General features: G+C 56.8%; 45 protein-coding genes, 5 tRNA genes and 1 other annotated feature. Of the genes, 23 read left to right on the top strand and 27 right to left on the bottom strand.

Annotated features, from left to right (window positions below):
* Both OCV64_RS16200 and spoVAD read right to left on the bottom strand, forming a co-directional pair.
* A partial coding sequence (locus OCV64_RS16200) for a SpoVA/SpoVAEb family sporulation membrane protein (RefSeq protein ID WP_394803829.1) occupies nt 1-170 on the bottom strand: 170 nt, incomplete at its 3' end.
* Between the two features lie 67 nt (nt 171-237).
* Entirely contained in the window at nt 238-1,263 is a 1,026-nt protein-coding gene (spoVAD, locus tag OCV64_RS09155) for a stage V sporulation protein AD (protein ID WP_147572123.1), read from the bottom strand.
* A gap of 174 nt (nt 1,264-1,437) precedes the next feature.
* Between spoVAD and OCV64_RS09150 the strand changes: the two genes are divergently transcribed.
* The gene (locus OCV64_RS09150; protein ID WP_262669850.1) at nt 1,438-3,066 is read left to right on the top strand and encodes a gamma-glutamyltransferase family protein; all 1,629 of its coding nucleotides are present in this window, start codon (nt 1,438-1,440) and stop codon (nt 3,064-3,066) included.
* A gap of 17 nt (nt 3,067-3,083) precedes the next feature.
* The gene (ybeY, locus tag OCV64_RS09145) at nt 3,084-3,590 is read left to right on the top strand and encodes an rRNA maturation RNase YbeY (RefSeq protein ID WP_186852075.1); all 507 of its coding nucleotides are present in this window, start codon (nt 3,084-3,086) and stop codon (nt 3,588-3,590) included.
* A 39-nt stretch (nt 3,591-3,629) separates the two neighbouring features.
* Here the strand turns inward: ybeY and OCV64_RS09140 are convergent, their stop codons facing one another.
* Nucleotides 3,630-4,502, bottom strand: coding sequence for a LysR family transcriptional regulator (locus tag OCV64_RS09140; RefSeq protein WP_240287331.1), 873 nt, complete (start codon nt 4,500-4,502; stop codon nt 3,630-3,632).
* A 117-nt stretch (nt 4,503-4,619) separates the two neighbouring features.
* Between OCV64_RS09140 and OCV64_RS09135 the strand changes: the two genes are divergently transcribed.
* From OCV64_RS09135 to recO, 4 genes are all read left to right on the top strand, one after another.
* Nucleotides 4,620-5,642, top strand: coding sequence for a YeiH family protein (locus OCV64_RS09135; RefSeq protein ID WP_186852077.1), 1,023 nt, complete (start codon nt 4,620-4,622; stop codon nt 5,640-5,642).
* A gap of 172 nt (nt 5,643-5,814) precedes the next feature.
* Entirely contained in the window at nt 5,815-6,714 is a 900-nt protein-coding gene (gene era, locus OCV64_RS09130) for a GTPase Era (protein ID WP_262669849.1), read from the top strand.
* Between the two features lie 97 nt (nt 6,715-6,811).
* Entirely contained in the window at nt 6,812-6,958 is a 147-nt protein-coding gene (locus OCV64_RS09125; RefSeq protein ID WP_262669847.1) for a hypothetical protein, read from the top strand.
* A gap of 36 nt (nt 6,959-6,994) precedes the next feature.
* Nucleotides 6,995-7,756 (top strand): DNA repair protein RecO, encoded by a 762-nt coding sequence (recO, locus tag OCV64_RS09120; protein WP_186852080.1) that lies wholly within the window; start codon nt 6,995-6,997, stop codon nt 7,754-7,756.
* 53 nt (nt 7,757-7,809) lie between these two features.
* Here the strand turns inward: recO and rpmF are convergent, their stop codons facing one another.
* Both rpmF and OCV64_RS09110 read right to left on the bottom strand, forming a co-directional pair.
* On the bottom strand, nt 7,810-7,998 hold the full coding sequence (gene rpmF, locus OCV64_RS09115) for a 50S ribosomal protein L32 (protein ID WP_147572136.1): 189 nt from the start codon (nt 7,996-7,998) through the stop codon (nt 7,810-7,812).
* A gap of 46 nt (nt 7,999-8,044) precedes the next feature.
* On the bottom strand, nt 8,045-8,548 hold the full coding sequence (locus tag OCV64_RS09110; RefSeq protein WP_147572137.1) for a YceD family protein: 504 nt from the start codon (nt 8,546-8,548) through the stop codon (nt 8,045-8,047).
* 168 nt (nt 8,549-8,716) lie between these two features.
* On the opposite strand from OCV64_RS09110, the gene OCV64_RS09105 reads away from it, so the two are divergent.
* The 9 genes from OCV64_RS09105 (at nt 8,717) to OCV64_RS09065 (ending at nt 17,250) form a co-directional block, all read left to right on the top strand.
* A complete protein-coding gene (locus OCV64_RS09105; RefSeq protein WP_262669846.1) occupies nt 8,717-9,709 on the top strand; it encodes an RluA family pseudouridine synthase in 993 nt (330 codons plus the stop codon).
* A 126-nt stretch (nt 9,710-9,835) separates the two neighbouring features.
* Nucleotides 9,836-10,774 carry a hypothetical protein gene (locus tag OCV64_RS09100; protein WP_262669845.1) on the top strand — a complete coding sequence of 313 codons (939 nt, stop codon included), beginning with the start codon at nt 9,836-9,838 and terminating at the stop codon, nt 10,772-10,774.
* 9 nt (nt 10,775-10,783) lie between these two features.
* A complete protein-coding gene (locus OCV64_RS09095; protein WP_186852082.1) occupies nt 10,784-11,020 on the top strand; it encodes a helix-turn-helix domain-containing protein in 237 nt (78 codons plus the stop codon).
* A complete protein-coding gene (locus OCV64_RS09090; RefSeq protein WP_240287339.1) occupies nt 11,001-11,960 on the top strand; it encodes a hypothetical protein in 960 nt (319 codons plus the stop codon). The genes OCV64_RS09095 and OCV64_RS09090 overlap by 20 nt, the downstream gene beginning before the upstream one ends.
* Nucleotides 11,961-12,224: 264 nt before the next feature.
* Complete coding sequence (locus OCV64_RS09085) at nt 12,225-13,403, top strand: ABC transporter ATP-binding protein (protein ID WP_147572142.1); 1,179 nt, start codon at nt 12,225-12,227, stop codon at nt 13,401-13,403.
* Complete coding sequence (locus tag OCV64_RS09080; protein WP_262669844.1) at nt 13,390-14,397, top strand: ABC transporter permease; 1,008 nt, start codon at nt 13,390-13,392, stop codon at nt 14,395-14,397. Before OCV64_RS09085 ends, OCV64_RS09080 begins: the two co-directional genes overlap by 14 nt.
* A complete protein-coding gene (locus OCV64_RS09075; protein WP_147572143.1) occupies nt 14,394-15,248 on the top strand; it encodes an ABC transporter permease in 855 nt (284 codons plus the stop codon). Before OCV64_RS09080 ends, OCV64_RS09075 begins: the two co-directional genes overlap by 4 nt.
* Before the next feature lie 71 nt (nt 15,249-15,319).
* Nucleotides 15,320-16,471: an ABC transporter substrate-binding protein gene (locus tag OCV64_RS09070; RefSeq protein ID WP_243200896.1), complete on the top strand. Its 1,152-nt coding sequence runs from the start codon at nt 15,320-15,322 to the stop codon at nt 16,469-16,471.
* 320 nt (nt 16,472-16,791) lie between these two features.
* Nucleotides 16,792-17,250 (top strand): helix-turn-helix domain-containing protein, encoded by a 459-nt coding sequence (locus OCV64_RS09065; RefSeq protein WP_147572144.1) that lies wholly within the window; start codon nt 16,792-16,794, stop codon nt 17,248-17,250.
* Between the two features lie 282 nt (nt 17,251-17,532).
* Here OCV64_RS09065 and OCV64_RS09060 read toward each other — a convergent pair whose 3' ends face one another.
* Together OCV64_RS09060 and OCV64_RS09055 are read right to left on the bottom strand one after the other, a co-directional pair.
* The gene (locus tag OCV64_RS09060) at nt 17,533-18,168 is read right to left on the bottom strand and encodes a GyrI-like domain-containing protein (protein WP_147572145.1); all 636 of its coding nucleotides are present in this window, start codon (nt 18,166-18,168) and stop codon (nt 17,533-17,535) included.
* Nucleotides 18,169-18,653: 485 nt separating this feature from the next.
* Nucleotides 18,654-20,690: an LTA synthase family protein gene (locus OCV64_RS09055; RefSeq protein ID WP_240287352.1), complete on the bottom strand. Its 2,037-nt coding sequence runs from the start codon at nt 20,688-20,690 to the stop codon at nt 18,654-18,656.
* Between the two features lie 379 nt (nt 20,691-21,069).
* Here OCV64_RS09055 and OCV64_RS09050 point away from each other — a divergent pair, with 379 nt between their 5' ends.
* From OCV64_RS09050 to OCV64_RS09040, 3 genes are all read left to right on the top strand, one after another.
* A complete protein-coding gene (locus OCV64_RS09050) occupies nt 21,070-21,603 on the top strand; it encodes a hypothetical protein (protein ID WP_186852085.1) in 534 nt (177 codons plus the stop codon).
* Nucleotides 21,600-23,360, top strand: coding sequence for a carbon starvation CstA family protein (locus OCV64_RS09045; RefSeq protein WP_147572148.1), 1,761 nt, complete (start codon nt 21,600-21,602; stop codon nt 23,358-23,360). Before OCV64_RS09050 ends, OCV64_RS09045 begins: the two co-directional genes overlap by 4 nt.
* Nucleotides 23,361-23,753: 393 nt before the next feature.
* Entirely contained in the window at nt 23,754-24,464 is a 711-nt protein-coding gene (locus OCV64_RS09040) for a TIGR01906 family membrane protein (protein ID WP_262669843.1), read from the top strand.
* Nucleotides 24,465-24,540: 76 nt separating this feature from the next.
* Here the strand turns inward: OCV64_RS09040 and OCV64_RS09035 are convergent, their stop codons facing one another.
* The 6 genes from OCV64_RS09035 to OCV64_RS09010 all read right to left on the bottom strand — a co-directional run bounded on the left by OCV64_RS09035 (nt 24,541) and on the right by OCV64_RS09010 (nt 31,437).
* Entirely contained in the window at nt 24,541-24,981 is a 441-nt protein-coding gene (locus OCV64_RS09035; RefSeq protein ID WP_147572150.1) for a GtrA family protein, read from the bottom strand.
* Nucleotides 24,953-25,924: a glycosyltransferase family 2 protein gene (locus OCV64_RS09030; RefSeq protein WP_262669842.1), complete on the bottom strand. Its 972-nt coding sequence runs from the start codon at nt 25,922-25,924 to the stop codon at nt 24,953-24,955. Before OCV64_RS09030 ends, OCV64_RS09035 begins: the two co-directional genes overlap by 29 nt.
* Nucleotides 25,925-25,928: 4 nt before the next feature.
* A complete protein-coding gene (locus OCV64_RS09025) occupies nt 25,929-27,533 on the bottom strand; it encodes a glucosyltransferase domain-containing protein (protein WP_262669841.1) in 1,605 nt (534 codons plus the stop codon).
* Nucleotides 27,534-27,767: 234 nt separating this feature from the next.
* Entirely contained in the window at nt 27,768-29,063 is a 1,296-nt protein-coding gene (locus OCV64_RS09020; protein ID WP_262669840.1) for an MFS transporter, read from the bottom strand.
* Between the two features lie 293 nt (nt 29,064-29,356).
* Nucleotides 29,357-30,136 carry a TIGR03915 family putative DNA repair protein gene (locus OCV64_RS09015; protein ID WP_240287357.1) on the bottom strand — a complete coding sequence of 260 codons (780 nt, stop codon included), beginning with the start codon at nt 30,134-30,136 and terminating at the stop codon, nt 29,357-29,359.
* A gap of 35 nt (nt 30,137-30,171) precedes the next feature.
* Nucleotides 30,172-31,437 carry a putative DNA modification/repair radical SAM protein gene (locus OCV64_RS09010; protein WP_262669839.1) on the bottom strand — a complete coding sequence of 422 codons (1,266 nt, stop codon included), beginning with the start codon at nt 31,435-31,437 and terminating at the stop codon, nt 30,172-30,174.
* Between the two features lie 247 nt (nt 31,438-31,684).
* Between OCV64_RS09010 and glsA the strand changes: the two genes are divergently transcribed.
* Nucleotides 31,685-32,602 carry a glutaminase A gene (gene glsA, locus OCV64_RS09005; protein WP_147572156.1) on the top strand — a complete coding sequence of 306 codons (918 nt, stop codon included), beginning with the start codon at nt 31,685-31,687 and terminating at the stop codon, nt 32,600-32,602.
* 93 nt (nt 32,603-32,695) lie between these two features.
* On the opposite strand, the gene OCV64_RS09000 is transcribed toward glsA, so the two are convergent.
* The 5 genes from OCV64_RS09000 to OCV64_RS08980 all read right to left on the bottom strand — a co-directional run bounded on the left by OCV64_RS09000 (nt 32,696) and on the right by OCV64_RS08980 (nt 38,245).
* Nucleotides 32,696-33,643 carry a TIGR03943 family putative permease subunit gene (locus OCV64_RS09000; RefSeq protein WP_186852092.1) on the bottom strand — a complete coding sequence of 316 codons (948 nt, stop codon included), beginning with the start codon at nt 33,641-33,643 and terminating at the stop codon, nt 32,696-32,698.
* 57 nt (nt 33,644-33,700) lie between these two features.
* A complete protein-coding gene (locus tag OCV64_RS08995; RefSeq protein ID WP_147572158.1) occupies nt 33,701-34,816 on the bottom strand; it encodes a CobW family GTP-binding protein in 1,116 nt (371 codons plus the stop codon).
* Between the two features lie 86 nt (nt 34,817-34,902).
* Nucleotides 34,903-36,777 (bottom strand): S41 family peptidase, encoded by a 1,875-nt coding sequence (locus OCV64_RS08990; protein WP_262669838.1) that lies wholly within the window; start codon nt 36,775-36,777, stop codon nt 34,903-34,905.
* A gap of 190 nt (nt 36,778-36,967) precedes the next feature.
* Nucleotides 36,968-37,567, bottom strand: a complete 600-nt coding sequence (locus OCV64_RS08985; protein WP_240287367.1) for a TlpA family protein disulfide reductase — start codon at nt 37,565-37,567, stop codon at nt 36,968-36,970.
* Between the two features lie 12 nt (nt 37,568-37,579).
* Nucleotides 37,580-38,245, bottom strand: a complete 666-nt coding sequence (locus OCV64_RS08980; RefSeq protein WP_186852095.1) for a cytochrome c biogenesis CcdA family protein — start codon at nt 38,243-38,245, stop codon at nt 37,580-37,582.
* A gap of 199 nt (nt 38,246-38,444) precedes the next feature.
* Between OCV64_RS08980 and OCV64_RS08975 the strand changes: the two genes are divergently transcribed.
* Nucleotides 38,445-39,104 (top strand): Crp/Fnr family transcriptional regulator, encoded by a 660-nt coding sequence (locus OCV64_RS08975; protein WP_240287369.1) that lies wholly within the window; start codon nt 38,445-38,447, stop codon nt 39,102-39,104.
* 219 nt (nt 39,105-39,323) lie between these two features.
* Here the strand turns inward: OCV64_RS08975 and OCV64_RS08970 are convergent.
* From OCV64_RS08970 to OCV64_RS08950, 5 genes are all read right to left on the bottom strand, one after another.
* Nucleotides 39,324-39,398, bottom strand: a tRNA-Cys gene (locus OCV64_RS08970).
* Between the two features lie 41 nt (nt 39,399-39,439).
* A tRNA-Gly gene (locus tag OCV64_RS08965) sits at nt 39,440-39,515 on the bottom strand.
* A 36-nt stretch (nt 39,516-39,551) separates the two neighbouring features.
* Nucleotides 39,552-39,627 (bottom strand) — tRNA-Phe (locus OCV64_RS08960).
* A gap of 3 nt (nt 39,628-39,630) precedes the next feature.
* Nucleotides 39,631-39,707: transfer RNA gene (locus tag OCV64_RS08955), tRNA-Asp, on the bottom strand.
* Nucleotides 39,708-39,741: 34 nt separating this feature from the next.
* Nucleotides 39,742-39,817 (bottom strand) — tRNA-Val (locus tag OCV64_RS08950).
* Between the two features lie 253 nt (nt 39,818-40,070).
* On the opposite strand from OCV64_RS08950, the gene pfkA reads away from it, so the two are divergent.
* The 3 genes from pfkA (at nt 40,071) to OCV64_RS08935 (ending at nt 42,742) form a co-directional block, all read left to right on the top strand.
* Nucleotides 40,071-41,072: a 6-phosphofructokinase gene (pfkA, locus tag OCV64_RS08945; RefSeq protein ID WP_147572163.1), complete on the top strand. Its 1,002-nt coding sequence runs from the start codon at nt 40,071-40,073 to the stop codon at nt 41,070-41,072.
* A gap of 128 nt (nt 41,073-41,200) precedes the next feature.
* Nucleotides 41,201-41,611 (top strand): DUF3842 family protein, encoded by a 411-nt coding sequence (locus OCV64_RS08940; RefSeq protein WP_147572164.1) that lies wholly within the window; start codon nt 41,201-41,203, stop codon nt 41,609-41,611.
* A gap of 3 nt (nt 41,612-41,614) precedes the next feature.
* Nucleotides 41,615-42,742, top strand: a complete 1,128-nt coding sequence (locus OCV64_RS08935; protein ID WP_262669837.1) for an aldo/keto reductase — start codon at nt 41,615-41,617, stop codon at nt 42,740-42,742.
* A 40-nt stretch (nt 42,743-42,782) separates the two neighbouring features.
* On the opposite strand, the gene OCV64_RS08930 is transcribed toward OCV64_RS08935, so the two are convergent.
* The 4 genes from OCV64_RS08930 to leuA form a co-directional block, all read right to left on the bottom strand.
* On the bottom strand, nt 42,783-43,826 hold the full coding sequence (locus OCV64_RS08930; protein ID WP_262669836.1) for a uridine kinase family protein: 1,044 nt from the start codon (nt 43,824-43,826) through the stop codon (nt 42,783-42,785).
* A gap of 3 nt (nt 43,827-43,829) precedes the next feature.
* Nucleotides 43,830-44,378 carry an ECF transporter S component gene (locus OCV64_RS08925; protein WP_262669835.1) on the bottom strand — a complete coding sequence of 183 codons (549 nt, stop codon included), beginning with the start codon at nt 44,376-44,378 and terminating at the stop codon, nt 43,830-43,832.
* Nucleotides 44,379-44,565: 187 nt separating this feature from the next.
* Nucleotides 44,566-46,950, bottom strand: a complete 2,385-nt coding sequence (locus tag OCV64_RS08920; protein ID WP_240288887.1) for a phosphoketolase family protein — start codon at nt 46,948-46,950, stop codon at nt 44,566-44,568.
* 270 nt (nt 46,951-47,220) lie between these two features.
* A complete protein-coding gene (leuA, locus tag OCV64_RS08915) occupies nt 47,221-48,906 on the bottom strand; it encodes a 2-isopropylmalate synthase (protein WP_262669834.1) in 1,686 nt (561 codons plus the stop codon).
* 86 nt (nt 48,907-48,992) lie between these two features.
* Nucleotides 48,993-49,233 (bottom strand) — a binding site (T-box leader).
* Nucleotides 49,234-49,291: the final 58 nt, after the last annotated feature.

Here is a 49,291-nt window from a genome sequence, read left to right as displayed (position 1 = left end):
GCTCCTCCCCAGTCCACTAGATGCTGGTAGAGCCCCAGGCCGCTGAGGATCACCCCGGCGGTCACATAGGACACCAGGATCTTGGCGGGGGTAAGGGGAGTCTTATCAATCAAAAGCTGGCCGATAATACATAGGATGCCGCCGCAGAGGAAGGCGTTAAGATATTCCATGATTACGCACCTTTCAAACAAGATAGAGGTCCCAGGTATGGGCGTGATGCCCGAAGACAGCCGGCGGTCACGCCTGGGGGGATCGCTGAGTAGAAATGGCGATGGCGTGGCAGATGCCGGGTACGCTCTCCCCCTGGAACGCGGAGGTAGGAGAGTGGAGAGCGCCGGTGGGGCAGAAAAGAATGTTGTTCCATTTGCCCTCCCGCATTCCATTGAGCAGGTAGCCCGTCAGCACCGAGGCTGCGCAGCCGCAGCCGGAACCTCCGCAGTGGACATCCTGACTCTGCGGGTCGAAAATAAGCATCCCGCAGTCGGTGTGGTTGGACAGTTCCAGCCCGTCCTGCCGGAGCAACTCCAACAGTAGCTCGCTGCCCAGATTACCCAGGTCGCCTGTGACGATCAGGTCATAGTAGCTCGGCGCCCGGCCGGTGTCCTTTAGGTGGGTGGAGATGGTGTCATAGGCGGCCGGGGCCATGGCTGCCCCCATGTTGTTGGTGTCGGTGATGCCCTTGTCCACAATCTTGCCTACCGTCACATGGGTGATATAGGGGCCGGGGCCCTCCCGTGCCAGAATAGCAGCTCCGGCAGCGGTAGTGGTCCACTGGGCGGTGGGAGTTCGCTGGCCGCCGTACTCCAGAGGGGTGCGGTACTGGCGCTCGGCAGTGCAGAAGTGGGAGGAGACTACCACTCCGGCCCACTCCCCGAAGCCGCCATCCAAGGTCATAGAGGCCAGAGCCAGCCCCTCCCCCATGGTGGAGCACGCCCCATAGAGGCCGAAAAAGGGAATCTCCTGGCCGCGTGCGGCGAAGGAAGAACCGATGCACTGATTCAGCAGGTCGCCGGCAAAGAGCCAGTCTATATTAGAGGCAGGTTGGCCCGCCTTATTTAAGGCCAGAGCCAGGGCCTGCTTCTGCATGGCGCTCTCCGATTTCTCCCAGGTGGACTCGCCGAAGGTGTCGTCAGTCCCGATATAGTCGAAGGAGCTGGCCAGAGGGCCCTCACCCTCCTTCTTTCCTACCACGTTGGCGTGACCGGCGAAGGAAGGGGGACAGGCCAGGGTGACTGTCTGGCTGCCTGTTTTTTTTGTCGTCAAGGGAAACGCCTCCCAATAGAGAATGAAGATGACCATAGCTTGTCCGAAGGGGAGAGAAATATGCCCGAAGCATAAGGAAGAGGCGAATAAAAATTTCTTTTGCTTTCTTCTGTTCAAAAGGGCCAGATTCCTGTATAATGGGGGCTGCAAAGGAAAGAAAAGGAGAGAGGACCTATGCCCCAATTCGACCCACAAAAATATTCCTATCCTTCCCGCCGGAATGTAGTCTATGCCCGCCGCGCAATGGCCTGCACCTCTGTGCCTCTGGGGGCCCAGATCGGCCTGGATGTGATGAAGGCCGGAGGAAACGCTATGGACGCGGCTGTCGCCATGGCCGCAGCCATGCCCATCCTGGAGCCCACCGGAAACGGCCTGGGCTCAGACTGCTTTGCCCTGATTTGGGTAGAGAAGGAGAAGAAGCTGTACGGACTCAACGCCAGTGGCGTGGCTCCCATGGCGCTGGATGCGAAGATGGTGAGAGCCATGGGGCACAGTGAGATGCCCAAAACGGGCTGGCTGCCGACCATGGTGCCGGGGGCCCCCGCGGGCTGGGCGGCGATCAATAAAAAATTTGGCGCCAAGCCCCTGTCCGAACTGTTTGCTCCAGCCATCTCCTATGCCCGGGAGGGATATCCTGTCCCGGTCAATCTGGAGCCCCAGTGGGAGAAGGACTCCCAGCGTATTGCCGCTGCCCGGTCCAAGGAACCTGCGCCTCACTCCTATTGGTGGAATACCTTTATGAAGGAGGACGGCACCCACTACCGGGCCGGTGAACTGTTCCGCTGGGAGGAGTATGCCCAGACGATGGAGGAGCTGGCCGCCACAGACTGTGAAAGCTATTACCGTGGTCCTCTGATGGAGAAGATTGTGGCCTTCAGCCGAGAAACTGGGGGGTATTTCTGTGAGGATGACTTCAGAAATTACCAGCCCATGTGGGTGGAGCCCATCACCACAGACTATAAGGGCTATACCGTGTGCGAGATACCGCCCAACGGCCACGGCATCACAGTGCTGATGGCGCTGAATATCCTAAAGGGGCTGGAGCTGTCCCAGGAGAAGGACTGCGCCGACACCTACCACAAGATCCTGGAGTCCATCAAGCTGGCTTTCGCGGACACTAAGACTTATGTGGCGGACCCCCGGTACATGAAGACCAAGGTGGAGGATATGCTGTCCGAGGAGTACGCCGCCCAGCGCCGGGCCCTCATTTCTGACAGGGCGCTGATGCCGGAGGCGGGAGACCCCTCCTGCGGCGGGACCATCTACCTGTGTACTGCCGACCCAGAGGGCAACATGGTATCCTTTATCCAGAGCAACTATACCACCTTCGGCGCCGGCGTGGCCATCCCCGGCACTGGTATCTCCTTACAGAACCGGGGCGCCAACTTCTCCCTGGAGGAGAACAGCGACAACTGCCTGGCCGGAGGGAAGCGGTCCTATCACACCATCATCCCCGGCTTTATGATGAAGGACGGAGATGCTGTTGGCCCCTTCGGCGTCATGGGCGCCTTCATGCAGCCCCAGGGCCATGTGCTGGTGGCGGTGAACACCATCGACTATCATATGAATCCCCAGGAGGCGCTGGATGCCCCGAGAATTCAGTGGGTGGGCGGAAAGCATATCCAGTTGGAGCGGGAGGTTCCCGCCCACATCGGCAGAGAGCTGGCGGACATGGGCCATGAGGTGGAGGTTTTGAACACCAACATCACTATGGGCCGCGGGCAAATCATTTGGCGGACGGAGAACGGAATGCTAGTTGGCGGGACCGAGCCTCGGTGCGATGGCACTGTGGCGGCCTGGTAAGGGCAGGGGTGGAAGATATGCTGCTTGGCAAAGGACAAAAGGGGACGTCCCACTGCGTGTGTGTGGACTGTGAGGAGGACTGGCCCTACGAGTCAAAGCTCCAGCGGGTTATCGAGGCAGCCTTGGAGACGGAGGGGGTGGACGTGCCCTGCGCCGTCGATGTGCTTATCACAGATGACGCGGGCATCCATCAGGCCAATCTGGAAACGCGAGGGGTGGACCGGCCCACCGATGTGCTGTCCTTTCCCATGTTCGAGCTGTCTCCCGGAGAAAAGCCCAGAGCCGAGTGGGCGGACCCAGACACGGGCAAAGTCTTTTTGGGGGATATGGTGATCTCCCTGGAGCGGGCAAACGAGCAGGCCGAGGAGTACGGTCACTCCCTGGAGCGGGAGCTGTGCTATCTAACGGTACACTCGGTCCTCCATTTGCTGGGCTACGACCACCTGGACGAGGGCCCGATGAAGCGGCAGATGCGGGAAAGAGAAGAAAAAATTTTGACGGAGATGGGTCTTGACCGGACATAACACAGCGGAGCCAAGTCATAGGACTTGGCTCCGTCTGTTCTATTTGGGACAAAGACATTCGTCATAAAAATTCTGACAGGCTTTGTGGGACATACTGTGCCTGGGGTAGACAAAATAGAGGGGGCGCAGGATCTGCCAATCGGACAGATGCAGATAGGTCAGTGTACCACACGCCACCTCCTGGGCGGCCACCTGCTCATACATGAAGCTGACAGCATGAGTTGCTTTCAGCAGTTCCTTAATCATTCGGAAGCTGCCGCACTCCAGTACAGAGGAGAAGGATTGGGGAGAGCAGCCGGCTTGAAAGAGTCTGTTTTCCAGAATGGCGCGGGTGCCTGATCCGGGCTCACGCAAAATGAGAGGATAAGAAAACAGATCTGTCAGCCTGTGTTCTTTCTGTGAAAGAGGATGGCTGGCGGCAGCCACAGGTAAAAACCGGGCAGTATGAAAAATGTGGCTGCAGAAGTCATTGTCATAAAAGATCCCTTCGATGAGGGCACAGTCCAGCTCTCCCCGAACACAGGCGGACAGCATTTCTTCCGTATTGCCTACATGGAGCGCCAGGGGACGGAAGGACTGGGCCAGAAAGGGGGCCAAAAGAGGGGGAAGATAATAGTCGGCAATGGACAGGGTGGCACCGACCCGGAGAGTTTGGGCGCTTTGGTTGAGCTGCTCCAGCAGCCTGTGCTCGTTGGCTGCCTGAAAGGTGGCGTATCGATACATCAATTCTCCCGCTCGGGTGAGGGCGAGCTGATGGCCTGTGAAGTCGATGAGCTGGGCACCGTAGTGCTCTTCCAGCTTTCGGATGTGTTGAGAAACGGCGGGCTGGGTGATATGAAGGGCCTGGGCGGCCAGTGTATAGCTGCGCAGCTCCACTACAGTGAGAAAGGTCTGAAGTTTTTGGTCCAGCATATGTTCACGTCCATTAAAAATATTTATTATATATAATATAACATAATTTGATTTTATAATCAACCGGTGTTATGATGAATGTGACCAGAGGGAAATATTGCAAAAGGAAGTGGAGCTATGAAGGTGTTGAACCGGATAGGGGAGCTTATTCCCGGACTTTTACTGGCATTGGCTATCGCGGCTTGTGCCAAATTCATTGAGGGTCTACTGCCGATCCATCTCATTGGGGCGTCAGTCATTGCCCTGTTCATCGGTATGGGACTCAACCAGATCAGGAAGCCGAGCGATGGTGTGGCCAAGGGCCTGAAGTTCACATCCAAAAAAATTCTGAAATTCGCCATCATTCTCTTGGGAGCCTCGCTGTCCATCAAGGTAGTGCTCAATGTAGGCCGGCTGTCCCTGGTAGTCATGATGTTTACCCTGCTGACCTGCTTCGGCGGCGGATATTTTGTGGGGCGGGCACTTGGCCTGAACTGGAAGCTGTCTAACCTGATTTCTGCCGGGACGGGGATCTGCGGAGGCTCTGCGATTGCGGCCATCGCCCCGGTGATCGATGCGGAGGATAAGGATATTGCCTATGCCATGTCGGCCACTTTTCTATTTGACATGGTGATGATCGTCCTTTTTCCTATTATGGGGCAGGCCATGGGATTAAGCGATATGGCCTATGGACTATGGGCCGGGACGGCGGTGAACGACACCTCCAGCGTGGTGGCGGCAGGATACGCCTTTTCAGAGGGAGCCGGCGATTTTGCCACAATGGTGAAGCTGACTCGCACCTTGGCCATCATCCCCACTGTGCTGGTATTCAGCCTGATCGAGGTGCGGGAGAAACGGAAGGCCGGGATAGTGTCTCAGGGAGAAAAAGTGAAGATTACCTCTATCTTTCCCTGGTTCATCCTGTGCTTTTTGGGAATGGCAGCCATTAACAGCCTGGGAGTGTTTCCGCAGGAGCTGTCTTCTGGCTTAAAAGAGCTGAGCAAATTCCTAATGGTGGCAGCTCTGGCAGCCATCGGCTTAAATACTGATTTCCGGGAAATGCGTAAATCTGGCATTAACCCCATGATTCACGGATTTATTATCTCTGCCTTGGTGGTAGTAGTGGCAATCGCGGTCGAGTATTTTATGGGCATTGTGTAACACAGTCGGCAAACGACCCGCCAAATCGGCGGGCCGTTTGCTATTTTCCGTCAAATATGATAAAATAAAAAGCAGAAAAGGGAGAGGTGGCCTTTCTCTGACTTGAAAGATAATAATAAAAAATATTTGTAGACGGGAAATTGTTCACACCTGAGAAAGTGAGGATTATCTTATGCCGATTATCAAAAAATCCGGTATCATTACTCTGTGCGGCCGGCCCAACGTAGGCAAGTCCACATTGATAAACACCCTGGTGGGGGAGAAAGTAGCTATCGTTACCAACAAGCCCCAGACCACTCGGAACCGCATCTGCGGTATTCTGACACGGGGAGAGAGCCAGTTTGTCTTTGTGGATACGCCGGGTCTGCATAAAGCCCGTACTCGCTTGGGGGACTATATGGTGAATGTGGTCAGGGAGAGTGTGGCTGACGTAGATGCGGTGGCTCTGCTGGTGGAGCCCATCCCGAATATTGGGGAGCCGGAAGCACAGCTTATCGCCCGCGTCAAGACCCTGGGCTGTCCCGCCGTGTTGGTCATCAACAAGGCGGATACGCTGGAGCGGAAAGACAAGCTCCTTGAAGTGATACAGCTTTACAGCCAGGAACACGACTTTCAGGCCGTGGTTCCTATCTCCGCCAAGACCGGCGAGGGGGTGGAGGAGCTGCTGGGCGTGCTGGAGGGCTTCCTTCCCGATGGGCCCCAGCTCTTCCCGGAGGACATGACCTCCGACCAGCCGGAGCGGCAGATGATGGGGGAAATCTTACGGGAAAAGCTGCTTCTGTCCCTGGATAAGGAGATCCCTCATGGGACCGCGGTGGAGATTACCCGTTTCGTAGAGCGGGAGGACGAGGTCATTGAGGTAGAGGCCACCATCTACTGCGAAAAGAACAGCCATAAGGGTATCATCATCGGCAAGGGCGGTGCCATGCTGAAAAAGATATCCACCTTGGCCCGGCAAGATATGGAGCGATTTATGGGGACTAAGGTGTACCTCCAGACTTGGGTAAAGGTCAAGGAAAATTGGCGTGATAATCCCGCGGCAATTCAGAATTTTGGCTACCACCAGGATTGATTGCAGCTGACGCCAGCAATAAACAGAATTTCCCGGTCATACTTTCCATGAGAAAAGCCCAGTCTAATTGCGGAGAGATTTGTGGGAGGACTGGAGTATGAATGAGAACGGACTGTGGAGCTTATTTTGGGAAACCGGTCTGCCAGAAGCCTATCTGATGCTCGCGGCCCTGGACCGGGAGGGACCGGCACTGCCGGCCAGGCCGTCGTTTCGGCCTCAGCCCAAGGGGGCGGACCGGGCATAGTCCTGAGGCTGTGCCCCGGTACATAGGAGATACGCTATGCATATGACCACTAAGGCTCTGGTCCTCCGTCAGGTGGACTATAAGGAGTCGGATAAGATCCTGACGCTCTTTACCCAGGAGCAGGGGAAACTCACTGCCTCCGCCCGGGGCTGCCGAAAAAAGGGGAGCGCCCTGGCCGCGCCATGCCAGCTATTGGCCTGGTCAGAAATGGTGTTATACGACTACCAGGGGCGCTGGACCGTGAAGGAGGCGTCCACGGAACGGCTGTTCCAGGGGGTGAGGGATGACCTGGAGCGGCTGGCTTTGGGCTGCTATTTCGCCGAGGTGGCGGAGCTGTTGGCAGTGGAAGGGGTCGCCAGCTCTGAGCTGCTCTCATTGATATTGAACAGCCTGCACGCACTGGATAAAATGAAAGAGAAACCCCTGGCGTTGGTTAAGGCGGCCTTTGAACTGAAGGCCATGTGCTTGTCTGGATACGAGCCGCTGCTGGACGGCTGTGCCGTCTGCGGCAGGACCCCGCCGGAGGAGCCGCGCTTCCATCTGCGAGAGGGCGTGGTCCACTGTGCTGCCTGCCGGGGAGAGATGGGGGAGGGCATCTCCATGCCTCTCAACCTCCACGCGCTGCGGGCTATGGAGCATATCGCCTATGGAGATCCAAAGCGGCTCTTCTCCTTTTCGATAGGCGGGGAAGGGCTGACCAAGCTGGCGGATCTGACAGAGGCATATCTCCATACCCAACTGGAGCGGGGCTTTCAGACACTGGATTTTTACAAAGGGATACAGACCGGAGGGATATGATTCAAAAAAAGCCCGCTGTGGAGTTCCACAGCGGGCTTTTTCCGCAATATTCATTACTGCTGGGCCTCGACCTGGCCAAATGTGTGGCCGTTATAGGTCAGACAATTCTTGCACATCCGGTGAGGCAGCCGGAACGCCCCGCACTTGGGGCAGGTCACGATACCGGGAGTTTCCAGCTTCCAGTGGGAGCTGCGCCGCTTATCGCGCCGGGCCTTGGACACTTTTCTCTTAGGAACCGCCATGGGTGACACCTCCTTCGGTTTACGTGCCGTGCGGCACTTCGACTACTCACTCAGTTTCGCCATCCAACAGCTGCGCAAGGGCCGCCAGTCTTGGATCTACTTCAGGTCTGCACCCGCAGGGACCGAGATTCAGGTCAGCCCCGCATTTGGCACACAGCCCTTTGCAGTCGTCTGAGCAAAGGTTTTTGGTATCCATCTCGAGTACGAAAGCCTCCGTCACCACCTGGTCCAGATCCAACTCAGTTCCATCCAAAAGGATGATCTCGTCGTTCTCCTCATCCTCCAGGGCCTGGGCAACCAGACTGTCCAGCCGGACCACCTTTTCACGGGAAAATTCCTTCCCGCAGCGGTCACAGACCAGATCCAACAGGGAACTGACCGTCCCCTCCAGCACAAGAGCGCCCGCGTGGTTGGTCACGCTGCCCTGGGCTAGAACGGGGCGGGTGATGGGTTTCCTCCCATAAAATTCCAGACCGGACAGGTCTGCCTGGAACTGGAAGGTCTTGCGGGCGTCTGGCTTATGAATGATATCTTTCAGATCCAGACGCATGGCTTCCTCCTGGGTTTGACCCTAAACTCGCATAATGGTACGGAAAGTATTATAGAGAAAAGTTCCCAACTTGTCAAATCTTTTTTTCTGATTGACAAATATAATTTTTTATGGTCCAATTTTGGGAAGATAGGGCACTTTTTACAGCCTTTGTAGGAGAGAGCCGCCATGAAAGAATTTACCATTGGAAAAAATGACGCAGGTCAGCGGCTGGACCGCTGGCTGGCCAAGACGATCCCCCTGCTGCCTGCCCCGCTGGCCCAGAAGTATATCCGCCTCAAGCGGGTAAAGGTCAACGGAAAGGGCTCCAAGCGGGACATCCGGCTGAATGTGGGAGATGTGCTCCAGTTATATATCAACGACGAGTTCTTTGACCGCCCCACCCCGGAAAACGCTTTTTTGTCCCTGTACCAGCCGAAGCTGAATATCCTGTATGAGGATGAGCATATCCTGCTGCTGGACAAGCGGCCCGGCCTGGTGGTCCATCCGGATGAGAACGAGCGAGTCAATACCCTGCTTACCCATATCCAGGCTTACTTATATCAGAAGAAGGAGTGGTCTCCCTATTGGGAGAATTCCTTTGCGCCAGCCCTGTGCAACCGTATCGACCGGAACACGGGGGGCATAGTCATTGCGGCTAAGACGGCGGAGGGACTCCGGGTGATGAACCAGAAGATCAAGGACCGGGAGTTAAGCAAATACTACCTGTGTGTAGTCCAGGGCAGGATGGCGCCCAAGGAGGGGAAACTGGAAGGCTATCTCTTTAAGGACGAGGTCAAAAAGCAGGTCTATGTCCGCGACCGGCCGGGGCCGGGGGCCAAAACTGCCGTTACCTTATATAAGACGCTTGCGGTGAAAAATGGCCTGTCCCTGGTGGAGTGCGACCTGATCACCGGGCGGACCCATCAGATCCGTGCCCAATTCGCCCATGCCGGACACCCCCTCATCGGGGACGGCAAGTACGGCAGTGAGCGGGAGAATCGAAAGTATGGCCGCCATGGGCAGGCCCTGTACTCCTATAAGCTCGCCTTCCACTTCACCACCGATGCCGGACCTCTGGAGCACCTGAATGGCCGGACCTTTCAGGTGGAGGACGTGGACTTTGTCCGGGAGTATTTTGGAGCTTGGCCAGAGGCCGGGAGAGAGCCGTCCTCCCGGTGAATAGGCTGGAAAAGAGTCGGGGCAGCCTCGGCTCTTTTTTATTGAATATATTATTGACAAACAATAATTTTTTTGATATCTTATATTAAAATTATTGTTAAACAATAATTGAAGGGCGGAATAGATATGAAGAAAAAACTGTGGATGCTAACAGGGGGAGCCATTCTGGGGCTGCTGGCGGCTCTGGCCGGAGGGCTGTTGTCCGCCAAAGCCGGGTGGAGCACGATGAATGACCCTCTCCTATCAGTAGGGCGGGGTCTAAGGGTGCTGTCCCTGTCTGGCTTTGGGGGCGACCTGCTGGCCTGGTTGGTAGTCCTGCTGGTCAGCGGGGCGCCCTTGCTGCTCCTGATTCGGATAGGGAAGAAGGGCAGAGGGATGGAGGATCTCCTTCTTGGCTTGATGGCCCCTGTGATCTTCTGCTGGCTCTTTTATTTGGCCAATCCGACCCAGCTGGGGGAGACTGCGGCCCAGATCTTCCCCTTAGCCGGAGGGTGTACGGTGCTGTCTATGGGGGCGGCGTGGCTGGTTTTGAAGCTGCTCCGGGGCCTGGATGGGGCGCCCACCCAGCGCCTGGCTGCCGCCTTTGGGGCACTGCTCTCCGGCTGTGCCCTGCTGTGTGCCTTTTCCGTGGCCTACGGAGGGGCCGCCGGGGTAGCTGCCCAGTGGGCCTGGGTGGTGGAAGGCAACACGAACCCTGGAGGGCTGACGCTGCCGGTTCTGATTGTTCTGGGGGTGCTGAACGCCGCCCCCGGCCTGCTGGTAGCTGTAACTATGGTTTGGGGCTCCGAGCTGGCCTCCGTCCTGGGGGGCGGCACCTTTGACCAGGCGGGGGCGGAGCTGTGCGGCCGTGTTGCTCTGGCCTGCAAGACGGCGGCGCAAGCTACTGTGACGCTGACTGTCTTTGCCAACCTGCTCCAACTGGCCCTGGTAGGGGAGCTGCTTTCCGCCAGCTTCTCCATCACCCTCCCGCTGTTCTCACTGGCGGCCTCCGCCGGGCTGTTTCTCCTGTGCCGCTGCCTTCAGCGGGGGGCGGTCCTCCAGGAGGACAACGACTCCATCATTTGAGGGAAAGCCATGGCGATCAGAGTATATTTGAGCGACGTGCTGAAGGAGCGGGGCATGACCTCTAAGGAGCTATGTGCCAAGGTGGGAATTACCGAGGCTAACCTGTCTATCTTGCGCTCCGGGAAGGCCAGCGGTGTGCGCTTCCACACCATCAATAGGATATGCTACTATCTGGACTGTCAGGTGGGGGACATTCTCCACTTTGACGGACGATTGGAGGACAAAGATGAAGAAACTGTGGACTAAGGGGAAGACAGGGGCGGCGGCCGTCCTGCTGGCCTGCTTTCTGGCGGCTCTAGCCGCCAGCACTTCTGGCAGCCGACTGGCCCGGCCAGAGAGGGAGGACCCCGGAGCGGACCAGTTTATCGGTTTTCACATGGTATTGGAGAAGATGCCGAAGGAGGGGGAGGAGATCCCGGTGGACCAGAGTCACTGGGTGGAGTACGGCACAGAGGAAATGAAAACAGAGGACTTCGGCACCCTGTCCTTTCCCAAAAAGATTTTAATTGGACGGTTTACCGACGATCCTCACGGACAGGACTATGAATTTCCAGGTCTGCCTGGCCTGAACTGCTTTTTGGCCGAGGAGGAGCTGGAAGAAGGCGGTACTCAATATGCCGGTACCAGCGGCCTGGCGGGCGCTCATATTAAAGTGGGCGATGAGGAGGAGTCCATCAGCGGAACGGTCTACTTTGGACCGCCTTTGGATGACAGAAACTGGAATACAAACGAGTTTGACTACTGCTGGACTGCCTATCAGGTGTACCAGATGGAGGATGGCACGGTCTATCTGGACGGCAGTGGAAACAGCTACGGCGGTATGGGGGGATTTACCACTAAGGTCACAGACACCCAAACCAAGACCGCCGATGGGGAGGAGGAAATATTCTCTTTTACGGCGGAAGTAACGATGGAATCTGTGGAGCGGGTGACAGAGCTGGAGGTCCGCTGGTACGGAGAGGAGGAGCTGCTGGACCGCAGGACGCTGACCATGGAGGAAGTGGGAGAGGGGCTGTCCCTGGAGCGGCCCCAGGGGGCGGTCTGGGCCCTTGTGACCCAGAGGGACCGGACTGGAGACACAGAGCGGTCTGTCTACACTCTGGGGACGGAAGCGGGCGCTTCCCACCAGCTGGTCCAGCTGGATGAGCGGGGGATGGGCCGCGTGGTTTATCTGAATTTGGATTAGGATCGGCGGGAGAGGGAAAGGACCCTCTCCCGCTGTCCTGTTTGGGTCCAAAACCGGTCTGGACATGCTGCGGGGGAGCGGAGGGGAAAAGTCAGAAAAAATTTTAGGGAAAATCATTGACATTTGGGGTATGACCGGATATAGTGTATCTCGCTATCCGTGAAAACCCGGCCCCCCGGATGTCCACAGCGGGCGGACGCCGAACCGGGTGAATAAATCGAGGGAGCTGACAAGTTTTTATCAGACTAAAGGGGGATAAGCGAGATGTCCAAGGAGCTGATCCGTCTGTCCAACTGCACCATGTCCTTTGACGGCGAAGTGGTGCTGGATGGAATCAATTTGTATATCAACGACAAGGAATTCCTCACACTGCTGGGTCCCAGCGGGTGCGGCAAGACCACCACACTCAGAATCATTGGTGGTTTTCAGACGCCCACCTCTGGCGATGTTTTTTTTGACGGTGTGAGGATTAATGCTGTTCCGCCCCATAAACGGGCGGTGAACACGGTATTCCAGAAGTATGCCCTGTTTCCCCACCTGAACGTATATGAGAACGTGGCCTTTGGCCTGCGTATCCCGAAGGCGGATGATAAGGGGAAAAAAGTCAAGCTGCCGGAAAAGGAGATCCACCAGCGTGTCATGGAGATGCTGGAGGTGGTCAACCTGAAGGGCTTTGAAAAGCGGCACATCAGCCAGCTGTCCGGCGGCCAGCAGCAGCGGGTGGCCATTGCGCGGGCCCTGGTGAACCGGCCCAAGGTGCTTCTGCTGGACGAGCCCTTGGGCGCCCTGGACCTGAAGCTGCGCAAGGATATGCAGAATGAGCTCAAGCGCATCCAGCAGGCTATGGAGATCACCTTTATTTATGTTACCCACGACCAGGAGGAGGCCTTGGCCATGTCCGACACTGTAGTGGTCATGGACGGCGGCAAGATCCAGCAAATCGGCACTCCTGAGGACATCTATAATGAGCCGAAAAATGCCTTTGTGGCCGACTTTATCGGTGAGTCCAATATCATCGACGGCATCATGCGAGAGGACGGAGTGGTGGAGATCTTCAACCGGCGGTTCCAGTGCCTGGACGGAGGCTTTGAGAAGGACGAGGCGGTGGATGTGGTCATCCGGCCCGAGGACGTGGATATCGTCCCCGAGGACCAGGGCCAGCTGAGGGGCACGGTCACCAACGTGACCTTCAAGGGGATGCAGTACGACATCATCGTAGACTTCTATGGCTTCAAGTGGCTGATCCAGACTACCGACCTGTCCCCCGTGGGCAGCCGCATCGGCATCAAGATTGATCCCGATGGCATCCACGTTATGAAGAAGAGCCAATACTCCGGGATGTTTGGCGACTACTCCTCCTACTCCGAGGAGTACGAGGAGATCGGCGACGCCTCCCTGGAACCGGACGAGGCGGATGGGGAGGACGGAGATGAAAAGGAATAAGCTGCTTTCCCTGTTTGCCGCCCCCTATGTGCTGTGGATGGCGGTATTCACCATTGTCCCCATCTTTATGGTGGTGTTCTACGCCTTTACCACGGCGAACAGCGCCGAATTGATCGCGGCGGGCAACTGGAGAGAGGCGTTTACCCTGGATAATTTTGCCCGGATGGGTACCTACGCGGTGGTTTTTACCCGCTCCTTCAAGCTGGCCATCATCGCCACGGCTATCTGCGTCCTCATCGGCTATCCCTTGGCCTACTTCATGGCCAAGGAGGGCCCCGGCTTTCAGAAGATGGCCATGGTCATCATTATGCTGCCCATGTGGATGAACTTCCTCCTGAGGACCTACGCCTGGATGTCCATTCTGGACAACAGCGGCATTCTGAACCAGTTTTTCCAGGCGGTGGGCATCATAGATCTGGGCAATTTATTGAATGGCTGGCTCAATGATGTCTGCGCGGCCATCAACACGGCGGTGCTGCCGGCCCTGAAAGATCTGCCGGGGATCGGGGAACTGCTGCCAGCCGATTTCCTGCTGGATGCAGCCCGGCCGACCAATATGAAGTTTTTTAAGCTGCTCAACACCCAGGGCGCTGTGGTGCTTGGCATGGTTTACAACTACCTGCCCTTTATGATCCTGCCCATCTATTCGGTGCTGCTTAAGCTGGACAACTCTCTGCTGGAGGCAGCCAGGGACTTGGGGGCCAGCTCTGCCCGGGTATTCCGGAAGATTACCCTGCCCCTGTCCCTGCCCGGTGTGCTGTCCGGCATTACTATGGTGTTTGTTCCGGCCGTTTCCACCTTTGCAATCTCCAAAATGCTGGGCGGCGGCACCCAGATCATGCTGGGTGACCTGATCGAGATGCAGTTTCTGGGCAACGCCTACAACCCGAGGCTGGGCTCGGCTATCTCCCTGGTAATGATGGTCATTGTGGTCACCTGTATGTGGATTATGAATCGCTTTGGAGAGGGCGAAGAACAGGCGGTGACGCTATGAGAAAAAATGGTATCGCTTCCCGTGCCTTTATGGTCATGGTGTTTCTGTTCCTGTATGCCCCTATCTTTCTGCTTATCATCTTCTCCTTTAACGAGGGAAATAGTAACGCGGTCTGGCAGGGCTTTTCTCTAAAGTGGTATCAGGAGCTGTTCAAGGACCGGATCATTATGCAGAGCGTATATACCACGCTGACGGTATCCCTGATCGCCACAGTGGTATCTACTGTTGTGGGCACCTTTGCCTCCATCGGTTTTTACAATATGCGCCGGCGTTGGCGGGAGCCCCTGGTGACGGTTAACAACATTCCGATGATCAACGCCGACATCGTCACCGGTGTGGCGCTGTGTCTGTTCTTTGTGGCTGCCTTTGGCGCCTGGAACGGCTTTGTGGAATGGATGGAAACGACCCATCGGCTTACCGCGCCCAGGCTGTATATGGGCTTTGGCTCCTTACTGATCGCCCATATCTGCTTTGATATCCCACATGTGGTGCTGTGCATCATGCCCAAGCTGAGGCAGATGGACGGCCACCTCATCGACGCGGCCCAGGACCTGGGCTGCACCTGGATGCAGGCGTTCTGGAAGGTCGTGGTGCCCGAAATCAAGCCGGGCATTGTGTCCGGCGCGCTCATCGCCTTCACCATGAGCGTGGATGACTTCGTCATCTCCTACTTTACTGCCGGCTCCTCAGTGTCCACCTTGGCCATGACTATTTACGGCATGACTAAGAAGCGGATTACCCCTAAGATCAACGCCATTTCCACCCTGCTCTTTGCTACGGTGCTGCTCCTGCTCATTATCAACAATGTGAGGGAAGCCCGATTGGAGAAGGCCAGAAAGCAAAGACGATAATCACCCTATTTTGTTCTCAGGGCCTGCCGGCCTGGAGATATATTCTTAAAAATTACTGGAGGAATGGTAAATTGAAAAAAATCGCAGCCTTGACCCTCGCCATGACCATGGCGCTGGGCCTGTTCCTGTCCGGATGCGCCATGGAGGACAATGGAGGGGATACCGCGGGGAGCGGCAGTACCGGCAGCGCGGGCAACAACAGCAGCGGCACCAACACCGGAAAGCGGGTAGTCAATGTGTGCAGCTGGGGTGAGTATATCGACACAAGCCTGATCGATGAATTTGAGGAGAAGACCGGCATCGAGGTCAACTACCAGACCGCCGAGAGCAACGAGGCGCTGTATTCTACCCTGGCCCTGGGCGGAGCGAACTATGATGTTATCGTCCCCTCTGACTATATGATCTCTCAGCTGATTGAGGAGGGGATGCTCCAGGAGCTGGACTACAGCAAGATCCCCAACTTTGAGAAGATCGACCCACGATTCCGGAATCTGTCCTATGATCCAGAGAACCTGTATACCGTACCGTACACCTGGGGTACTTTGGGCATCATCTATAACACCACTATGGTAGACGAGCCCATTACCAGTTGGAGCTCTATGTTCGATGAGAAGTACGCCGACAATGTGGTGATGATCCGCAACTCCCGTGACGCCCTGGGCATTGCGCTGTACTATCTGGGCTACTCCGTCAATACCACTGATGAGAGTGAGATCCGTGAGGCCTATCAGCTGCTGGCTGATGCCAACGCCAAGGGCGTCTATCAGGCATTCTATATGGACGAGATCTTCCAGGCCATGGAGCGGGGCAACGCCGCTATCACCGCCTATTACGCCGGCGACTACCTGACCATGCGGGAGAACAACCCTGATTTGGCCTATGTGGTGCCTGAGGAGGGTTCCAACTGGTTCGTGGACGCCATGTGCATTCTGAAAAACGCTCAGAATGTGGACGAGGCCCATGAATGGATCAATTTTATTGCCTCCACCGAGGCCAACCTGGCCAACATGGACTATATCTGGTATGCCTCTCCCAACAGCGAGGCGCTGGAGCAGTACCCCGCTTGGTACGAGGAGCAGTACGGCGAGCCTCTGGATATGGAGCTGTATGAGATTATGGCCGCTCCCCAGGAGGTGTTGGACCGGTGCGAAGCCTATCTGGTCACCCCGCCCGATATCCGCAATCTGTACAACGAGCTCTGGACTCAACTGGGTATTAACTGAAACAGGCCCGCTATCTCTGAAAAGAGATAGCGGGCTTTTTATGTGGCCGGTAAAAACCTTAAGAGGGGATGGAGGACTCAATTAAGATCAGGGGGGAGACCGTCGTTGGATACCGATAGCTAGAGAAGAGATACCTCTGGCAGTGAAAAAGAATCGGGAGTATACTATTGATATTCACTTCTTGACTACGGTGCGGGATAAGGATATCTGTTATAGGAGAAAAAAATTGCTTCCGCAACCGCCGGTTGCGGAAGTTTCAACCATAGTTGATAGTATGTAACTAGGAATGGCGGTATAGTGCTTATAGGGAGGGAAAGAAGATGTTGTCTGAAAGGATCTATCAGTTCAGGCGGAACAGCGGGCTTTCTCAGGAACAGCTGGCGGAGAAAATAGGCGTTTCAAGACAGGCTATCTCCAAATGGGAGAGTGGAATATCAACGCCTGAATTAGAAAAACTGTTAGCATTGAGCGAGTGCTTTGACATTACTATCGACGAACTTGTGAAAGACGAGGCATTTACTCAAGGGACAAATGAAGTGCCACAGGAACTAGAAAAAACCAAAGATCCAAAAGCAATCGAAATGAAAGTGGGCATAGGGCTTTGCTTGGTGGGTGCTATCTGTCTGATTCTGTTCGGAGCTATGATGGTTTTGAGTCCAAGCGCAGCGGAACAGCTTAATGCTGCTTCAACAGTTACTTTGAGCGGATCTGGTATACTTATCATTCTCTGCGTGCTTTCGATGGTTATAGGATTAGCACTAATATTGCGAAAAAAATGAATTGGGGGGCAGGCATATGAAAAAGTTGAGTTATTTGTTCACGGCGCTCGCGATTGTACTATCTGACATAATGTGTTTCGTGGTTGCCTATCATTACCGTGATATGCTTTGCGGTATTGAGCACTCCTGCTACAGCGCGCCGGCCAGCGTTGCCTTTCTGTATGCCGTTCCGTTTAGCGTTGGGATCATCATATGTACGGTTGTGGCATATACGCTTCATAAAAAATAATATAAAGAGGCCCCTCCCTGGAGGGAAGGGCCTCAAATTGGACTGACAAAGACTTATGCCTTTTTCTTGATGGGATGGCGGATCACTGTTTTCCACCGTTCAGGCGCCACTTTTCTCGCGTCGGACAGATAGATCTCGTGATGCAGGCGGTCGGCTGTGAGATCTGTCACATATCCATGTTTTTCTAAATATTCCTCCATCAGAGCCACGGTCTTGGGCTCCTCGTCAAATGGGCCAAGATGCATGATCTGGACGCACAGACCCTCATGGATCGTCAGGAATTCGGCCGATGAGCAGTCTATCCGCTTCTTCTTCTCAGCAGTTTGGACTGCCCAGCCAAAGTGTTCTCTGGTCACAAAATCCGGCAGACGAATGACGGAGATCCAGTGAAAGTCCTCTTTACGCCCATAGCCCGCCCCGGCTGTACCGCCCTGCCACCAGAACCCTTCCAGTGGGGGAACGACATACTCAAAAAAGCCCTCAATCTTATAATCGCTCTTGTAGCTCATTTTTAACGTGTACGCAACGGCATATAGGATACTGATCGCCCGCTGGTACGCGCCGCCCTCTGCATTGGGATCTCCCTCGCCTCTCACTGCGATGTAGTTGGTGGACGGGACCTCTACGATCTCCGGCCTGTCCTTTGGCATATAAAATTCTTTGAATTCTTTTTTGAAATCAAAGGCCATATAGTTGTCCTCCTTATGCCACTGGTGTGTGCCCCGGTCAGTGGGGCTTCAATGATGGGATATTTGTAACTATACAATATTTTTAGGCTCTCTTCAAGGTGGGGAACAGGATCAGAGAACGGCTGCCGCGATACCCATGGATATCCAGGACACCTTGCTGGAATGTACCATAGGCCTGTTCATGGAAGGTTCATGAATTATTTGCAGTTCTGTGAAAAATTCCCTGGGTGTACATGGTATCCTAAGATTAGGTCAAGGGTGGATACCCGCTGACCCATTCTTTGAAATGACGGACAATGGGCCGTCTGGGCCGATGACGCCCCACTGCGCCGGCCCCCGGACTTCTCTATCAGGCAGAACGCCAGGAGAAGGACCGGCCCGCTCACTGCTGCCCCTCAGCCGGCCTCGGGGCGGCAGACCAAAAATACCCCGCCCGCGGGTTTGATATACAGGAAAGACGCCCCCTGGTTATCCAGGGGGCGTCTTTAGTCAGTAGGGGCGTGGAAGAGAAGACGGTAGTAATCTGTATCCAGAATGGAGGCGGAATAGGCCACCCGATTTTGTACCTCATTGACCAGGGGGACCAGGGCCTCCAAATCGGTTTCGCTGCCGTCCCAGCGGGTGAACAAGTCGTCGGAGGAGTTGTAGTAGCCCCGCTCGTTGATAAAGCTGTAATCGGCGAAAATCACCAGCTCCGGGCTGTCGGACAAAATGTCCGACCCCATGAGCAATCTGGAGTCATATTCCAAATCAAAGAGGTTAGATAGGGTTGGCATCACGTCCAGGCTGGAGCAGTATTTGTCCACATAGACCGGCTCCTCCAGGTCGGCGCTCCACAGGATCAAAGTATTTTCATAGATCTCAAATATTGGGTCCACCGGGTGGCCCAACAACTCGCTGTACTCCTCGTCAGTGAGGCCGTAGGGGTAGTGGTCGGCGGACAGGACAATGACCGTATCCTCCAGTTTGCCCGCCGCCTCCAACTGCTCTACCAGGCTCTCCACAGCCAGCTCCAGCTCGATTTGGCTGGCAAGATAGCACTTGACCGGGTCGCTGTACGGCAGGTCCTTGACCTCGTCCCAGTGGCGGGCAGACATGATATTCTCCTCCAGCGTATAATTCAGGTGGCCGCTGACTGTCAGGCAGTAGACCATGAACTGGTCCTCATCCACAAACATGGGGACAATGGTATCCATCATCATCTCGTCAGAAGGGGGAAAAATCCGCCCAGCAGCCAGATCGTCGGCAGGAATCACATCCTCCGCCCGTAACCCCTGATCGATGGCATAGTACTCATAGCCCATATTGGAGTGGGATAGATTCCGGTCGTAGTAGTCGTAGAGGTAGTCGTGGAAGGCCATGGTCCGGTAGCCTTCCTTGCGGAATTGGGTACCCAGCGCGAAGGGCATATAGTTGTCCGAGGATTGGGAGTAGCTCCAAACACCCGACTTGGGGATCAGACTGGTAGTGGTAACATACTCACCGTCCGAGGTGGATACTCCCCACAAGGGGGTATAGAAGTTCTCAAATACAAAGCCCTGGTGGGACAGCTTCCACAGAGTGGGGGTGCGCTGGGGATCCATGGCCAGGGTGGAAAAGCCCTCTGCCACGATCCAGACCAGATTTTTACCCTTAAAATAGCCGGTCCACTGGTTTTTAGCCGTGGGTTCCCGCTGGGAGAACCACTGATGCATCGCCAGCATATCTGCATCCGTTTCCTGCCGGATGAGAGTGTCAAAGGGGAGGTCCATCACATGGTCGCCGCTGCGGTTTGGCGTGGAACCGTTCACTTCTGTGCCATCAGGCTCCTGGGAGATATCCGGGTCGGCAGGTTGGTCTGGGTCGATGCCAAAGAGGACCCGGCGGATCTCCAACTGTGTCTGGGTCATCATGCCGAAATATTGCGTTTCCAGAGCCGGGACAGCGGCCTGGGTGTAGATATACCGCAGGGACATGGCGCCGCCGCTGCACAGCAGCACGATGCACATGGTGGCCAACTGGATAGCGGCGGCCATGACCGCCCATCGTCTCCTCTGGCCCCGGACCAGAGGAGGATGGTCTGGGACTAGCCGCTGGCGAAAGAGGAAGGACAGAATCACCGGAATGGCCATCATCAGCACAGGGAACCAGTTGACTAATACCTCCATGGTGGCCATATCGCCAAAGGCCCCGGCGACCATCGCCATCTTGGTGAGAGAGAAGATGGTCAGAAAGGTCTTGAACAGGTGATAGTAGATGGCCTGGGCCCCGATCCACAGGGAGAGGAGCAGCGTGAGCAGAGGTAACAGGACCCGGCCCTGGCGGGGGGGCAGGCCGCCGCACAAGAGTCCCAAGAGGAGGGCCACAGGCAGAGTGAACAGTAGGGTGAACAGCATTCCAACAGGGGACAGGGAGTAAAAGCAGTACAGCTTCAAGAATAATTCTTCATAGTAGATGACCGCGGCGAAGAACAGGGAAGGGAGGGCAAGCCTCCGCCACCGCTCTGGGATAGGAAGGCCCCGAAGCGGAACAGATCCGTTCATGATTAAGATCCTCCGGCTAAGAAATGTATTTTTATTCTAGTCCATTCCCGTTAGGCTGTCAATGCAGGGAAGGCGGAGAGAAAAAATTTAAGATTTTATGCCCTGATAAAAAACCGCTCAAAAATTGTACAATATGAATAAAATATGGAGAGAAATAAGGCGCTTTTTGACCTGAAGATAGCAAATACTACTTGCAAATTTTTCTACAATCTGATATGATAGCGATGATATTAATAGATTGTTCATAATTCCCGCAGGTTTACACCAGGGAGCCTCTGTGTTCAACAGGGCGATCACACAAAACAGCCGTCCTTTGTAAGTCTGGCTGTTTTACTATGTCTGTGGGCGGGAGCTGGAAAGCGAGGATACCTTGTCCCGAATGAGTCAACTGGCGCTGGACCGCTTGAAACGGGCCTATGCCGCCTATTACGATATTGAGGATATAGAAGACGGTACTCCGCTCAAGGCGCTGTGCGCCTATCATATGCGGGATAGCCAGTATGTTCTGGTCAAAAAAGCGGAGCTGTGGGCGGCGGAAAACCATGAGTATCTCTATCTCTGTGCGGTGGACCACCTGGATGAGGGGGCTGTGGACCAGATCTTTCAGCGGGTGCTGGAGGACGGAGAGCCCCGTGTGCACCCCCATATACAGCATATGTATACCTATCTGACGGCGGTGACGCTATATGACAGCGCCGAGCCCCAAGCCCTGGCCAAGCTGAGGAAGCTGAAGAAGCGCCGGGAATATAAGCTATCGCTCCATGGATGGATGGAGTTTAGAATAGCCGCCGTGGACCTGTCCACGGGCGAAATCACTGTCAACCGCGCGGGAAGAGCGATACAAAAAGATCTGAAGCGGCTGACAGGGAGTATCATCTCTGCATATCATTTAGGAGAGGAGAAAACGCAATGAATGCAATGTTAGTTGTTATCGTTGGCATCGCTATTTTGATCGTAGGCTACATCTTCTACGGCGGCTGGCTTGCCAAACAGTGGGGTGTTGACGACTCCAAGGTCACCCCAGCTCATGAGCTGGAGGACGGCATGGACTACGTCCCTGCCAAGGCCCCTGTCCTGATGGGACACCACTTTTCCTCCATCGCCGGCGCCGGCCCCATCAACGGCCCCATCCAGGCCGCTGTCTTTGGCTGGGTTCCTGTGGTGCTGTGGGTTCTGATCGGAGGTATCTTCTTCGGCGCTGTCCATGACTATGGCGCCCTGTTCGCCTCCATCCGCCACAAGGGTCAGTCCCTGGGCGAAGTGGTGGCACTGAACATCGGTGAGCGGGCTAAAAAGTTGTTTCTGACCTTCTCTTACCTGACCCTGGTGCTCGTGGTGGCCGCCTTTGCCTCCATCGTGGCCAGCACTTTCCAGGCCACCTATGTAGACGGTGTGGTGGATGTGGCCGCTTCCGGGACGAATGCCTCTGTGGCTATGATTTCCCTGCTGTTCATTATTATGGCTATTCTTTTTGGCTTTTTCGTCTACCGTCGGGGCGCTTCTCTGTCCGTAGCTACCATCGTGGGCGTCATCGGTATCGTGATCTGCCTGGCCATCGGTCTGAAGTGGCACCCTATCTACCTGTCCAACACCGCTTGGATGTGGATTATCGGTGTGTACATTCTGATCGCCTCCGTGGCCCCCGTGTGGATTCTGCTCCAGCCTCGTGACTATCTGTCCTCCTTCCTGCTGTACGCCATGATGGTCATCGCGGCCGTGGGCGTGATCGGCGCCGGCCTCACCGGCGCGGACGCCGCTCATATGGATATGCCCGCCTTCACCGGCGCGTATGACACCATCGCCCCGACCGGGACCTCTCTGGGCTATGTCTTCCCAGCTCTGTTCGTTACCATCGCCTGCGGCGCCATCTCCGGCTTCCACTCCCTGGTGGGCTCCGGCACCACCGCTAAACAGCTGGACCACGAGCGGGACGCCAAGCCCATCGCCTACGGCGGTATGCTCATCGAGTGCGCCCTGGCTCTGATCTCCCTGTCCGCCGTGTCCTTCATCTGGAACGAGTACGCCTCCGGCGAGATCGTAACTCCCACACAGGTATTCGCTACCGGCATCTCCCGCATGGTCGCCTCCATCCCCGGCCTGGCTGGCGCCCAGAGTACCATCAGTTCCCTGCTGGTCCTGACCGTGTCCGTGTTCTGCCTGACCTCTCTGGACACCGCCACCCGTCTGGCACGGTACATGTTCCAGGAGTTCTGGCTGGAGCCCGGCCAGACCTATAAGGATGCCACCGGCTTCAAGGCCATCCTGTGCAACCCCTTCGTGGCCACTGTCATCACCGTGGTGCTGGGCGTTGGCCTGGGCATGACTGGCTACTCCAAGATCTGGCCCCTGTTCGGCGCAGCCAACCAGCTGCTGGCCGCTCTGGCCCTGCTGACTGTGTGTGCCTGGCTGGGCAACATCGGCCGCAACAACAAGATGTTCTATATCCCCATGGCCTTCATGCTGGTGGTCACTCTGACTTCTTTGGTCCAGACTATCACCACCCAGGCTGGTAAGATCATGGCCGCTGGCGGTATGCCTCTGGACAAGGCCGGCAATTTCGACTGGGCTCCTTATGCTCAGTCTATCTTGGGTGCTGCCCTGTTTGTGCTGGCCATCGTACTGGCTGTGGAGGGCTGCAAGACCATCTTCGGCAAGAAGAAGGCCGCCTGATTTTTCCATCCGAACGACAAAAGCGGACCCGGTACGCCGGGCCCGCTTTTTGTTGCAGTGCCGGACCAACTGTGTTATGATTAAGATAATCTGGAAAAGGTGAGTCAGCGGCCGGTGAGGGAGCGCAGCGCTCGGTTACTGTGTTCCTGCTGGTCCTGACAGCGGCCTATGGAGATTTCCTACATGTGGATGCCACAGGAGGTTTCACCTGTTTCCTCTGGGGCCGACGATTTTTGTGCTGTGATATTTGTGTGGAAATTATCGATAGTCCGGGGAGCGCCCAGGTGGCTGGAGCACGTTTCCGGTGTCGGTATGTGTGTGGGGGGAACCTGACCGGTCAGGTGCGGCTTGCCTTATCCCTACTTCCAGATGCTGTATTGCGAGGTCATGACTATGAAAACCAGTAAACCGCTGTCCCTGCTGCTTTCTCTCCTCACCGCCCTGGCGGTTCTTAGCGGCTCCATCGCCGCCCCTCTGCTATGCCGCCCATTTTACTACGCGCATATCGACGCACTGGGGCTGGTGGAGTATACTGGCCTGACCAGGGAGCAGATCACAGAGGCGTTTGACCAGATGATGGACTACTGCCTGGGCCAGCGTCCGAACTTTGCCGCCGGCGTGCTCCCCTTTTCAGCCTCCGGGGCCAGCCATTTTGCCGATGTGAGGGGGCTGTTCCTCCTGGACCTGTGGGTACTTGTACTGTCCCTGGCCGGACTTGTGGTCCTGTTTTTCTGGTGCAGGAGAAAAAAGGCTCGCCCCCATTGTTTTCTTGGACGAGGTCCCGGATTCTGGGCCGCGTCCGCGCTGGGTGCTATCTTCCTGGTGGTGGGCGGACTGGCGGCCTTGGACTTTGACCGGGCCTTTGTGGTGTTCCATGCCCTGTTTTTCCCAGGAAAAGAGAACTGGCTTTTTAACTGGTGGGAGGACCCGGTTATCCTGATTTTGCCCCAGGAATTTTTCCGGAACTGTGCCGTTTTGGTGCTGACTCTACTGCTAACCTGGTGCGCCGTCCTGATTGGGGCGGACCTGTGGGCCGCCAGTATACGGAAGAAGCGGCGAGAGGAAGTGAGTAGGCAGGGAGGTTGTTCTGGCTGTCAAGGATAAAAAGGCGGTGTGTTCTTTATCAGAACACACCGCCTTTTATCTTCGGTCCTAGGGCTGTACCGAAAACCCCAATTTTTTATTTCGCCCGGAAGGCGAAAAAGCGTTGACCAAAGTAATTCAGAATCACAAACAGACCGGAGCCGGCTAGTAGGGTAAGGTTACCTTCCCATTGTGGGCTAAGACCCATACCGGCCAGCAGCCAGCCCATGAGAGGCTGGGCTAGACCGTAGGCCAGCAACCAGCAGACGGTGATATTGAGCGCGAATCGAAGGACGACCCCAGCCCCTTTCTCCTGGTTGCGGAAGGTGAAGTGCTTATTCAAAAAGAAGCTGACTACGCTGCCTACAATATAGTTAGCGGCGGAGGAGACCCACTCGCCCACCTCGCCCCAGGTGTAGAGTCCCGCTAGGTTGTAGAGCCCGAACATGACGCCATAGCCGACCAGGGTATTGACAATCCCCACCAGGATGAAACGGAAGAAGGTGGGATCAAATATCTTTTTTAGCAGTTCCTTCATCCCGGTCCCCCTCGCATCGTTCGGCCACGATATACCGTGGCCGGTCCTTGATTTCCTCATAGATTTTGGCGATGTAATAGCCGATGACGCCCAGACAGATCATCAGGATGCTGCCGATGAACAGCTGGAGCAAAATGATGGTGGTAAAGCCCTCCAGCGCGTTGCCAGAGGCCCACTGCCATAGAGAGTGGATGCCCAGCGCCACCGAGCAGAGAAAGACCACTACGCCCAGCAGGGTGACCAGTTGAAGGGGGGCGGCGGAGAAGGAGGTGATGTTGGTGATGGCGTATCGGACCAGGCTGCGGATGGACCACTTGGACTCGCCCTCCAACCGAGGCTGTACCTCAAACTCCACTTGGGTGGTCTGAAAGCCGATCCAGGAGGAGAGGGCACGGAAAAAGGCATTTTTCTCCCGCATAGCGAGCAGGGTATCCACCGCTCGGCGGTCCAACAGCTTGAAGTCGGAGGCACGGGACATATCAATGCCCGTAGCCCGGCTGATGATGGAGTAAAAGCTTTTAGCCGCAAAGGTATGCAAGGGGTTTTCCTTGCCGCGACTGGCCTTGACCCCCTCCACAACCTGGTAGCCCTCCTGCCACAGGCGGTACATCTCCACCGCCTTCTCTGGCGGGTGCTGCAGATCACAGTCCATGACTAAAGTGCAGTCTCCACGGGCCTGGGCCAAACCGGCGAAGATGGCGGCCTCTTTGCCGAAATTCCGGGAGAAGCGGACCCCACGGACCTGGGGATGGCGGCCCGCCTGTTCCTGAATGACGGTCCAGGTGCGGTCCCGGGAGCCGTCGTCCACGAATACTAACTCATGGGGGATGTCCGCATCTATCAGGATGGCGGTAATGGTGTCCGCCGCCCGTGGGATAGAGGCCTCCTCGTTGTAGGAGGGCAGAACGACGGACAGCAGGCCGGATCTTAGGGTGTCTTCCATTTGCTTATCTCCTGTTCTCATAAGCGATCTCGAAGTCAGATTTTGGGGTGTACTCCTCCTGGAGCTTCACAACCACTCGGCCGCCCACCATCTGGACGCTGCCCTGGGCGGGGTAGAGGGGCATGGACTGGAACTCCGGAGAAGCGGCCACAGCGATCATGGTGTCCTCGTCAGGTTCCGCCACGGGAATGTTGAGCCAGTCGTTCAGGTAGTAGTAGATGTGCTTGTTCAGGGGGGCCACTGTATCACGGGGGACACTGTAATGGTCCACCTGATCGTAGATGTCAATCTGGGCCGTCAGCTGATCTTCCGGGATAGCGCCCACGATAGCGACCTCCATCCCCGGCTCATAGCCGGGGCAGGCCTCCACACGGGCAAAAAGCCGGGTGAGATAGCTCTCTGTAGCCCGGTGGGCCTGGGCGGAGGCGGTGTACAGCAGATTGTTGGTATTCAGGCAGAACACCAGCAGAAGCACTCCCCACAGGACAGCGGCGGGAGGGACCCAGGCCCCAGGACCGGCGGAGGCCCCTTGACTGTCCAACAGCCCGACGGCCAGGAGGACCAGAAGATAGACAGATACAAAGGCGTATTTCATTAGGGGAGTAGGGACAGACCATGGGCTGAGGATCTGGCCAAAGTCCATGCCCAGAGGCAGGAGGGCGACCATAGACAGGGCGGTCAGGGGCCGCCACCTATCCCGATAAAGCCCCTTTTTCCCCAGGTGGAGGAGAAAGCAGGCTCCCCCCAAAGCCAGAGCGGCCAGATCCAGAATGACCATCCACAAATCAGCGAAGCCGTTGGCGGAGCCGGGAAGAAAAAAGAAGGACACCACCTGTTTATAGGAATCCAGGATAAGCCGGGGAAGCTGATCGAAGGGATAGCCGGAACTGGCGGCGTCCATTCCCAGATAGGATAACAGCTCCAGGCCCTTGAACTGTAGGAACAGCAGAAGGACACCGTAGTACAGCAGGGCGCCGGCAGCCAAATAGGCCATCAGCCGGAGACCTAGGCGGAGGGTGGATTGGAAGGTGAACTCAGGGTCCAGAGCAGCCCGAAACACTGCCAGTAGGGACAGAGAGATGGCCACAGTCACATAGGCCTGATAAGTCCCCATGGACAGAGCGAGAGCCACCACTCCAGCCGCCCAACTCAGAAGGGTTCCCCGCCTAGCCAGCCAGACGGACAGCACCGCGAGCAAAATAGCCAGACAGTAGGCGGAAGCGGTAAACAGGTATAAAAAGGTGTATCCCATCACTGGGAAAGCAGCCATCACCGCACCGGCTAGCCCAGCGAGTACCCGGCTGTCCAGCCGAAGCAGACTGACGGTCAGGGCGGCGGCGGTTCCCAGGAGGAGCAGGGACAGCAGGCCGATGGCCGCCGGCATCTGGGTGTAACTGTTGAGAGCGGAGGCGTAATGGAGAAACCAGCGGCCGGAGATAGTCATCTGTTGAAGATCATGGACCCGGCTCAAGCCGTCAGAGTTGGGGATGAGGTTGGTGAAGGCGTACAAATGGACTAAAAGGCCTGTGATCAGGCAGCTGAAAAAGGCGGTCCGCTGGGCGGGAGCGATCCGGCGCCACAGACCGGCGCCCCGTTGGTCAATGGTCATAAGTTCCCTCCTATGTAGGGGCCAGTGTACATAAAATCTCATTCCACATTATAGGCCGTTTTGCGGGATATTGCAAGGGAGAGGAAAAAAGTAGAGGAGAAATTTGGCGGGCCCAATGGACGTATAAACAGTATCACCTTACAGCGGATGGCCAAACAGTGCACGGAAGGAGGATTGGGAAAGAAAACAGGTCCCGGACCATAAGGTCAGGACCTGTTTGGTGTTATGGGAGGACTATCCCTGGCATTCTAGGGCCCAGATTCGCTTGTCCCGCCGGAAGAGCAGGCAGGTGGCCACACCCAGAAAGCCCATGGCCAGGAACAGCCCGGCGGCGCCGGCGCCCTTTCCGGTCCCAAAGAGGGCAGCCCAGAGACTATCTGGACCAAGAGCGGCGGCGAGAGGCTCAAACACCTGATCTACCAGAAAGCCGCCCAGCAGATAACCCACCGGAATGGTGAAGAACTGAAAGGAGTTGCGGGCGGCGTATACCCGCCCCTGGATGTCCACAGGGATCCTGGATCGGAATAGGGCGTCCAGATTGGCGTTCATGATGGGAATACCCACCCAGCCGAGGGCGGCGCCCACACACCACAGAGAAAGATCACGCCCCAGGGCGAGAATAAAATTTTCTGTGGACATTGCCAACAGCAGGGTATTGCAGATGACACGCACCCGGCTTTTTGGGGCCGGTAGGAGGGAAGCGGCTATGCTGCCCCCAAGCATGGCCACACCGCTGACGCTCTGGACCAAGCCCAGGACGTTTTCGCCACCCCAAGGACGAGTAAGGGCCAGGGCAGGCAGGGCCGCGTTGAACATGGAGGCCGTCAGGTTGATGGCGGCCAAAAAGAGAATCAGATCTAAAATACCTCGGTTCTCACCGAGATAGCGGAGACCGGCCTGGGTGGAGCGTAGAAGGCTCTCCGTCCGCTCCGGCTTTGGTCCCTGCGGAATGGGGATGAATAGCAGCAGGGAGCAGAAGGCCAGCAGAAAGGTAGCCAAGTCAAAGAGAATGACCCACTCCAGTCCCAGCAGGGTGTATAGGGCAGTGCCCAGGGCGGGAGCCAGCATATTGTTCAGCGAGTAGGACAGAGAACGAAGGCCGCTGACCCGTTGGTAGTGCTTCTCCGGTGTCAGCAGAGTGACCGCCACGTCAGCGGCAGGCTGCTGAACTGTGTTCATCAGGCCGGTCAAACCGTTGAGAAGGTATAGATGCCACATATGAAGCTGACCGGATGCCGCCAGCAGAAGCACGGTCGAGGTGCACAGGGCGGCAAAGGTGTCGCAACAGAGCATGGTAGCCTTCTTATTCCAACGGTCGCTAAGAGCACCTGCGAAGATGCTCACCAGCACATATGGGGCATAGGAGCATACGGAGAGCAGGGCTGTGGTCAGGGCGGAGCCCCGATCCTGATACGACCAGAGCACAAGGGCGAAACTGGTCATGGAGCTGCCCAGAGTGGACAGCAACTGGGTGAACCAAAGGATCAGAAAGGACTTCAGCTCACCAATAAAAGAAAAGACAGATGACATGGGACTTTGCTCCTTTTTTGTTTTATAGGGATAAAACAGGCACAAAGTCCGGCAGGGGCGGTAAGGAATGAGAAAATACACGCTCCACGCAAATCCGCCCGGTCAGACTTTGCGCGGAGCCGCTCCAATGGCAAGCTTCATGGTGCTGTCCTCCTAAGATGCCCATATTCGGGCAAGCTCGCCGTAGCATCACCGGCGGCAGGGACAATGATACCACGGAATAGGGCGAGAAACAAGGGGCGGCCTTACGGCAGCCACGGAGGGTGTTGTCAGAGCTTGCACTGGCGTTAAGGTCAGCCATGGACCTCCGGCAGGGCACGGTCCCACTCCTTTTGGAACTCGGTCATCATACCCCAATACCGCTTAGGCATCTGGGTCATGCGGCACCTGGGATTTTCCCGTCCCCGGATGGAGATCGCATCATAGAAGGATCTCCACAGGCGGCGGTAGGCCAGCTCGCTCTCGCCGGCCGGTCCAGGATGAAAATCTTCCACTGGCAGGATGGCCCACTGGTTCGGCTGGTGGAACAGCGCCTCGCCATGAGTGCGGTCGTGGAGGACGAATCGCTCCTGGGGATATCGAGAGCAGAAATGGGGACGAAGTAGGGGGAGGACCCGGTTCTTGGGCTCAATCTCTCCGACCAGCACGCCGCCCTGGTCGGAAAAGCGGACAAAGCCAGTGTATAGGTGCGCCTCGTTGTTCAGTTGCTGGACCGCTTTCCGTACCTTGTCCACAGTCGGGTCGGTCAGATCCCGGACAAAGGCCGGGCCCCGCTCATAGCCCAGGCGGATAAGCCTCCAGAGCCACAGCTCCTTCTCCGGCAGACAAGTGAGAAATCCGCGAGCGGCCAGTTCCCGCCCCTCATGCCCCAGCTTGGGGGAGAAGGAGCGGTATACACGCTGGGCGTGCTCCTCCACGGTGATAATGGTTCTCTGGGGGTACAGAGAGCAGCAGGGGTCCTCCGGTGTGCGGAACTCAACTGGTTCTTCCTGATTGACATATGTTTCAAAAACACAGGTGAGAAAACCAGAAAAGGTGCCGTCATAGTGGCAGCATACTTGGGTCCAAGGCATGAGATCACCTCCTGAATAGTATGGAGTAGCCCGCTTCAAACAGCTTGGTCGAACAGAGACAGCTGCTCGCCCATGGGAGAGGTCTGAGCGGGGGACTCCAAAGCGAGCAGGTGGCGCAGCAGGCCGTCCTCGCTGACCCGCAGTCCCTCCAGGCAACGACCGGAACAGGTGAGGAAGTACTGGGCTCGTTTCAGTACCACGCCCAACCTCTTTAGACCCTCAAAGGTCAGTGGACCCACCCGTCGGGCGGTGAGGATACGCCGGGCGCTTGTTACCCCGATACCTGGCACCCGGAGAAGGGCCTCGTAGTCGGCCCGGTTCACCTCTACCGGAAAAAATTGCAGATGCCGCAGCGCCCAGCAGCACTTGGGGTCCATCCTGGGATCCAGATTAGGCTGGCTCTCATCCAGCAGCTCCTCTGCCCGGAAGTGGTAGAAGCGGAGCAGCCAGTCCGCCTGGTACAGCCGGTGCTCCCGTAGGAGCGGGGGCTTAAAGTCCTGGGAAGAGGGGAGGAGAGGGCTGGTGGATACGGGCATATAGGCGGAAAAAAAGACCCGCTTTAGACAATATCGGTCATAAAGTCCTTGGGTGAGGGCGAGAATGTGACGGTCGCTTTCTGGAGTGGCCCCTATAATCATCTGGGTGGACTGTCCCGCGGGAGCGAAGCGGGGGGTATGGCGGTATAGTTTCAACTCCTGCTTGGATAGGGAGATGCCATCCCGGATCTGCTTCATTGGGGCCAAAAGGGCCTCCTTTTTCTTGTCCGGTGCCAAAAGGGCCAAACTTTTGGCACTGGGCAATTCGATATTGACGCTCAACCGGTCGGCGAGCAGGCCCAGTTGGTGGGTGAGGAGGGGATCGGCCCCCGGAATGGCCTTAGCGTGGATATAGCCCCCAAAGCGGTACTCTGTCCGCAGCAGGTGGAGAGTCTGAATCATCAATTCGGTGGTATAATCCGGATTCCGAATCACAGCTGAGGAGAGGAACAGACCTTCGATGTAGTTCCGGCGGTAGAAGCCCATGGTGAGATCACACAGCTCTCTAGGGGAGAATGCGGCACGCCGGACGTCGTTAGTCCGTCGGTTGATACAGTACAGGCAGTCGTAGATACAGATGTTGGTCATCAGCACCTTCAAAAGAGAGACGCAGCGCCCGTCGGCGGAGAAGGTGTGGCAGCAGCCGGTCATGGAGGCGCTTCCGATGGTTCCGGAGCGTCCTGCACGGTCCAGTCCACTGGAGGTGCAGGCAGCGTCATATTTCGCAGCGTCTGCCAGGATATTCAGCTTGTCTAGCAGTTCCATGGTGTTCGCCTCCAACACAAATATAGAACATTTGTACTATACAATTATAGTAAGAAGGAGCGAGATGTCAAGAGGAAAAATCTTTCTACCTTGGACATTTCGTGAGATGCCACTGTTTTGCGCATTGACCTATGTATTCTGAAACGGGGAAGAATTTATGCTTTCATTGACTTTATTATGAAAGTCAGCTATAATAAATCCATAAAAATGGAGTGCTCCTGTTGAAAAAATACAAGGAGGATGGGGAATGGAAGAGTTGTTGGAGCAGTTACTGGAGGATTGCCGGCCCTATACCCAGCAGGGAAAGGTGGCCACTTATATCCCGGAGCTGGCGAAGGGAGATGCCAATGACCTGGGGATTTATGTGCTCCGCAGCGACGGGCGGCACTATCAGGCGGGGGACTACAAGAAGCGATTTACCATCCAGAGCGTGGTCAAGCCTATCCTCCTGCTGCTGGCGCTGATGGACAACGGGGAGGAGTACGTCCGATCCCGGGTGGGCGTAGAGGCCACGGGCAAGCCCTTTGACGCCATCAATGTCACGGACCAGACCTTGTTCAGCGACCACTTGAACCCCATGGTCAATATGGGCGCCATCGCCATGTGTACTCTGATTAAGGGAAAGGACTATGAGGAGCGATTCCGGCGCCTGCTGGACCTGACCAGGCAGCTGGCCGGAGACCAGGAGATCGATCTGGATCAGCAGGTCTACCTGTCGGAAAAGCGGACGGGAAATAAAAACCGGGCACTGGCCTTTCTGCTGAAGACCTATGGCATGATCGAGGACGATGTGGAACAGGTGCTGGACTGCTATTTCAAAGCCTGTTCCATCTCGGTGAACAGCAAGGACTTGGCCCACATCGGTTTTGTGCTGGCCAACCGTGGGAAGCTGCCTCAGACAGAGGAGCGGATCTTCCCCAGCCGGTATGCCACCTATGTCAACGCCATTTTGATGACCTGTGGGATGTACGACGGCTCAGGAGATTTCGCGGTCAATGTAGGCGTGCCGGCCAAAAGTGGAGTGGGAGGCGGCATTATGGCTGTGGTGCCCACCAGAATGGGAATCGGTATCTTTTCCCCTGGGCTGGATGGAAAGGGAAACAGCCTGGCAGGTATTAAGGTGTTGGAGGAGTTGTCTAAGCGGATGTATCTAAGTATTTTCTGATAAGGAAGGGGGAGCGATTGAGTTTGCGGATGCTCCCGGCCAAAAGGGAAGAAAAAAGCGGCGCCCGGTACAAAGTACCGGGCGCCGTTCTGCTTATCTGAAATATACCAGGGGATCCTCAGGGCGCTCCGCCTTCTCCACAGACTGGGCGTAAAGGACCACGCCCTCTCCATCGTAGACGTCGGCGCGCTCCCACCGGATCTCAGCGGTGACCTTGACCCACTCTCCCTTTTTCAGGGAGCGGGCTCTGTCATACTTACAGAGGAAACCGAAAAAGCGGATATCCTCGGCACAGCAGGTCATGGCGTTGCGGCCGGGGACGAAGGTACCACGGGGCAGCTTGGAGCCGGTCATGGCCTGGGTTTTCATGGTGATGGTCTTGCCCACATACCGGTCAGGGTGCTCCTGGATATCCAGGTACCAGATGCCGTAATCCGGGTCCTCCAAGGTGATGTGGTCCTCCTCCAGGGAGTAGGGGAGGATATCCTCCACCTCTAACTCCTCCCCCTTCTCGTCCTCAAAGACGATCTCGCACATACGGTTCACCGCCCGGATGGACCGCTTCCAGCCGGCCATGGGCATATCGGGAGTGCAGCGGTTGAAAAGGACCATATCCGCCTCAGTCACCATGTCGATGAACATGGACTGCATATTGGCCAGATACATCTCAAAGGTGGTGCCGTCCACCACATGGATGGCCTGGTACAGCCCCCAGGTCTTGGGCAGCTTCAGCTTGCGCAGAAGGTCCACCGGCCACATCCCATTGAACTCCATCAGGACCCGTTCCGGCTGATAGCGCCGGTCCACTTCCTTTAGAAATTCGGTGTTGAGCTGCTCCTGCCCCTCGATGGGGACCAGGCGACAGTTGCGCTGGGAGAGAAACTGGGGGTCGTACTCCTCCTCGCCGTCCTCGCACATGAGGAGGACGGTGCGCTGACCGTCGTTAAAGTAATCCATATTCAGTGTGTCGGTAAGAAGGGTGGTTTTGCCGGCGTCCAAAAAGCCGGTGATAAGATACAGGGGGATCCTACTATCGGGCATGATCTTCACCTCGTGGTATGATATGGATGGGCGGCCATGGGCCGCCCATCTAGCAAATTAGGCCAGCAGGAACAGCTTTTCCAGCTGGTCCTCCTTCAGCTCGGAGCCGATGACACACAGCCGGCCGGTATAGTCGGCGCCACCCTCACGGATTTGGAACTCCTCAGGCACCAAGTCGAAATGGAGCCAGGTCTGCCCGTCGTCACAGGGCACCATGCCCTTGGCCCGGAGGATATAGCCGTAATCCTCGCCCATAGCCAGGGCGGACAGGGCCTCCTGCAGCTCCTCACGACTATATTTCCGGGGTGTTTCCCGGCCCCAGGAGGTAAAGATCTCGTCGGCGTCGTGGTGGTGATGGTGGTCTGCGCCACAGGCCATACAGGTGTCACAGGCGGTGTCGTCACAGATGTGGTCGTGGTGGTGTTCATGCCCATGCTCATGATGATGCTCGTGTTCATGGGCGTGGTGATGTTCATGCTCGTGGTGGTGATGGTCATGGCAGCCACAGTCACAGTGGTCGTCGTGGTCATGATGCTCGTGTTCGATCTCAGCCATCAGATCTTCCGCCAGAGTGTGGCCACCCTCCATGGCAGCGACGATTTGGCTGCCAGTAAGCTGATCCCAGGGGGTGGTGAGGATGGCCGCCTGGGAATTTTTTTCCCGAAGGAGGTGGACAGCGCCGTTCAGCTTGGCGGGGTCCAACTTTTGGGTCCTGGACAGGATGATGGCGGAGGCGTGTTCTACTTGGTCGTTGAAGAACTCGCCAAAGTTCTTCATATACACCTTGGCCTTGGAGGCATCTACCACAGTGACGAAGCTGTGGAGGTGGAGGCCAGGGGCCTCCTTCTGCACCCGCTCCACGGCAGCGACCACGTCAGACAGCTTTCCCACCCCAGAGGGCTCGATCACGATGCGGTCAGGGGAATAATCGGTCAGCACCTGCTTCAGAGCGGCGCCGAAATCGCCTACCAGGGAGCAGCAGATACAGCCGGAGTTCATCTCCGTGATCTCCACACCGGCGTCTTTCAAAAAGCCGCCGTCGATCCCAATCTCACCGAACTCATTTTCGATGAGGACGATCTTCTCGCCCTGAAAGGCCTCATCCAGCAGCTTCTTGATGAGCGTGGTCTTACCAGCGCCCAAAAACCCGGAGATAATATCGATTTTTGTCATAACAGTCATATCCTTTCACAGAGAAATATTGATGGCCTGGGGCCCTCTGTTTGGGGGCCTAAGGAGGGGTACAGCGGGAATGCCGGTCAATCCCAGAGCAGTCCGATGCCCTCCATAATCTGATACAGCATCCCGGCAGCCACCTGGCGGGTCCCCAGATCGGCGGGGGCCAGATCGCCCACCAGCGCGTCCAGGGAGGCCAGATTTCGGGCGGGTGCCTGAGCCCACGGAGCGTATTCGTAGTAGGTTGCCCAGTCGGCGGCGGACACCTCCTGTTGGCTGAGATCGTATATATTCATATTGGCCCAAGCGGCCACGGCGGAGAGAATGGTCACCATCTCCTGATAGGTGATGGTGCTGTCCGGGCGGAAGGTGCCATCACCGTAGCCGGAGATAAACCCCATATCGGCCATGGCGGAGATGCCGTCAGCATACCAGGACTGGGCACTCACATCAGAGAACTGGTCCAGCACACTGTGGTCGGCGGGGAGTGCCAGGGCAGTGGCCGCCATAGTGCAGAACTCAGCCCTGGTGACAGTGTTGTCCGGGCGGAAGGTGCCGTCCTCATAGCCGCCCAGCAACTGATAGGTGGCCAGCGTGCGGATCTCCCGCTCAAACTCGCTCCCTTCCAAGTCGGAGAAGGAACGGGCGGTAAAGTCCAACTGCTTCTCCCGTGCCAGGTCGGCGGGGGATACCTCAGTCCAGGTCCGGGTGCCGGCGCCTTGATACAGAAGGGCGGAAGGGGGCAGAGCCTCCAGCAGCTCGGTAAAGGCAGCCTTGTTGTCTGCATTGAGCGCCTCACTGATCTTCAGATAGAAGGTCTGGCCGGCCAGAGACAGCTTCAGATGGCCGGAGGCGCGACTGGGTTCCTCCTGGCCCAACAGGAGAGCGGCGGCAGGGGCGTTTTCAGCGGAGATGACCAGGGTAGGAAGGACGCCTACGATATGGTTGGTGGTGCCGTCGGGGGAGAAGAAGCGGAGGGTGGTGATCTTCAGGCAGTCCCCATCAAAAATACCGGTAGTGTTGCTCTCGTCATAGATGTTCTGGGCAATCCCCTTGCCGAAGGTGCGCTGACCCAGGGCAATCCCCGCCTCATAGTCTCGGATTGCGGCGGCGAAGAGCTCGGAGCCGCTGGCGGAATGGGGGCTGGTCAGGATGACCAGGGGCTTGTCCGTCAGGTCCTCCACCAGGGGGGAGGTGGCCCGGTAGTAATAGCCGCCGGCGCTGTCACGGAAGTAGACCATGATGGCGCTGCCGATGAACTGGCCAGCAGTGAGCGCGGCGGACTCATCTGTACCGCCGGGGTTGGAGCGCAGATCCATCAGCCAGATGGCGGTCTGGTTGTCCAGTTCCTCAATGGCAGCCTGGACCACAGAGGCGGTGCTGGCGCCAAAGCTGGTGCAGTCGATGACTGCCACCCCATCCACCAGATCATAGGTGACGATAGGGATGAGGACCGAGCGGCGCTCCATCGTGTAATCCCGCCGTTGCCCATCTGACTGACTGATGACAGTGATGGTGACCGTAGTGCCCTCCTGGCCGCTGATCATAGTGCGGGGATCGACCCCGGCGGCGGTAGCTACGCCGTCTACGGCAATGATGCGGTCCCCGGCCTCCAGCCCAGCCTCAAGGGCGGGGGAGTCCGGCAGGATGGACATGATACGGTAGCCGTCGTTATAGGCGTTTTCCACAGAGGTGCCAATTCCGACGACTGTGTCCCCATTGACCGAGGAGAGAAAGGCCTGATATTCCTCGGTGTTCATGTAGACGGTGTAGGGGTCGCCGATGGCCTCTAAAATCTCGTCCAGAGAGTCCAGGGACCAGATCTCATCCGGCAGGGGATCCACATAGTAGGTCTGGAGTAGGGTTTTGGCGTCCTCCAGCTCTAGGGCGGAGGCAGGCAGTGCCGTTAAGGACAGAGCGACCGCCAGGGAAAGAAAGGCAGATAAAAATTTTTTCATGGGTTTCTCCTTCAACATAGGGGCCTGTCGTACATCCGCCGGATGCCGCAGTTTGGCATCCGGCGGACAGGGTATAGCAGCTTGAAAATAGAACTTCACCGCATATTCCACATAAAAAATATTATACCTCTTTTTTGTCTCGCTGGCAAGGGGAGAAGGGGGTAAAAGTCCTTCTAGAGAAGCCTTTGGGTTAAGATTCTGGAGCAGGCACCAGATCGGGGCTGATGGAGTGCAGCCCCTGCTGGAGCCCTGCGGCGCTGATCATTCCAGGGGCGTAGAGCTGCAGATTTCCCTGGCTGTCGATAAAATAGGTGTGGGGGAAGCCGGTGACTCCGTAGGTCAGGATGCCCTGATAGTCGATATCGTAATATACAGGGAAGGAATACCCTGTCTCCATGAGAAAAGCCTCCGCCTTTTCTCGCGTCTCCCCCTGCATGGCGTCCCCCACATTGACCATGACAAAATGGATCTCCTGACCGTACTGTTCAAAGGCCGCCTGAAAGTCCGGCATCTCCTCCTTGCAGGGGGGGCAGGTACTGGCCCAGAAGTTCAGCACCACCGGTTTGTCTCCAATCAGGTCGGACAAATCCAATAAATTCCCTTCCGGGGCCTCAAGGGGAAAGGAAGGAGCGGGGACGGGGCTGCTCTCCTGGGAGGAGGAAGCACTGTCCTCTACCGGGGGCAGGCCAGGGGATCTGCCCTGGGAAAGTTTGTTGTACAGCAATCCGGCTCCCGCGAGGAGCAGAACCAGGACGGCGGCCAGAATAAAAGTCTTTTTAGAACGTTTCATAGAATTCCCTCCCTATGCCAAAAAGGTCAGAAGCTGCCCCATGGTGCCAGTGGCCATCATTATACCAACCAAGACGAGGAGCAGGCCGGACAGTTTTGTAATAATTCCATAGTGGGCCTTGATCCAGCCGAAGGCGCTCTTTAGGGATTGGATGAGCAGGGCACTGGCCAGAAAAGGGATGCCAAGGCCGGCAGAATAACACAACAAGAGGAGGATACCCTGGAGGGCCGAGCCCTGCTGGGAGGCCAGCATAAGGGCGGAGCCTAGAAAGGCACCTACACAGGGAGTCCAGCCCACCGCGAAAATGAGCCCGAAGAGCAGAGCGGAGAGAAAGCCCATCTCATGGGTCTGGCTGAATCCCCGAGTACCCTTGAAGATATTAAGATTGAACAGACCAAGAAAGTTCAAACCAAAGAGAATGACCAGCAGGCCGCTGACGAGATTGACGGCCGTCTGGTATTGCCGAAGCAGGGCGCCGATGGAGCCAGCAAAAGCCCCCATAGCCACGAAAACTATGGTGAAGCCCAGGACGAAGCCGACGGCGTTTTTTAGTACCGTGCCCTGACTCTCATCTGGGTTGCCCCCGGCGAAATAGGATAGGTAGATGGGCAGCATAGGCAATAGACATGGGGAGATGAAGGTGATAATACCCTCCAAAAAGGTGATGAAATAGGTCATAGGGCCCTCCTATTATTTTATATAGATATATCGGCTTCAGGGATTAAGGGTAAAGCATGGAACACAGGCTGTCAAGGCGGAGATATTGCCTTTAATATACTAAGAGATGGAGAGGCAGTTCTGTGACCGAGTTACAAGGACTCTTGTTTTTTTCAGAGAAAACAGCTATCATAGAGTCAAAAGAAAAGGAGGGGTGCCCATGACTGGATACTGTTTGGAAGAACTGGCGTTTTGGGATAAGCTCTCTGACCAGGAGCGGGAGCGGGTAAGGGCAGCCGCCTATGAGGCGGATTATGAGCCGGGGCAGATGATCTGGTCTGGGGAGCGGGACTGTCTGGGATTGCTGTTGATCCGATCAGGCGTCGTGCGGCTGTTCCTCTTGTCCGAGGATGGGCGGGAAGCTACTATCTCTCGTATTTCCGGGGGGCAAGTCTGTATCATGACGGCCTCCTGTACTATGTCTGTGTCCTCCTTCAATGTCCAGGTCCAGGCCGAGGGCAGGGTGGAGGCGGTGGTCATTCCTGCGGTGTGTCTGTCAACGCTGGTGCGGGATAACCTGTATGTGGAAAATTTCCTGTACCGGGGTGCCACCCAGCATTTTTCCCAGGTGCTCACTGCTGTGGAGCAGATGCTGTTCCGCACATTGGAGCAGCGGCTGGCGGCCTACTTGCTGGAGGAGTGTGAGCGGCTGGGGACCGATACCTTGAAGGTTACCCAGGAGCAGATGGCCCAGGCCATTGGTAGCGCCCGGGAGGCGGTGACCCGAACGCTGAAGAAGCTGGCCGCCTCCGGGGCTGTGGAATTGTTTCGGGGTGGTGTAAAGCTGACAGATAAGAATGATCTGGAGCGCAGACTGTGAAGAAAAGGAGCGCCGGGTAGGTTCCTGGCGCTCCTTCATATATCATGATCAATATTTGTCCCACCTCGTGTATTTGAATCTCCGTAGAATGAAAGCGGCTTTGGTCCGCTGAAACTGGAGCCCAGCACGATGGGGCGGCGCAGGCTCATTTCCGCCGAGCATTTTAAACATCTCAGGTATCTATAAAAATAACCACACCGTTAGGTGTGGTTATTTTTATGGAGGTGCCACCCAGATTTGAACTGGGGAGTGGAGCTTTTGCAGAGCTCTGCCTTACCACTTGGCTATGGCACCTTATTTAAAGATGGAGCAAAGAGGTCTTTGCTCCATCTAACTGGAGCGAGTGACGAGGCTCGAACTCGCTACCTCCACCTTGGCAAGGTGGCGCTCTACCAGATGAGCTACACTCGCGTTTTGAATCCCCCGCAAAGTTTCCTATGCGGGGGATGGTGCCTCCGGTCGGAATCGAACCAACGACACGAGGATTTTCAGTCCTCTGCTCTACCAACTGAGCTACAGAGGCAAATGGCGACTCGGAAGGGACTTGAACCCTCGACCTCCGGCGTGACAGGCCGGCGTTCTAACCAACTGAACTACCGAGCCAGGTAGTCCGAAGAAATGGACCATCAGGAAAAAGTGGTGGGAACAACAGGGCTCGAACCTGTGACCCCATGCTTGTAAGGCATGTGCTCTACCAGCTGAGCTATGCTCCCCACTGTGCTCGCTCTTGCGACGGCTTGCTTATTATACTAAACTGTTTCCCGCTTGTCAACAGGGAAATGCAAAATTTTGGCGTAAAAATTTTCGGGTCCATTTTTTTACGCTCTGGGCAAAATAAACCGTCTTTTCTGATGCAGATCTGAGAGCCTTGACAGGCCAGGAGCATGACAGCTATAATGATAAAACGATAGAGTTAAATCGAGAGCCGGCGTTCCAGTCCGGCATATCGTGAGGAGGTTCCAGGAAATGAGCAGCCAAGTGAAGCGCATCGGCGTACTGACCAGCGGCGGCGATGCCCCTGGCATGAACGCCGCGGTCCGTGGAGTGGTCCGCACCGCTGTGAACCAGGGGATTGAGTGTGTTGGCATTCGCCGGGGCTGGAGCGGCCTGATCAACAGCGACTTTGTGCAGTTGAGCGGTTCCAGTGTCAGCCATATTATTGACAAGGGCGGAACTATGCTCTATACGGCCCGCAGTCTGGAGTTTATGCAGCATGAGGGCCGGGAGAAAGCCATCGCCACCTGCAAGCTGTTGGGGTTGGACGGCATTGTAGCCATCGGAGGGGACGGTACCTTCCGAGGGGCACTGGCCCTGTCACGGCAGATAGCGGAATCTGGCCACAAGCTGGAGGTGGTGGGCATCCCTGCTACCATCGACAACGATATCGGCTGTTCCCACTATACCATTGGATTTGATACTGCCTGTAACACCGCCATCGAGTGTATCGATAAGCTGCGGGATACCATGCAGTCCCATGAGCGTTGCTCTGTGGTAGAGGTCATGGGCCGCCACGCCGGTTACCTGGCGCTCTATGTAGGCATCGCTGTGGGCGCTACCGCTGTCCTGATTCCCGAACGGACGGTAGATTTTGAGCGGGATGTAGTAGAGAAAATCCGCAGGGCGCGTCTGGCTGGCTCCACCCACTACATGGTGGTGGTAGCCGAAGGGGCGGGCAGCGCTATTGAGATCGGCAAACGCATCCATGAGGAGGTGGGGATCGATCCCCGTGTCACAGTGCTGGGGCACATCCAGCGGGGCGGCTCACCTTCCGCACGGGACCGGGAGACTGCCAGCCGCATGGGATACGAGGCAGTCATGGCGCTGGCCCAGGGACGTGGGAACCGGATTATCGCCACCCGGGACGGCCGTATCGTGGACCTGGATATGGAGGAGGCCCTGGCGATGACCAAAGAGTTTGATATGGACCGCTACGATGTGCTGGAGGCCCTGACCAACATCGGAAACTAAACTGCGGCGGAGAAAAGGCCTCGGAGCGGTCGGCTTCCGGGGCCTTTTTCCTTGTGTGATAGACGGAAATTTAGTATAATAAATGAGAGAGAATCTTCGGGCAGATCCGGGGAGGGGAGGAAAGATCGATGAAAATCGTAGTCGTAGACGGCCAGGGGGGCCGCCTGGGCAAGCTGCTAGTGGAGGGGGTCAAGTCCCGCGTCCCCCAGGCGGAAGTATATGCCTTGGGGACCAACAGTATCGCCACCTCTACCATGCTAAAGGCAGGGGCGGACCACGGCGCCACGGGAGAGAATCCGGTCCTGCGGGGCGTAGAGGACGCGGACGCGATTCTGGGCCCAGTAGGCATCGTGGTGGCAAACGCCATCCTGGGGGAAGTGACTCCGGCTATGGCACAGGCCGTGGGCAGTTGTAGGGCAAAGAAGTTCCTGGTCCCCATGAACAGCTGCGGGGTCCTGGTGGCCGGGGTGAGGGAACAGGCGCTCCCGGTCTATGTGGCCCAGGCAATCGACCAGATGATGGCGGAATTGGAAGGATGAAGGATGGAACGGCGTGAGATAAGCGGGCTGGAGCCCTCTCTGTTGGGCTACGGCGGGATGCGCTATCCCCTGGATCGAGAGACAAAAAAGATCGACCGGGAAAAGGCGGCAGACTTGATCCGGAGGGCTATGGAGGCGGGCATCAACTATTACGATACCGCCTGGACTTACCACGAGGGAGAGAGCGAATCCTTTTTAGGGCAGGCCCTGAAGGAGTATCCCAGGGAGAGCTACTATCTGGCCACAAAGCTGCCCTGCTGGCTGGTGGACAGTCGGGAGAAGGCGGAGGAGCTCTTTCATACCCAGCTGGAACGGCTGGACAGGGACTATGTGGACTTCTATCTGCTCCACAGCCTGAGCCGCCGTACCTGGACAAAAATGGTGGAACTGAAAATTCCCTCCCTGCTGGAGGAGTACCAGCGCCAGGGAAAAATCAGAAAACTGGGATTTTCCTTTCACGACGACTATGAGGTATTTGAGGAGATACTCCGGTTCCGGCACTGGGACTTTTGTCAGATCCAGCTCAATTACATGGACACAGAGCACCAAGCCGGACTGAAAGGGCTGGAGTTGGCCAGAGGTCTGGGGGTCCCAGTGGTGGTGATGGAGCCGGTGAAGGGCGGCTTGCTGGCCAAGCTGCCGGAGGAGGTGGCCGCTCCGCTCCGAGTGCTGGACCCGGAGGCCTCTGATGCGTCTTGGGCTCTGCGCTGGGTGGCCAGCCGACCCGGCGCAGCTGTTCTGCTCAGTGGAATGACCACTATGGAGCAGCTAGAGGACAACCTGGCCACCCTGGGGCAATTTCAGCCCTTGTGTCCTGAGGAGGAGGCTGGAGTGGATGAGACCACCCTGCTGCTGAAACAGCGGGTAAAGAACGGCTGTACTGGCTGCCGCTACTGCATGCCCTGCCCTGCTGGCGTGGATATCCCTGAGAGCTTCAGGATCTGGAACAGCATGGGGATGTATGAGAACCAGAGATTGACGCGCCGGTCCTGGAAAGGGCTGGGGGAGGGGGCACGTCCCGCCAACTGCGTGGGCTGTGGCCGCTGTGAGGAGCTGTGTCCCCAGCATATCTCTATTCGGCGGGATCTGGTACAGGTTACCGCCCAAGTGGAGGAATTTATTCAAAAGTAAAAAAGCTGCCGGTCTTTCTTCTGAAAGGACCGGTAGCTTTTTATTGCCCGGAACAGTGGATCTGACAGCAGTCTTTCACATGACAGGCCTGAAAATAGTGGTCCTCCAGAGGGACCCAGATGTTCAAAAAGCGATCTACGCAGCCGGGGTCCCGCCGTTCCAGACGGGTCCGGCGGACCTCCCAGGGGGCCTCTACCCACACCCGGAGCTGATAGCGGTCCCGTAAGCTGGGGTGCAGAGAGTAGCTTCCCTCTACCACAGTGAGGGGGCCTGGCTCCACAGGGACAGCCGGGCCAAAGCAGCCGGACCGGCACTGCCAGGGCCGGTATACCGCAGTTTGGCCATGGCAGAGGGGGGAGAGGACCTCGCGGTCAAACCGCTCATGGTCCACATTTTCTCCCGGCTTGGCCAGACGCTCCGGCGTCCTGTCCTGAGGCAGTAAAAAGAAGTCGTCCATATGGAGCAGGGGACAGCAGTAGAGCTCTGCCAGAGCGGCACCTAGGGTAGACTTGCCAGAGGCGCAGGGGCCGTCGATGGCGACAAGGACGGGCTGCCCCTGGGTAAGCAACTGGTCTACAGCGGCCAGGAGCGGTATTTGATTTACATAATATTGAGATACCACACGGTAAGCAGGGGAGTAGGTATCACGATAGGTCTTGCTGTGACTAAGCGCAGGACAGCCTTGGGCACGGTACTGGGCCAGATATCGCTTTGAACTTTCCTGGGAAAAGGGGAGGGCTTGGAGCAATTCTAAGTCCTGCTCCAACCCTGCCCGGTCAAGGACTGTCTTTCGGGCGGTGAGGACAAAAAGGCGATTCAATGTTTTGATGGATAGCTTTATCCCTTTACAGGCACTTAGCGACAGCCTGCACAGGCCGTTTCCAAGGGGCTCGGACAGAGGAGCGCTTGGATCGGCCGGCAGCCGGTCCCACTCCTCCGCCAGCCGGTCTAGGGCCGCCCTCTCGTCGGAGATGAGATGCCCTGGTCCCATATGACTCTGATAGATAAATTTTATGGCGTCCCGAACCTCCATGGCCGGATGGTTGTCATAATGCTCCTTCAGGAGCTCCGCCAGATCAGACATGGCTCAACCCTCTTGGGGGATCAGATTGGCTCGCTGAAGGGCCAGAACGATGATGGGGATGGCCACCAGTTGGAGGATGATGCCGGGGATGGCGTTGGTAAAGGCACCGGCGACAAAGGCGGAGAAGGGAAATTCCGTACCGCTGGAGGTGAGCAGGGTGAGCTGGACCACGCCCCAGACTACCCGGCCGATAAGCATGGCGGAGATGAGAGAGGCATAGATGCCGCCCAGAGTCTTGGGCAGACGCCGGTACAGGAAGCCGGACACAAAGCCGTAGACCGCCATCTCAACGGCCATGGAGATGGCGGTGGGGAACGGCGGCGGCATACCGAGGATAGCGGAGCGCATCAAGGGCGCGATAAAGCCCACCGCTGCGCCCCAGGGGCCGCCGCACAAGTAGCCGCACAGGATGGTTGGCAGATGCATAGGCAGCAGCATATTACCGATCTGGGGGATGTTTCCGGTAAAGTTGGGAAGGATGTAGGCCAGGGCGAGCATTAGGGCGGCGATGACCATACGCTTGATGGAAGTGCTGTTTTTGGTCGTTGTCATAAATGTTCTCCTTTACATACAGATGAAAAAATACCGGGAAGGCCCCCGCCCTTCTGGGCAGGAGATACCTTCACGGTATTGATTTTCAGAAGATATGGAACTATGGGCGCGGACGCCGGCTTCCTGCCGACATTAATTGAATTATAGCATAGGCTGCCCTAAGAGGTCAACCCCCTGGGGTCCCCTTTTAGTAATTGCCTTTGCCGCCGTTCCATTTCCACTCCCGTACCTCAGGCAGATCCTGACCATAGGTGGTGATATACTGCCGGTGTTCCACCAGCTTGTCCTTCATCTCCTGAATAAGATAGGAGGCGCTGTTGCCAAGCTGAGGCAGCCGCTTCACCGTGTCCATCACCAGGTGGAAGCGGTCGATGTCATTGCGTACCCGCATATCGAAGGGGGTGGTGATGGTGCCCTCCTCCTTGTAGCCGCGGACGTGGAGCTTTTTGTTGTGCCGGCGGTAGGTCAGCTCGTGTACCAGGGTGGGATAGCCGTGGAAGGCAAAGATGATAGGGGCCTCAGTGGTGAACAAGGCGTCGTAGTCCTCGTCGGTCAGGCCGTGTGGGTGCTCGGTATGGGGCTGGAGCTTCATCAGGTCCACCACATTGATGACCCGGATCTTTAGGTCAGGGAGGTAATGGCGCAGGATGGTGACTGCGGCCAGAGTCTCCAGGGTGGGGGTGTCGCCGCAGCAGGCCAGCACAGCGTCCGGCTCGTAGCCCTGGTCGTTGGAGGCCCACTGCCAGATGCCGATGCCGTGGGTACAGTGCTTAATAGCCTCGTCCATATTCAACCACTGGGGCCGGGGCAGTTTTGAGGCCACCATTACGTTGATATAGTTCTTACTCTGGATACAGTGATCGAAGCAGGACAGCAGGCAGTTGGCGTCGGGGGGCAGATAGAGCCGAACCACATCGGCCTTTTTGTTGGCTACATGGTCCAGAAATCCGGGGTCCTGATGGGTGAAGCCATTATGGTCCTGCTGCCACACGTTGGAGGACAGCACATAGTTCAGCGAGGCGATGGACTGCCTCCAGGGGAGCTGCCGGGCCACCTTCAGCCACTTGGCGTGCTGGGATACCATAGAGTCCACTGTGCGGATGAATGCCTCGTAGCTGCTGAGAAAGCCGTGCCGTCCGGTGAGCAGATAGCCCTCCAGCCAGCCCTGACACAGGTGCTCGGACAGGGCAGCGTCCATGACACGGCCGTCATGGGACAGGTTCTCGTCCGACCTGGAGTCGATGGAGTCGGTCCAGCGGCGGCCGCTGGCCTGAAAGACCTGAGAGAGCCGATTGGAAGCGGCCTCGTCTGGAGCAAAGACACGGAAGTTCCGGTTTTCCAGATTCCGCTTCATCACGTCCCGGACATATCCTCCCAGCACATCCATGTCGGCGGCCTCCACCATGCCGGGCTGGGGGACGTCCAGGGTGTATTCCCGGAAGTCGGGCACCCGCAGATCCCGCAGCAGGAGTCCGCCGTTGGCGTGGGGATTGGCCCCCATGCGGCGCTCTCCCTGAGGGGCCAGTTCTCGAATAGCGGGGAGGAGAGAGCCGTTTTCATCAAAGAGCTCCTCCGGCTTATAGCTGCGCAGCCAGCGTTCCAGCTCCTGGATACGGCCGGGCTGTCCATCATGGACAGGGATGGGAGCCATGTGGGCCCGCCAGCTGCCCTCCACCTGCTTACCGTCTACCTCTTTGGGGCCGGTCCAGCCCTTGGGGGAGCGCAGAACAATCATGGGCCAGCGGGGACGGGAGGCATCACCTGAGGTGCGGGCGTACTCCTGGATACGCTGAATCTCACGGACTGCCCAGTCCAGGGCCGCGGCCATCTTCTGATGCATGGTCCTGGGCTCGCTCCCCTCTACAAAACGGGGTTCCCAGCCGCAGCCCTTGAAGAACATCTCCAGCTCCTCGTGGGAGATGCGGGAGAGGATGGTAGGGTTAGCCACTTTAAAGCCATTGAGGTGGAGGATAGGCAGGACAGCTCCATCGCTGATGGGATTGAGAAACTTGTTGGAGTGCCAGGCGGTAGCCAGAGGGCCGGTCTCCGCCTCGCCGTCGCCAACGACGCAGGCGGCGATCAAATCCGGGTTATCCATGACGGCGCCGAAGGCGTGAGACAGGGAGTAGCCCAGTTCTCCCCCCTCGTTGATGGAACCTGGGGTTTCAGGGGCTGTGTGGCAGGGGATGCCGCCGGGGAAAGAGAACTGGCGGAACAGCCGCTTCATTCCCTCGGTGTCCTGACTGATGTTGGGATAGACCTCGCTGTAAGAACCGTCCAAGTAGTCTTGGGCTACCACGGCGTTCCCTCCGTGGCCGGGGCCGCAGATGTAGATCATGTTCAGCTCATACTTGACGATTGCGCGGTTGAGATGGGTATAGATAAAATTTTGGCCGGGGCAGGTGCCCCAGTGGCCCACGATGTTCTGCTTCAAATGGGCGGGCTTCAAAGGTTCCCGCAGGAGGGGGTTGTCCAGCAGATAGAGCTGGCAGGCGGACAGGTAGTTTGCGGCCCGCCACCAGGCGTCGATGGCGTGGAGCTGTTCCCGAGTGAGCGGGTCCTTTTTGGACATACGGGCGGGGGCCTTGACGGCCTTTTGTGTGTTGTCGGTGCGCTTTGGCATTGGCTTATCTCCTCCGCATAAGGGTTTTTCTATATCTTAAACCATATCGCCCAAACAATCAATGGGTAATCTCGGAAGTAAGCGGTAAAAATGAGAAGATAACGAGATTGTTAAGAGAGATCATAAAAAAGGGATGGCGTTAGAAGGGGTAAAAGCCAAAAGGAAGAACCGGAATATGAAGACGCGTCCCCCTCCCGTGTGGGAGAGGGACGCGTCTGGTCAACTGCGCTTGGAGCGGTTGATGGCGGACAGGATGGCCCGCAGGGGGGCCAGATTGATGTTGTGGGACAGGCCGACGCCCCAGTATTTCTTCCCAGTGCGCTGGTCCTGGAGCAGAATATAGGCCACGCCCTGGGAGTCAGAGCCGTCGGTGATGGCGTGGGAGGAGTAGTCCAGGAAGGTGAAGTGGGACATCTTCTCATCCTTGATGGCATTGAAGAAGGCGTCAATGGGGCCGTTGCCCTCGCCGGATACCTTAAAAATAGTATCGGTGTGCTGGAGGGTGCCCCAGAAGGCGACATGGGAATGACCTTCGCTATCAATGTTTTCCGCAAAGGCGTGCTTGAGCAGCTTGTAGGGCTCCTTGGCCTCGATGTACTCCTGCTGGAACAGCTCAAAGATACGCTCGGGGCTGATTTCCTTGCCCACAGCGTCGGTCTCCTTCTGGACCACGGCTCCGAAGTCGGGGTGCATGGCCTTGGGCAGATCGAAGCCAAAGTTGTGCTCCATGATATAGGCCGCGCCTCCCTTACCGGACTGGGAGTTGATACGGATGACTGGTTCATACTCCCGGCCCACATCGGCTGGGTCGATGGGCAGGTAAGGGATCTCCCAGTAGTCGGAGTTGGACTCCTTCATATACTGGGTACCCTTGTTGATGGCATCCTGGTGGCTGCCGGAGAACGCGGTAAATACCAGTTTGCCCACATAGGGCTGCCGGTCGCCTACCGGCATCTTGGTGCACCGCTCATACATCTCACGGATCTTGTTGATGTTGGAGAAGTCCAGCTTGGGGTCGATGCCCTGAGTATACATATTCATGGCCAGGGTGACAATGTCTACGTTTCCAGTACGCTCGCCGTTGCCGAACAGGGTGGCCTCCACCCGTTCGGCTCCGGCCAGCAGGCCCATCTCCGCTGTGGCCACGCCGCAGCCCCGGTCGTTGTGGGGATGGAGGGAGATGATGGCGCTGTCCCGGCTAGGGATCTTCTTGCAGAAATACTCCAGCATATCGGCAAACTGGTTGGGCATACAGTTTTCCACGGTAGTGGGCAGGTTCAGGATGACCTTATTTTCCGGGGTGGCGTGGAGACGCTCCAGCACAGCTTGGCAGATCTCTACCGCGTAGTCCATCTCAGTGCCCATGAAGGACTCAGGGGAGTATTCAAAGCGGAGGTCCATGCCCTCCCGGATGAGGGGCTGGGCCATCTCATAGATCAGGTCAGCGGCGTCAGTGGCGATTTTGGTGATGCCGTCAGTGTCCATATGGAATACCACCTTGCGCTGGAGGGTGGAGGTGGAGTTATAGAAGTGGAGGATGACGTGCTTGGCGCCGCGGATGGCCTCAAAGGTTTTTTTGATCAGGTGTTCACGGGCCTGGACCAGCACCTGGATGGTCACGTCGTCTGGGATGTGCCCTCCCTCGATCAGTTCCCGGCAGATCTCATAGTCGGTTTCACTGGCGGAGGGGAAGCCAATCTCAATCTCCTTGATGCCAATGTCCAGCAGGGTGTGGAAATATTCCAGCTTTTCCTCCATATTCATGGGGTCTACCAGAGCCTGGTTTCCGTCCCGCAGGTCCACGGAGCACCACACGGGGGCTTTTGTGATGACCTTGTCCGGCCAGGTGCGGCCCACGATCTTCTGGGGCTGGAAGGGGATGTACTTTTTGCAGCCTGGGTTCATAATGAGTTCCTCCTTTTTGTTTGCTCCGCTGTAGTTGGCGGCGGAGCGGCCATCAGGGGATGAAAAAACGCCCCTGACTTTTAAAAGTCAGGGGCGTGTATTATAACCACGCGGTACCACCCTGGTTCAGCTGTGGGTCTCCCACACAGCCCTCATAGCCTCCAACAAGGCCGCGGCCGGTAACGGGGCCAGACGTTCCACCCTACTCGCTGGTTCAGATGGACTGCTCGGGGGCCAGTTATACACAGGCTGACTCACACCGGCTCGCACCGACCGCCGGCTCTCTGGGTGAGAGGGGCCTGCCTTTTTCCCCTTCATCGCATTTTCTTGCCCATCATTTTAGCCGAAGGAGGGCCCTTTGTCAAGAGATATTTTGGAGTGGGAG

Source organism: Muriventricola aceti (genome assembly GCF_025567565.1).
Classification (GTDB): Bacteria; Bacillota; Clostridia; order Oscillospirales; family Oscillospiraceae; genus Lawsonibacter; species Lawsonibacter aceti.
The sequence above is the reverse complement of the archived record's forward strand: the minus strand, read 5'-3'. Positions and strand labels throughout refer to the sequence as shown.

What these genes read in the sequence shown, in the direction of transcription:
- OCV64_RS09150 (WP_262669850.1), top strand. Translation starts at nt 1,438, where the DNA reads ATGCCCCAATTCGACCCACAAAAATATTCCTATCCTTCCCGCCGGAAT.
- ybeY (WP_186852075.1), top strand. Translation starts at nt 3,084, where the DNA reads ATGCTGCTTGGCAAAGGACAAAAGGGGACGTCCCACTGCGTGTGTGTG.
- OCV64_RS09140 (WP_240287331.1), bottom strand. Translation starts at nt 4,502, where the DNA reads ATGCTGGACCAAAAACTTCAGACCTTTCTCACTGTAGTGGAGCTGCGC.
- OCV64_RS09135 (WP_186852077.1), top strand. Translation starts at nt 4,620, where the DNA reads ATGAAGGTGTTGAACCGGATAGGGGAGCTTATTCCCGGACTTTTACTG.
- era (WP_262669849.1), top strand. Translation starts at nt 5,815, where the DNA reads ATGCCGATTATCAAAAAATCCGGTATCATTACTCTGTGCGGCCGGCCC.
- OCV64_RS09125 (WP_262669847.1), top strand. Translation starts at nt 6,812, where the DNA reads ATGAATGAGAACGGACTGTGGAGCTTATTTTGGGAAACCGGTCTGCCA.
- recO (WP_186852080.1), top strand. Translation starts at nt 6,995, where the DNA reads ATGCATATGACCACTAAGGCTCTGGTCCTCCGTCAGGTGGACTATAAG.
- rpmF (WP_147572136.1), bottom strand. Translation starts at nt 7,998, where the DNA reads ATGGCGGTTCCTAAGAGAAAAGTGTCCAAGGCCCGGCGCGATAAGCGG.
- OCV64_RS09110 (WP_147572137.1), bottom strand. Translation starts at nt 8,548, where the DNA reads ATGCGTCTGGATCTGAAAGATATCATTCATAAGCCAGACGCCCGCAAG.
- OCV64_RS09105 (WP_262669846.1), top strand. Translation starts at nt 8,717, where the DNA reads ATGAAAGAATTTACCATTGGAAAAAATGACGCAGGTCAGCGGCTGGAC.
- OCV64_RS09100 (WP_262669845.1), top strand. Translation starts at nt 9,836, where the DNA reads ATGAAGAAAAAACTGTGGATGCTAACAGGGGGAGCCATTCTGGGGCTG.
- OCV64_RS09095 (WP_186852082.1), top strand. Translation starts at nt 10,784, where the DNA reads ATGGCGATCAGAGTATATTTGAGCGACGTGCTGAAGGAGCGGGGCATG.
- OCV64_RS09090 (WP_240287339.1), top strand. Translation starts at nt 11,001, where the DNA reads ATGAAGAAACTGTGGACTAAGGGGAAGACAGGGGCGGCGGCCGTCCTG.
- OCV64_RS09085 (WP_147572142.1), top strand. Translation starts at nt 12,225, where the DNA reads ATGTCCAAGGAGCTGATCCGTCTGTCCAACTGCACCATGTCCTTTGAC.
- OCV64_RS09080 (WP_262669844.1), top strand. Translation starts at nt 13,390, where the DNA reads ATGAAAAGGAATAAGCTGCTTTCCCTGTTTGCCGCCCCCTATGTGCTG.
- OCV64_RS09075 (WP_147572143.1), top strand. Translation starts at nt 14,394, where the DNA reads ATGAGAAAAAATGGTATCGCTTCCCGTGCCTTTATGGTCATGGTGTTT.
- OCV64_RS09065 (WP_147572144.1), top strand. Translation starts at nt 16,792, where the DNA reads ATGTTGTCTGAAAGGATCTATCAGTTCAGGCGGAACAGCGGGCTTTCT.
- OCV64_RS09060 (WP_147572145.1), bottom strand. Translation starts at nt 18,168, where the DNA reads ATGGCCTTTGATTTCAAAAAAGAATTCAAAGAATTTTATATGCCAAAG.
- OCV64_RS09055 (WP_240287352.1), bottom strand. Translation starts at nt 20,690, where the DNA reads ATGAACGGATCTGTTCCGCTTCGGGGCCTTCCTATCCCAGAGCGGTGG.
- OCV64_RS09050 (WP_186852085.1), top strand. Translation starts at nt 21,070, where the DNA reads ATGAGTCAACTGGCGCTGGACCGCTTGAAACGGGCCTATGCCGCCTAT.
- OCV64_RS09045 (WP_147572148.1), top strand. Translation starts at nt 21,600, where the DNA reads ATGAATGCAATGTTAGTTGTTATCGTTGGCATCGCTATTTTGATCGTA.
- OCV64_RS09040 (WP_262669843.1), top strand. Translation starts at nt 23,754, where the DNA reads ATGAAAACCAGTAAACCGCTGTCCCTGCTGCTTTCTCTCCTCACCGCC.
- OCV64_RS09035 (WP_147572150.1), bottom strand. Translation starts at nt 24,981, where the DNA reads ATGAAGGAACTGCTAAAAAAGATATTTGATCCCACCTTCTTCCGTTTC.
- OCV64_RS09030 (WP_262669842.1), bottom strand. Translation starts at nt 25,924, where the DNA reads ATGGAAGACACCCTAAGATCCGGCCTGCTGTCCGTCGTTCTGCCCTCC.
- OCV64_RS09025 (WP_262669841.1), bottom strand. Translation starts at nt 27,533, where the DNA reads ATGACCATTGACCAACGGGGCGCCGGTCTGTGGCGCCGGATCGCTCCC.
- OCV64_RS09020 (WP_262669840.1), bottom strand. Translation starts at nt 29,063, where the DNA reads ATGTCATCTGTCTTTTCTTTTATTGGTGAGCTGAAGTCCTTTCTGATC.
- OCV64_RS09015 (WP_240287357.1), bottom strand. Translation starts at nt 30,136, where the DNA reads ATGCCTTGGACCCAAGTATGCTGCCACTATGACGGCACCTTTTCTGGT.
- OCV64_RS09010 (WP_262669839.1), bottom strand. Translation starts at nt 31,437, where the DNA reads ATGGAACTGCTAGACAAGCTGAATATCCTGGCAGACGCTGCGAAATAT.
- glsA (WP_147572156.1), top strand. Translation starts at nt 31,685, where the DNA reads ATGGAAGAGTTGTTGGAGCAGTTACTGGAGGATTGCCGGCCCTATACC.
- OCV64_RS09000 (WP_186852092.1), bottom strand. Translation starts at nt 33,643, where the DNA reads ATGCCCGATAGTAGGATCCCCCTGTATCTTATCACCGGCTTTTTGGAC.
- OCV64_RS08995 (WP_147572158.1), bottom strand. Translation starts at nt 34,816, where the DNA reads ATGACAAAAATCGATATTATCTCCGGGTTTTTGGGCGCTGGTAAGACC.
- OCV64_RS08990 (WP_262669838.1), bottom strand. Translation starts at nt 36,777, where the DNA reads ATGAAAAAATTTTTATCTGCCTTTCTTTCCCTGGCGGTCGCTCTGTCC.
- OCV64_RS08985 (WP_240287367.1), bottom strand. Translation starts at nt 37,567, where the DNA reads ATGAAACGTTCTAAAAAGACTTTTATTCTGGCCGCCGTCCTGGTTCTG.
- OCV64_RS08980 (WP_186852095.1), bottom strand. Translation starts at nt 38,245, where the DNA reads ATGACCTATTTCATCACCTTTTTGGAGGGTATTATCACCTTCATCTCC.
- OCV64_RS08975 (WP_240287369.1), top strand. Translation starts at nt 38,445, where the DNA reads ATGACTGGATACTGTTTGGAAGAACTGGCGTTTTGGGATAAGCTCTCT.
- pfkA (WP_147572163.1), top strand. Translation starts at nt 40,071, where the DNA reads ATGAGCAGCCAAGTGAAGCGCATCGGCGTACTGACCAGCGGCGGCGAT.
- OCV64_RS08940 (WP_147572164.1), top strand. Translation starts at nt 41,201, where the DNA reads ATGAAAATCGTAGTCGTAGACGGCCAGGGGGGCCGCCTGGGCAAGCTG.
- OCV64_RS08935 (WP_262669837.1), top strand. Translation starts at nt 41,615, where the DNA reads ATGGAACGGCGTGAGATAAGCGGGCTGGAGCCCTCTCTGTTGGGCTAC.
- OCV64_RS08930 (WP_262669836.1), bottom strand. Translation starts at nt 43,826, where the DNA reads ATGTCTGATCTGGCGGAGCTCCTGAAGGAGCATTATGACAACCATCCG.
- OCV64_RS08925 (WP_262669835.1), bottom strand. Translation starts at nt 44,378, where the DNA reads ATGACAACGACCAAAAACAGCACTTCCATCAAGCGTATGGTCATCGCC.
- OCV64_RS08920 (WP_240288887.1), bottom strand. Translation starts at nt 46,950, where the DNA reads ATGTCCAAAAAGGACCCGCTCACTCGGGAACAGCTCCACGCCATCGAC.
- leuA (WP_262669834.1), bottom strand. Translation starts at nt 48,906, where the DNA reads ATGAACCCAGGCTGCAAAAAGTACATCCCCTTCCAGCCCCAGAAGATC.